The organism is Mesorhizobium sp. M1169 (assembly GCF_040318345.1).
Lineage (GTDB): Bacteria > Pseudomonadota > Alphaproteobacteria > Rhizobiales > Rhizobiaceae > Mesorhizobium.
The window spans coordinates 1-42,891 of sequence record NZ_JAMYME010000050.1 but is presented as its reverse complement, the minus strand read 5'-3'; the positions used below and the strand labels follow the sequence as shown (position 1 = coordinate 42,891).

The 42,891-nt window shown below is 63.2% G+C and carries 36 protein-coding genes, 1 tRNA gene, 1 pseudogene and 1 riboswitch; of the genes and pseudogenes, 22 read left to right on the top strand and 16 right to left on the bottom strand.

Annotated features, from left to right (window positions below):
• Positions 1–271 (top strand): annotated as a pseudogene (locus tag NKH41_RS30105) (hypothetical protein); the annotation flags it as partial.
• 701 nt (positions 272–972) lie between these two features.
• Here the strand turns inward: NKH41_RS30105 and rhaI are convergent.
• Positions 973–2,265, bottom strand: coding sequence for an L-rhamnose catabolism isomerase (gene rhaI / locus NKH41_RS30100; RefSeq protein WP_352770854.1), 1,293 nt, complete (start codon positions 2,263–2,265; stop codon positions 973–975).
• A gap of 125 nt (positions 2,266–2,390) precedes the next feature.
• Positions 2,391–4,493 carry a bifunctional rhamnulose-1-phosphate aldolase/short-chain dehydrogenase gene (locus NKH41_RS30095; protein WP_352613935.1) on the bottom strand — a complete coding sequence of 701 codons (2,103 nt, stop codon included), beginning with the start codon at positions 4,491–4,493 and terminating at the stop codon, positions 2,391–2,393.
• 187 nt (positions 4,494–4,680) lie between these two features.
• Here NKH41_RS30095 and NKH41_RS30090 point away from each other — a divergent pair, with 187 nt between their 5' ends.
• From NKH41_RS30090 to NKH41_RS30060, 7 genes are all read left to right on the top strand, one after another.
• Positions 4,681–5,490, top strand: coding sequence for a DeoR/GlpR family DNA-binding transcription regulator (locus NKH41_RS30090; RefSeq protein ID WP_023677380.1), 810 nt, complete (start codon positions 4,681–4,683; stop codon positions 5,488–5,490).
• Positions 5,491–5,545: 55 nt separating this feature from the next.
• Entirely contained in the window at positions 5,546–6,541 is a 996-nt protein-coding gene (rhaS, locus tag NKH41_RS30085; RefSeq protein ID WP_352541324.1) for a rhamnose ABC transporter substrate-binding protein, read from the top strand.
• An 83-nt stretch (positions 6,542–6,624) separates the two neighbouring features.
• Positions 6,625–8,166, top strand: a complete 1,542-nt coding sequence (locus tag NKH41_RS30080) for a sugar ABC transporter ATP-binding protein (RefSeq protein ID WP_352685301.1) — start codon at positions 6,625–6,627, stop codon at positions 8,164–8,166.
• Entirely contained in the window at positions 8,163–9,140 is a 978-nt protein-coding gene (locus NKH41_RS30075; RefSeq protein WP_352613932.1) for an ABC transporter permease, read from the top strand. Before NKH41_RS30080 ends, NKH41_RS30075 begins: the two co-directional genes overlap by 4 nt.
• A complete protein-coding gene (locus NKH41_RS30070) occupies positions 9,137–10,138 on the top strand; it encodes an ABC transporter permease (RefSeq protein WP_352770852.1) in 1,002 nt (333 codons plus the stop codon). Before NKH41_RS30075 ends, NKH41_RS30070 begins: the two co-directional genes overlap by 4 nt.
• Positions 10,138–10,455, top strand: a complete 318-nt coding sequence (rhaM, locus tag NKH41_RS30065) for an L-rhamnose mutarotase (protein ID WP_352613931.1) — start codon at positions 10,138–10,140, stop codon at positions 10,453–10,455. Before NKH41_RS30070 ends, rhaM begins: the two co-directional genes overlap by 1 nt.
• A complete protein-coding gene (locus NKH41_RS30060; protein ID WP_352770850.1) occupies positions 10,452–11,822 on the top strand; it encodes an FGGY-family carbohydrate kinase in 1,371 nt (456 codons plus the stop codon). Before rhaM ends, NKH41_RS30060 begins: the two co-directional genes overlap by 4 nt.
• 36 nt (positions 11,823–11,858) lie before the next feature.
• On the opposite strand, the gene NKH41_RS30055 is transcribed toward NKH41_RS30060, so the two are convergent.
• Both NKH41_RS30055 and galE read right to left on the bottom strand, forming a co-directional pair.
• A complete protein-coding gene (locus NKH41_RS30055) occupies positions 11,859–13,109 on the bottom strand; it encodes a D-amino acid dehydrogenase (protein ID WP_352770848.1) in 1,251 nt (416 codons plus the stop codon).
• A gap of 43 nt (positions 13,110–13,152) precedes the next feature.
• The gene (gene galE, locus NKH41_RS30050) at positions 13,153–14,148 is read right to left on the bottom strand and encodes a UDP-glucose 4-epimerase GalE (RefSeq protein ID WP_352935290.1); all 996 of its coding nucleotides are present in this window, start codon (positions 14,146–14,148) and stop codon (positions 13,153–13,155) included.
• Between the two features lie 265 nt (positions 14,149–14,413).
• On the opposite strand from galE, the gene hemA reads away from it, so the two are divergent.
• On the top strand, positions 14,414–15,691 hold the full coding sequence (gene hemA, locus NKH41_RS30045; protein WP_352613927.1) for a 5-aminolevulinate synthase: 1,278 nt from the start codon (positions 14,414–14,416) through the stop codon (positions 15,689–15,691).
• Positions 15,692–15,842: 151 nt separating this feature from the next.
• On the opposite strand, the gene NKH41_RS30040 is transcribed toward hemA, so the two are convergent.
• Positions 15,843–17,009, bottom strand: a complete 1,167-nt coding sequence (locus NKH41_RS30040; protein WP_352488243.1) for a pyridoxal phosphate-dependent aminotransferase — start codon at positions 17,007–17,009, stop codon at positions 15,843–15,845.
• A 111-nt stretch (positions 17,010–17,120) separates the two neighbouring features.
• Positions 17,121–17,543, bottom strand: coding sequence for a large conductance mechanosensitive channel protein MscL (mscL, locus tag NKH41_RS30035; protein WP_352577002.1), 423 nt, complete (start codon positions 17,541–17,543; stop codon positions 17,121–17,123).
• 232 nt (positions 17,544–17,775) lie between these two features.
• On the opposite strand from mscL, the gene NKH41_RS30030 reads away from it, so the two are divergent.
• Positions 17,776–21,264 carry a PAS domain-containing hybrid sensor histidine kinase/response regulator gene (locus NKH41_RS30030; protein ID WP_352770844.1) on the top strand — a complete coding sequence of 1,163 codons (3,489 nt, stop codon included), beginning with the start codon at positions 17,776–17,778 and terminating at the stop codon, positions 21,262–21,264.
• A 3-nt stretch (positions 21,265–21,267) separates the two neighbouring features.
• Here NKH41_RS30030 and NKH41_RS30025 read toward each other — a convergent pair whose 3' ends face one another.
• A complete protein-coding gene (locus tag NKH41_RS30025) occupies positions 21,268–21,930 on the bottom strand; it encodes a response regulator (RefSeq protein WP_502895700.1) in 663 nt (220 codons plus the stop codon).
• 119 nt (positions 21,931–22,049) lie between these two features.
• Positions 22,050–22,481 carry a hypothetical protein gene (locus NKH41_RS30020; RefSeq protein ID WP_352501713.1) on the bottom strand — a complete coding sequence of 144 codons (432 nt, stop codon included), beginning with the start codon at positions 22,479–22,481 and terminating at the stop codon, positions 22,050–22,052.
• 126 nt (positions 22,482–22,607) lie between these two features.
• On the opposite strand from NKH41_RS30020, the gene NKH41_RS30015 reads away from it, so the two are divergent.
• Both NKH41_RS30015 and NKH41_RS30010 read left to right on the top strand, forming a co-directional pair.
• Positions 22,608–22,958, top strand: coding sequence for a DUF952 domain-containing protein (locus tag NKH41_RS30015; protein WP_352541315.1), 351 nt, complete (start codon positions 22,608–22,610; stop codon positions 22,956–22,958).
• A complete protein-coding gene (locus NKH41_RS30010) occupies positions 22,955–24,031 on the top strand; it encodes a quinone-dependent dihydroorotate dehydrogenase (RefSeq protein ID WP_352770842.1) in 1,077 nt (358 codons plus the stop codon). The genes NKH41_RS30015 and NKH41_RS30010 overlap by 4 nt, the downstream gene beginning before the upstream one ends.
• Positions 24,032–24,034: 3 nt before the next feature.
• Here the strand turns inward: NKH41_RS30010 and NKH41_RS30005 are convergent, their stop codons facing one another.
• Complete coding sequence (locus NKH41_RS30005) at positions 24,035–25,459, bottom strand: MATE family efflux transporter (RefSeq protein ID WP_352770858.1); 1,425 nt, start codon at positions 25,457–25,459, stop codon at positions 24,035–24,037.
• A 50-nt stretch (positions 25,460–25,509) separates the two neighbouring features.
• On the opposite strand from NKH41_RS30005, the gene NKH41_RS30000 reads away from it, so the two are divergent.
• Positions 25,510–26,412, top strand: coding sequence for a histone deacetylase family protein (locus tag NKH41_RS30000; protein WP_352770840.1), 903 nt, complete (start codon positions 25,510–25,512; stop codon positions 26,410–26,412).
• Between the two features lie 4 nt (positions 26,413–26,416).
• Here the strand turns inward: NKH41_RS30000 and NKH41_RS29995 are convergent, their stop codons facing one another.
• Positions 26,417–26,680 (bottom strand): DUF6460 domain-containing protein, encoded by a 264-nt coding sequence (locus tag NKH41_RS29995; protein WP_352770839.1) that lies wholly within the window; start codon positions 26,678–26,680, stop codon positions 26,417–26,419.
• Positions 26,681–26,811: 131 nt separating this feature from the next.
• Between NKH41_RS29995 and NKH41_RS29990 the strand changes: the two genes are divergently transcribed.
• Positions 26,812–26,885 (top strand) — tRNA-Gly (locus NKH41_RS29990).
• A 314-nt stretch (positions 26,886–27,199) separates the two neighbouring features.
• On the opposite strand, the gene NKH41_RS29985 is transcribed toward NKH41_RS29990, so the two are convergent.
• Positions 27,200–28,189: a LysR family transcriptional regulator gene (locus NKH41_RS29985; RefSeq protein WP_352464898.1), complete on the bottom strand. Its 990-nt coding sequence runs from the start codon at positions 28,187–28,189 to the stop codon at positions 27,200–27,202.
• Positions 28,190–28,505: 316 nt separating this feature from the next.
• On the opposite strand from NKH41_RS29985, the gene chvE reads away from it, so the two are divergent.
• From chvE to NKH41_RS29960, 5 genes are all read left to right on the top strand, one after another.
• On the top strand, positions 28,506–29,570 hold the full coding sequence (chvE, locus tag NKH41_RS29980; protein ID WP_254816339.1) for a multiple monosaccharide ABC transporter substrate-binding protein: 1,065 nt from the start codon (positions 28,506–28,508) through the stop codon (positions 29,568–29,570).
• Between the two features lie 99 nt (positions 29,571–29,669).
• Positions 29,670–31,202 (top strand): multiple monosaccharide ABC transporter ATP-binding protein, encoded by a 1,533-nt coding sequence (gene mmsA, locus NKH41_RS29975; protein WP_352770837.1) that lies wholly within the window; start codon positions 29,670–29,672, stop codon positions 31,200–31,202.
• Positions 31,199–32,491, top strand: a complete 1,293-nt coding sequence (mmsB, locus tag NKH41_RS29970; protein WP_292659525.1) for a multiple monosaccharide ABC transporter permease — start codon at positions 31,199–31,201, stop codon at positions 32,489–32,491. Before mmsA ends, mmsB begins: the two co-directional genes overlap by 4 nt.
• A 189-nt stretch (positions 32,492–32,680) precedes the next feature.
• Positions 32,681–33,673 carry an AraD1 family protein gene (gene araD1, locus NKH41_RS29965; protein ID WP_352770835.1) on the top strand — a complete coding sequence of 331 codons (993 nt, stop codon included), beginning with the start codon at positions 32,681–32,683 and terminating at the stop codon, positions 33,671–33,673.
• A 27-nt stretch (positions 33,674–33,700) separates the two neighbouring features.
• Complete coding sequence (locus tag NKH41_RS29960) at positions 33,701–34,153, top strand: hypothetical protein (protein ID WP_352541309.1); 453 nt, start codon at positions 33,701–33,703, stop codon at positions 34,151–34,153.
• 17 nt (positions 34,154–34,170) lie between these two features.
• Here NKH41_RS29960 and NKH41_RS29955 read toward each other — a convergent pair whose 3' ends face one another.
• Positions 34,171–35,265 carry a 2'-deoxycytidine 5'-triphosphate deaminase gene (locus NKH41_RS29955; RefSeq protein ID WP_352770833.1) on the bottom strand — a complete coding sequence of 365 codons (1,095 nt, stop codon included), beginning with the start codon at positions 35,263–35,265 and terminating at the stop codon, positions 34,171–34,173.
• Between the two features lie 135 nt (positions 35,266–35,400).
• A riboswitch (SAM riboswitch) is annotated at positions 35,401–35,478 on the top strand.
• Between the two features lie 70 nt (positions 35,479–35,548).
• On the opposite strand from NKH41_RS29955, the gene NKH41_RS29950 reads away from it, so the two are divergent.
• Positions 35,549–36,739 carry an O-succinylhomoserine sulfhydrylase gene (locus NKH41_RS29950; RefSeq protein ID WP_352501707.1) on the top strand — a complete coding sequence of 397 codons (1,191 nt, stop codon included), beginning with the start codon at positions 35,549–35,551 and terminating at the stop codon, positions 36,737–36,739.
• Between the two features lie 36 nt (positions 36,740–36,775).
• Here the strand turns inward: NKH41_RS29950 and NKH41_RS29945 are convergent, their stop codons facing one another.
• Positions 36,776–37,930, bottom strand: a complete 1,155-nt coding sequence (locus NKH41_RS29945; protein WP_352770832.1) for a glycosyltransferase — start codon at positions 37,928–37,930, stop codon at positions 36,776–36,778.
• A gap of 227 nt (positions 37,931–38,157) precedes the next feature.
• Here NKH41_RS29945 and apaG point away from each other — a divergent pair, with 227 nt between their 5' ends.
• Positions 38,158–38,550, top strand: coding sequence for a Co2+/Mg2+ efflux facilitator ApaG/CorD (apaG, locus tag NKH41_RS29940; protein ID WP_352470114.1), 393 nt, complete (start codon positions 38,158–38,160; stop codon positions 38,548–38,550).
• 6 nt (positions 38,551–38,556) lie between these two features.
• On the opposite strand, the gene NKH41_RS29935 is transcribed toward apaG, so the two are convergent.
• From NKH41_RS29935 to NKH41_RS29925, 3 genes are all read right to left on the bottom strand, one after another.
• The gene (locus NKH41_RS29935) at positions 38,557–39,567 is read right to left on the bottom strand and encodes an Hsp33 family molecular chaperone (RefSeq protein ID WP_352501705.1); all 1,011 of its coding nucleotides are present in this window, start codon (positions 39,565–39,567) and stop codon (positions 38,557–38,559) included.
• 162 nt (positions 39,568–39,729) lie between these two features.
• Positions 39,730–40,641, bottom strand: a complete 912-nt coding sequence (gene argF / locus NKH41_RS29930) for an ornithine carbamoyltransferase (RefSeq protein WP_352470112.1) — start codon at positions 40,639–40,641, stop codon at positions 39,730–39,732.
• Positions 40,642–40,655: 14 nt separating this feature from the next.
• Positions 40,656–41,855, bottom strand: a complete 1,200-nt coding sequence (locus NKH41_RS29925) for an aspartate aminotransferase family protein (protein ID WP_352770830.1) — start codon at positions 41,853–41,855, stop codon at positions 40,656–40,658.
• 355 nt (positions 41,856–42,210) lie between these two features.
• On the opposite strand from NKH41_RS29925, the gene NKH41_RS29920 reads away from it, so the two are divergent.
• On the top strand, positions 42,211–42,735 hold the full coding sequence (locus NKH41_RS29920) for a GcrA family cell cycle regulator (protein WP_023677348.1): 525 nt from the start codon (positions 42,211–42,213) through the stop codon (positions 42,733–42,735).
• Positions 42,736–42,891: the final 156 nt, after the last annotated feature.

The window sequence follows — 42,891 nt, the reverse complement described above, 5'->3', positions numbered from 1 at the left end:
GCGGCAGGCGCTGGTGGTGGGCGCGACGGCCCACATCCAGCAGGTGCGTCGCGGCCGCGCCAAGGCCTCGCCGTGGCTGGCGGCGTTGATTGCGCGCAAGCCGCCGAAGCTGGCGGCTGTGGCGCTCGCCAACAAGACCGCCCGTATGGCCTGGAAGATGATGATCACCGGCGAGCCGTACCGTTGCGGCCTGGCGGGCAGCCTGACGCCTCCTCGCCGCCCTCAAGGCCGCTTCGCGCCGCCTACGGCGGTGGCCTGCGGCCAGCCCTGACCGCGGCTCAGCACGACGCTGACATGCCCGGATAGGCCGCAACGGAGGAACACCGAACACAAGCTCTTGCAACGGAAGGAAGATGGCGTGATCGATCGATCCGTGACGCGCGAAACTCCGAGGGATCCATTGGCCAACGAAACCGCTGGCATGATTGGAACGGGCGTCGCGAACCCCACCTTGGCCAGCGGCCGCAAGGACCGTGCTCAAAGGCCGGACATATGGACGCAAGCGATCGAAAACGACGCAAAACAACCGTTGCAGGCAGGGCGCCGTCCACATATGGATCCTAGGGTCTCCGCTACGTCGCTTCGCTCCTGCTCCGCCCTAGGATGACGAAGGGAGGGAGGGATCGGCTAATCCCGAAAGTTTGCGATTTGCCAGCAGCCGCCAGCCTGCAACGTTTGCCATTGCCATCAGCCGCCAATCCCCAACATCTGCGATTAGCTGTAGGCCCTCACGCCTTCGTCATCCTAGGGCGGAGCAGGAGCGAAGCGACGTCGCGGAGACCCTAGGATCCATGCCGTTACTTCTGAGCGCCGCAGCGTTGGAAACAAGGCCACGCTTCATCGCGGCTCCCAGAATTTTCACGTTACAGCAATTTTGTTCTTGCTTTGTGCCGGCAGCTATGCTACTAATTTGAGTGTGGTGCCTCCAACGACCCGCCCTTCGTGGCGGGTTTTTCATTTTCACCCCCAACATCAAACAATCCCGCCGCCGACGCTCGCCACCGCCGGCCGTTCGGCTGCGACCTTCGCTCGGTAGCCGGCGGCGCGGTAGGCGGCGACCGGATCGATGGCGCCGCCGGTCTTCAGCCGCGCCGTGGCAAGGATCGGCTCGACGTCGGTGCGATAGGCTGTCTTCAGCGTCTGCGTCGCCATCAGCGCGTCATTGGCGTCCTGGAAGCCTTCGAGCGCCTTGCGGTCGACCAGCAGCGCCTGCGCATAGGCGCGCTGCACCTCGACCGCCGACAACATCAGGCTTTCTATCGGATCGGTGACGTTATGGCTCTGGTCGAGCATGTGGGCCGGATCGAAACCTTCGGCACCGGCAAGCTCGGCATCGACCAGTTCATTGAAGACGAGGAACAGCCGGTAGGGATCGATCGAGCCGGCGTCGAGATCGTCGTCGCCATATTTCGAATCGTTGAAATGGAAGCCGCCAAGTTTCTTGAACTGGATCAGTCGCGACACGATCATCTCGATGTTGACGTTGGGGGCGTGATGGCCAAGGTCGACCAGACAGAACGCCTTGTCGCCAAGCTCGTTGGCGATGATGTAGTTGGTGCCCCAATCCTGCACGACGGTCGAATAGAAGGCCGGCTCGTACATCTTGTGCTCGGTGAACAGTTTCCAGCCGTCCGGCAGTCCGGCATAGATCTCCTTCATCGCGTCGAGATAGCGCTCGAATGCCTTGGCGAAATTGACCTGGCCGGGAAAGTTCGAGCCGTCACCGATCCATACCGTCAGCGCTTTGGAGCCCAGCGTCCTGCCGATCTCGATGCATTCGAGATTATGCTCGACCGCCTGCCGGCGTGTCGCTGCATCGGCATGCGACAGCGAGCCGAATTTATAGGAAAGTTTTTGGTCCCTGGCGTCGGAGAAGGTGTTGGAGTTGATGGCGTCGAAGCCGAGGCCGAAGCGGGATGCCGCCTGCTTCAGCCGGTTCGGATCGGCCTTGTCCCAGGGAATATGCAGCGAGACGGTCGGCGTCGCCTGCGTCAATTGCCGGATGACGGCGCAGTCCTCGATCTTGTCGAAAATGTCACGCGGCTCTCCGGCGCCGGGAAAGCGGGCAAAGCGGGTGCCGCCGGTGCCGACGCCCCAGGACGGGATGGCGACGGCGAATTTCTCGACCTTGTCGCGGATGGCGTCGATGGCGATGCCGCGGCGGTCGAGGCGCTCGCCGAGGGACTCGTAGTCGCGCTTGAGATTGGCGTTGCGCGCGGCATTATCTTTCTCGACAACATCGGCGGAGATGATGGTTTCGGACACTAAAGTTTCCTCCCAAATGCGTTCGGTTGGCGCTGCCCCTCATCCGCCTGCCGGCACCTTCTCCCCGTATGGTAACGGGGAGAAGGGTAAAGCTCCGGCGTCGGCGCCAACCCTCAAACGACTGCTTATCGCGTAAAGCTCTGTGCGTTGCCGGCGTCGACGTTGATGATGTTACCGGTCGATTTGGCCGACATATCGGAGGCGAAGAAATAGATCGCCTCGGCGATGTCTTCGGGGAACACCGACCGCTTCAGCATCGAACGCGAGCGGTAGTGCTCCTCGAGATCGTCGGTCGACATCTTGTAGGCGGCGGCGCGCTGTTCCTTCCATTCGCCGCTCCAGATCTTCGAGCCGCGCAGCACGGCGTCGGGGTTGACGACATTGACCCTGATCTGCGCTTCCGCGCCTTCCAGCGCCAGGCAGCGTGCCAGATGGATTTCGGCGGCCTTGGCAGTGCAATAGGCGGCGGCGTTTGGCGATGCGGCAAGCCCATTCTTGGAGGCGACGAAGACGACGTTGCCGCCGATCTTCTGCGCCCGAAACAGCCGGAACGCCTCCCGCGAAACCAGGAAATAGCCGGTCGACAGGATGTCCATGTTCTTGTTCCACAGCGTCAGCGTGGTGTCCTCGATCGGCGCCGAGGAGGCCAGGCCGGCATTGGAGACCAGAATATCGATGCCGCCGAATTCGACCGCCGTTTCGGCAAAGCCGGAGATCACCTGATCCTCGGACGTGACGTTGATGACTACGGGCCGCACGAAATCCTTGCCATAGGCCTTGGCAAGCTCGTCATTGGCGCCGGCAAGGGCTGCTTCGTCGATATCGGCCAGCACGACGCACGCGCCCTCGCGCAGCAGCCGGTTGGCGGTGGCCCGGCCAATGCCGCCGGCGCCGCCGGTGACCAGCGCAATCTGGCCGGCAAGAGCCTTTGGTTTCGGCAGGCGCTGCAGCTTTGCCTCTTCGAGCAGCCAGTATTCGATGTCGAAGGCTTCCTGGTCGGGCAGGCCGACATAGGTCGAGACCGTCGAGGCACCGCGCATGACGTTGATGGCGTTGACGTAGAACTCGCCCGATATGCGCGCCGTCGCCTTGTCGCCGGCGAAGGTGAACATGCCAACGCCGGGCATCAGATAGACGACGGCGTTCGGATCGCGCACCGGTGGCGAATCCGCGTGCTTGCAGCGGTCATAATAGGCCTGATAGCCGACGCGATACTCCGCCACATCATCGGCAAGACGGGCAATGACGGCATCGACGTCGGGATTTTGGGGGTCGAACTCGATGACCAGCGGCCGGATCTTGGTTCGCAGGAAGTGGTCCGGGCAGGACGTGCCGAGTGCCGCCAGCGGCCGCAAATCCCTGGAATTGACGAATTCGAGCACGGCAGGGGAATCGTCGAAATGGCCGAGCTTGTGGCTGTTCTCCGAGATCAGGCCACGGATCCTCGGCATCAGTTTTGCGGCCGCGGCGCGACGCGCAGGCGCATCGAGGGATTTGACGACTTCGCCGCCGAAAATCGGCTTGCCCTGGCTCTTGCGCTCGAACCAGTCGATCGCCTGGTTGATCACCGAGATCGTCGTCTCGTAGCATTCCTTCGGCGTGTCGCCCCAGCTGAACAGGCCATGACTGGCCAGTACGACACCCTTGGCTTCGGGGTTTTCGCGGCAGAATTTCTCCAGCCACAGGCCGAGCTCGAAGCCCGGACGTTTCCATGGCAGCCAGCCGATCGTGTCGCCGAAGATCTCCTTGGTCAGCGCCTGCGAATCCTTGGCGGCGGCAATGGCGATGATGGCATCGGGATGCATATGGTCGACAAAAGGCTTCGGCACGAAGGCATGCAGCGGCGTGTCGATGGAAGCCGCGCGCGGGTTGAGGTTGAAGGTGCAATGGGGCAGATAGCCGACCATCTCGTCTTCATGTTCGAGGCCGCGATAGAGACCTTTCAGCGCGCGCAATTTGTCCATGTAGAGCGTGGCGAAGCCGTCGAGCTTGATCGAGGCGCTGTCGCCGCCCGAGCCCTTGACCCACAGCACTTCTACGCTCTCGCCGGTGAGCGGATCGTTTTGCCAGATCTTGGAGGAGGTGTTGCCGCCGCCATAATTGGTGACGCGCTTGTCGGAGCCAAGAACATTCGAGCGATAGACCAGACGTTCGGGCTCGCTCATTGCTTGCGCTTTTGCGTCATCCCAAAGATTGGCGAGGCGCGTGCCGGAGCGCTTGTCGAGCATAGGTATCCTCCCTTTGGGACACGCAAACGGCGCGGGTCCCTTTTGTACGAATTTCTACGCAAGCAGCGGCCTTGTCAATCACAAACGATCAATATCAGTCATATTGCATTGCACAATGAAATTATCTGATCGGAAATGATTGACACTGCGCGCTTTGGGTGACTAGATGCTCCGGCAGGGAGGAACCATGCACGAGAAAGAGCGCCACAGGATCATTCTGTCCGCCGTCCAGGAAAAGCCTGTGGTGACGGTGCAGGAGATGGTCGACCTGACGGAGTCGTCGGAGGCGACGATCCGGCGCGACATCGCGGCATTGCATGTGCAAAAGCGGCTGCGCCGGGTGCGCGGCGGCGCCGAGGCGCTTTCGCCGCCGCAGTTCATCGGCCTTGCCGGCCGGCCCTTTTCCGTCAACGAGACCATCAACGCTTCGCAGAAGCGGGCAATCGCGCGGGAAGCCGTGGATCTGTGCAAGGACGGCGAGCCGATCATCATCAATGGCGGCACCACCACCTTCCAGATGGTGCATTTCCTGACCGGCCGCCGCATGCCGATCTTCACCAATTCCTTCCCGATCGCGGAGCACTTGCTCAGGCACTCCAAGAACACGGTGATGCTGTCGGGCGGCACCATCTACCGCGAGCAGAACATCATCCTGTCGCCGTTCGACAATGACGTGACGCGCAATTTCTACGCGCGCCGCATGTTCATGGGCGCGCAAGGGCTGGGGCCGCTCGGTCTTATGGAAGGCGACCCGCTGCTGATCCAGGCCGAGCAGAAACTGATCGACCAGGCAGACGAATTGGTGGTGCTGGTCGATTCCTCGAAGTTCCGCAAACGCTCGAGCCTGATCCTGTGCGGCCTGTCGCGCATCGCCACGGTGATCACCGACGACGCCATCGAGGATCGCGAAGCCAAGATGCTGGAGACCGCCGGCGTGACGCTGATCATCGCCCGCACAACGGCAACCAACAAGGAAGAATCTTCGCTGCAGGCCTGAGAACCACTCACGCCCGCAGCGGCGATGGAATGCAACGCTCAAGGGAGGATATTCGATGAGCTTTCTGAAGAAATTGATGGTTACGGCGGCGTTCTCCGCCGCCATGTTCGTGAATGCCGCCTACGCCGAAAACGTCAAGATCGCGCTGGTGGTGAAGTCGCTCGGCAACGGCTTCTTCGACGCCGCCAACAAGGGCGCCGAAGAGGCGGCCAAGGAACTCGGCGATGTCGACATCATCTACACCGGCCCGACCAAGGCGACCGCCGAAGCGCAGATCGAAGTGGTCAATTCGCTGATCGCCCAGAAGGTCGATGCCATCGCCATTTCGGCGAACGACGCCGACGCGCTGGTGCCAGTGCTGAAGAAGGCGATGCAGCGCGGCATTACCGTCATCTCGTGGGATTCAGGCGTCGCGCCGGAAGGACGCCAGCTTCACCTCAACCCCTCCGATACCAACCTGATCGGTGAGACCATCATCAAGCTGGCCGCCGACTACCTGCCGGAAGGCGGCGATGTCGCCATCCTGTCGGCTTCTTCGACCGCGACCAACCAGAATGCCTGGATCGACGCCGCCAAGAAGGTGCTGCCGGAGAAGTTCCCCAAGATCAAGCTCGTCGCCACCGTCTATGGCGACGACGACTCGGCCAAGAGCACGGACGAAGCCAAGGGCCTGCTGAAGTCCTATCCGAACCTCAAGGCGATCATCGCACCGACCACGGTCGGCGTCGTTGCCGCCGCGCAGGTGGTGACCGATGAAGGCCTGATCGGCAAGGTCAACGTCACCGGCCTGGCGCTGCCGTCGGAGTTCAAGAAGTTCATCGACAATGGCGCCAGCCAGGCGGTTGCGCTGTGGAACCCGATCGATCTCGGCTACTCCGCCGTCTACCTCGCCCACGACCTGGCGGTGAAGAAGGAAGAGGCCAAGCCCGGTGCTACGCTGTCGATCGGCCGCGTCGGCAAGGTCACGCTCGACGACACCAACTCGGCTGCGATGGCTCCGCCCTTCCAGTTCGACAAGTCGAACATCGAAAAGTTCTCCAAGATCTATTGATCCTGGGACCTTCGAAACGGTGCGGCGGGGCTCAGGTTCCGCCGCGCTTTCAAACGAACCTTGCTACAGGGCTTGATACGATTATGGACACGACAGCCCAGCACGAAGTGGCACATGAAGCGCCTTTGTCATCCGGACCGCGCCTGACGCTGTCCGGCATCTCGAAAAGCTTTCCCGGCGTGCGGGCGCTGCACAATGTCGGCCTGTCGCTCTATCCCGGCCAGGTAACCGCGCTGATCGGCGAAAACGGCGCCGGCAAGTCGACGCTGGTCAAGATCATGACCGGCATCTACCAGCCGGATGCTGGCACGATCAGCATCGACGGCCAGCCGGTCACACTGCCCAGCGCCCACGCCGCGTTCGGGCATGGCATCACCGCCATCCACCAGGAAACCGTGCTGTTCGACGACCTGACGGTGGCCGAAAACATCTTCCTCGGCCATGCGCCGCGCACGCGTTTCAAAACCATCGACTGGCGCACCATGCGCAAGAATGCCCGCGAGGTGCTCGACACGATGGGCGCCGGCCATATCGACGCCGACGCCAGGCTGAAGGATCTCGGCATTGCCAACAAGCACCTAGTCGCGGTTGCCCGCGCCATGTCCATCGACGCGCGGATCGTCATCATGGACGAGCCGACGGCAGCGCTTTCGATGAAGGAGATCGAAGAGCTTTTCCTGCTGATCGAATTCCTCAAGAGCGACGGCAAGGCGATCCTGTTCATCAGCCACAAATTCGATGAGATCTACCACATCGCCGACCGCTATACCGTGTTCCGCGACGGCGAGATGGTCGGCGAAGGCCTGATCAAGGACGCCGGCCAGAGCCAGATCGTGCGCATGATGGTCGGCCGCTCGGTCGATCACATCTTTCCGCAGCGCAAGGCCGAGATCGGCGCGCCGGTGCTGGCCGTCTCCGGCCTGTCGCACCCGACCGAGTTCGACGACATAGGCTTCGAGCTGCACAGGGGCGAAATCCTCGGCTTCTACGGCCTTGTCGGCGCCGGGCGCAGCGAGGTGATGCAGGCGATATCAGGCATCACCCGCACCAGCGGCGGCACGATCACGCTGGAGGGTAAGGCAATCGCGCCGAAATCGGCGGCGGATTCGATCGACGCCGGCATCGTCTATGTGCCGGAGGAGCGCGGCAAGCAAGGCGTGGTGATCGGCCTGCCGATCTTCCAGAATGTCTCGCTGCCCTCGCTCAAACGGACATCCAAGTCCGGCATATTGCGGCTGGCCGAAGAGTTCGCGCTGGCCCGCTCCTACACCGAGCGGCTCGATCTGCGCGCCTCCTCGCTCAGCCAGGACGTCGGCACGCTGTCGGGCGGCAACCAGCAGAAGATCGTCATCGCCAAATGGCTGGCGACCGCGCCCAAGGTGATCATCCTGGACGAGCCGACCAAGGGCATCGACATCGGCTCGAAGGCGGCCGTGCACGGCTTCATGGCCGAGCTCGTCGCGCAAGGCCTGTCGGTGATCATGGTGTCGTCCGAATTGCCGGAAATCCTCGGCATGTCGGACCGCGTCGTCGTTATGCGCGAGGGCCGCATTGCCGCGGTCTACGACAATAAAGGGCTCGACGCCGAAACCTTGGTCAGGACGGCAGCGGGGATCGCGGCATGAAGGCTCTTCTCAAACACCGCGAGGTCTGGCTGCTGGCGGCAATCGTCGTGCTGATCGGGCTGATCTCCACGCGGTTTCCAGGTTTTGCCGATCCGGCCAACCTGCGCCAGGTGTTCAACGACACGTCGATCCTGATGATCCTGGCGCTCGGCCAGATGGTCGTCATCCTGACCCGCTCGATCGACCTGTCGATGGCTTCAAATCTCTGCTTCACCGGCATGGTGGTGGCAATGCTGAACGCCGCGCATCCGGCGATCCCGATCCCGCTGCTGATCGTCATCGCACTGCTGGTCGGCCTGGTGCTCGGCGCCATCAACGGCCTGCTGGTATGGCGGCTGAACATTCCCTCGATCGTGGTAACGCTCGGCACCCTCACCATCTACCGCGGCGCCACGTTCGTTATTTCAGGCGGCGCCTGGGTCAACGCCGACCAGATGAGCGCTGAGTTCATCGGCCTGCAGCGTGCGGCTTTCCTCGGCATTCCGGTACTGTCGTGGATCGCCCTGCTGGTCATTGCATTGTTTTTCCTCGTGATGACGCGCACCGCGCTCGGCCGCTCGATCTATGCCATCGGCGTCAACCCGACCGCATCGGTCTATGCCGGCATCGATGTCGGCCGGACGAAATTCATCGTCTTCTGCATCTCGGGGATGATCGGCGGCCTCTGCGGCTATCTGTGGATTTCGCGCTACGTCATCGCCTCGGTCGAGGTCGCCAACGGCTATGAGCTCAACATCATCGCCGCCTGCGTCATCGGCGGCATCTCGATCGCCGGCGGCATCGGCTCGGTCGGCGGCGCCGTGCTCGGTGCGCTGTTCCTCGGCATCATCTCCAACGCGCTGCCGGTCATCAATATCTCGCCCTTCTGGCAGATGGCGATTTCAGGCAGCGCCATCATCCTGGCCGTGGTGCTCAACGCGCGCGGCGAACGCCGGCAAGGCCGCATCATCCTCAAGAAAGCGGAAGCGGCATGACCGACACCCCTGCCCCACGCCACATTCCCGATCGGCTCGACAAGCCGCTGACGTCGGCGATCTTCTCATGGGAGGCGCTGCTGGTCGTCGTGGCGGTTGCCATCTTTGCCGTCAACAGCTTTGCCTCGCCCTACTTCCTCGACGCGTGGTCGTTGTCGGACCTGACCTTCAACTTCACGGAAAAGGCGCTGATCGCGCTGGCCATGGCGCTGCTGATCATCTCCGGCGAAATCGACCTGTCGGTGGCCGCCATCATCGCGCTGGCGTCAACAATGATGGGCATGGCGGTGCAGGCCGGCGCCGGCATGCCTGAACTGGTGGCAATCGGCCTCGTCGTCGGGCTCGGCTGCGGCGCCTTCAACGGACTGCTCGTCACCAGGCTCGGCTTGCCGTCGATCGTCGTCACCATCGGCACGATGAGCCTATTTCGCGGCATTGCCTTCATCATCCTCGGCGACCAGGCCTACAAGGGCTATCCCGCGAGCTTCGCCTTCTTCGGCCAGGGCTATGTCTGGTGGGTGGTGTCGTTCGAACTGACGCTTTTCCTGGTCGCGGCAGTCGTCTACTGGTTCCTTCTGCACCGGACGAGCTTCGGCCGCCGGGTCTTTGCCATCGGTAACAACCCGGTCGCGGCGCAGTTTTCCGGCGTACGCGTCGGCCGTATCAAATTCATCCTGTTTTGCCTGACCGGCCTGATGGCGGGCATCGCCTCAGTGCTGATCACATCGCGGCTCGGCTCGACCCGGCCGTCGATCGCGCAGGGCTACGAGCTGGAAGTCATCACCATGGTGGTGCTTGGTGGCGTCAGCATCCTGGGCGGGGCCGGCAGCATAGTGGGCGTGGTGCTCGCGGCCTTCATCATGGGGCTGGTGACCTTCGGCCTCGGCCTGCTCAATGTGCCAGGGATTGTTATGTCGATCTTCATCGGCCTGCTGCTGATCATCGTCATCGCGCTGCCGATCCTGTGGCGGCGAGTACGGCGGGAGCGCCTTGCCTGATGCCGGAGAAATACGCGTTCAAGATGAAGCTCAATCCGGGCATGAAGGCCGAATACAAGAAGCGCCACGACGACATCTGGCCGTCGCTGGTCGAGCTGCTCAAGCAGGCCGGTATCTCCGATTACTCGATCCATCTCGACGAAGGGACCAACACCTTGTTCGGCGTGCTGTGGCGCCGTGACGACCACGGCATGGACGAATTGCCGAAGCATCCGGTGATGCAGCGTTGGTGGGCCGAGATGGCGGACATCATGGAGACCAAGCCGAACAACGAGCCGGTGGCGGTGCCGCTGGAAACAATGTTCCATATGGAATGACCCGCCACGTCGCCGTCATCGATATCGGCAAGACCAACGCCAAGGTGGCGCTGGTCGATCTTGCCGCAGCAAGCGAAGTCACGCTGCGCAGGATGGTGAACGAGCCGGTTCGGCAAGGCCCATACCCGCACCATGACGTCGAGCGGTTATGGGCGTTTATCCTTGGCAGCCTAGCCGAGATCGATCGCGAGCAGCGCATCGATGCGATATCGATCACCACCCATGGCGCAACGTCCGTGCTGGTCGACGCATCAGGCGAGCTGGCGCTGCCGGTGCTCGACTACGAATTCGACGGTCCGGATGCCCTTGCCGGGGACTATGACACGATCCGTCCGGCGTTCTCCGAGACCGGCACGCCGCGCCTGCTGGCCGGCCTCAATCTCGGCGCGCAGCTGTTCTGGCAGCAGAAGCGCTTTCCGGCGGATTTCGCCAGAACCGCCGCGATCCTGATGTATCCGCAATACTGGGCCTTGCGCCTGACCGGCGTCGCCGCCAGCGAGATGACTTCGCTCGGCTGCCACACCGATCTGTGGAACCCGTGGAAAGCGGATTTTTCGTCGCTGGTCGACCGGCTGCAATGGCGCCGGCTAATGGCGCCGGTGCGGCCGGCGAAGGACCGCCTCGGGCCGATCCTGCCCGCGCTTGCGACACGGACCGGGCTCGACCCGCAAACGCCGGTGTTTTGCGGCCTGCACGATTCCAACGCCTCGCTGCTGCCGCATCTCCTGTCCGACCGACCGCCTTTCTCCGTGGTCTCGACCGGCACCTGGGTGGTGTCGATGGCGGTTGGCGGCAACAAGATCGCGCTCGACCCGGCACGCGATACGCTGGTCAATGTCAACGCGCTCGGCGATCCCGTGCCCTCGGCGCGCTTCATGGGTGGCCGCGAGTTTTCCGTGCTGACCGAGGGCCAATCGGAGAACTGGACGGAAGACGATGTTGCCACGGTGCTGGCGCGCAAGACGTCCCTATTGCCCTCGACCCAACAGGGTTCGGGGCCGTTTCCGCATCATACCGCATCATGGCTTAACGCGGACGGTATGAGCGTCGGCCAGCGCTTTGTCGCCATCTCGTTCTACCTGGCGCTGATGACCGCGACCTGCCTCGACCTGATCGGCGCGGACGGTCCCACCATCGTCGAAGGACCCTTCGCCCGCAACCGGCTGTTCACCCGCATGCTGGCTGCGGCGACGGCGCGTGGCGTCATCGCCTCCGAGGCCGCCACCGGCACCAGTATCGGCGCCGCCTTGCTGGCGTCGGACCAGGGGACACCGCAAGGCAGAGGCGAAAGGACCGAACCGTCGGCCGATCCACTCTGGACAAGTTACGTGCGCTCCTGGCGTTCAGCGGTCGACGAACGAGCCTGACCGCCGAGCTCATGGCGCCCTGATGTCTGGAGATGCCTAGCCCGCATAGAGCAAACCTTGCGGATCGATCTCCGGCTTGCGGCCGGCAACTATGTCGGCAAGGAACTTTCCCGAGCCGCAAGCCATGGTCCAGCCGAGATGACCGTGGCCGGTGTCGAGGTAGAGATTGTCGTACCGCGCCCGGCCGATGACCGGCACAGAGTTCGGCATCATCGGGCGAAGTCCAGCCCAGAGCTCGGCCTTGCTCTCGTCGAAAGCGCCGGGGAACAGGTCCTTGGCGGTGTTCAGGATCGAGTTGAAATCGCGTGGCTTGAACGTGCGGTCGAACCCGGTGAACTCCGCCGTCGAGGACATCCGCAGCCGATTTCCCAGCCTGGAATAGCCGATCAGCCGGTCCTCGTCGGCGCCACCCATGATCGGCCCCTTGCTTTCATCTTCCAGCGGAACAGTCACGGTATAGCCCTTCACGGGATAGACGGGCAGATCGATGCCGTAGCGGCGGCCGAGCAGACCGCTCTCCGGCCCCATGGAAATGACCACCGCGTCACCGGCCAACGGGCCGGCCGAGGTCATCACGGCGCGCACCCGGTCGCCGTCGATGTCGAGGCCTTCGACCGTGGTGCCGTAGAGGAATTGGACGCCGAGTTTCTCGGCGGCATAGGCAGCGAGGTTCTGCGTGAATTGGCTGGAGTCGCCGGTCTGGTCGATCGGCGAATAGACGCCGCCGGCTATCTTGTCCTTGGCGCCGGCAAGGCCGGGCTCGAGCTCGACCAGCCGGTCGCGGCCGACGATCTCGATCGGCAGGCCGTGTTCGCCGAGATAGCGGTAATTGTCGGTGCCGGTATCAAAGCTCTGCTGCGAGCGGAAGAAATACAGAATGCCTTTCTTGCGCTCGTCATAGTGGATGCCGGTTTCGGCGGAGACGGCGTTGATGCAGTCGCGCGAATAGAGCGCCAGACGCAGCTTGACGTCGGTGTTGGCGCGCATGCGCCTATGCGTGCACTGGCGCAGGAAGCGCAGGCTCCAGGCGAAAAAATACGGATCGAAGCGCAGCCGCACCTTGATGCCGAGATCGTGGTTGTAGAGGCCGCGCAGGAACGTCTTCAGCGCTGCTGGCGAGGCCCAGGCGGTGGCGTCCCCGGGCGACACCAGGCCGGCATTCGACCGGCTGGTGCCGCGTGCCGCCGCCGGATGGCGCTCGATCACCGTCACCTCATGGCCGTCGCTGGCCAGATAAAAGGCCGCCGCCGTACCGACGACGCCGGCCCCAAGCACCAGGATTTTCATTCCGCCCCCAGCGCGCTGAACCAACCTTTGCGGAGAGCCCACTTCACCCCAGAGCCGAATTCTTGCTGGTCAAGATGCGCTCCCAGGCAAGCGCATCGGCAACGATCTGGTCAAGGTTGTCGCGCTGCGGGGTCCAGCCGAGCTCGCCGCGCGCCAGCTCCGAATTGGCGACGACCGCGGCGGCGTCGCCGGCGCGGCGATCGCCCATCCGTACCTCGAAATCATGGCCGAAGACGCGGCGGACGCTGTCGATGACCTCGAGCACCGAATAGCCGTGGCTGTAACCACAATTGGCGACCAGGCTCGATCCGCCGGCACGCAGCCGCTGAAGCGCCAGCCGATGCGCCGCCGCCAGGTCGCTGACGTGGATATAGTCGCGCATGCAGGTGCCGTCCGGCGTCGGATAGTCGGTGCCGAACACCTGCATGAAGGGGCGCTTGCCGAGCGCCGTCTCGCAAGCGACCTTGATCAGATGCGTGGCACCGGGCGTCGACTGGCCGGTGCGTCCCTTCGGATCGGCGCCGGCGACGTTGAAATAGCGCAGCGCCGTATAGCGCAACCCATGGGCAATTGCCGCGTCGCGCAGCATCCATTCGCTCATCAGCTTGGACAGGCCATAGGGCGATTCCGGCGCAAGCCGGGCATCCTCGCGCACCGGCTCCAGGCCGGCGCCGCCATAGACGGCGGCGGTCGAGGAAAAGATAAAATTGGGCACGCCTTCGCGCACCGCGGTCTCGATCAAGGTGCGCGTCTTGCAGGTATTGTTCTCGTAATAGGCAAGCGGGTCAGCGACCGATTCGGGGACCACGATCGAGCCGGCGAAATGGATGATCGCGTCGATCTTATTGTCGCGAATGATCGAGGCGACCAGTTCCCTGTCGGCGACGTCGCCGACGACGAGCTTTGCTTCCGGGGCAACCGCCCATTCAAAGCCGGTGGAAAGCCGGTCGAGGACGACGACGCTGTCGCCCGTGTCCAGCAATTCCCAGACCATATGGCTACCGATATAGCCGGCACCGCCTGTCACCAAAACCGTCATCCGCATCCTCGCTATTCATGATTTATCGGAACTGTCTCAATCGTCGCCGTACTGGAAAATCTGCCGCCAGGCCATTAAAACCTGCGGTAACCGGTCTCATCGGCGCGTGGCATTGTCCTGAAACAAGATTGATCCACATCAAGGGAATAGGCCACGTTCCGTAGTCGTTAGGAACAGGCTCGGGGCGTGGCATTTTGACCAAAAAGGCCAGGTGGACGACGAATGGGCCAATGACTATGATCCCGCGCAAAACTGGGAAGGCGACATGAATTATCAGCGGTTTTTCGAGGAGGCGATCGACCAGCTCCATGCGGAGCGTCGCTATCGCGTCTTCGCCGACCTTGAGCGTATCGTCGGGAAATTCCCACGCGCCATCTGGCGCGCCAATGGCCGCGCCGAGGAAATCACCGTCTGGTGCTCCAACGACTATCTCGGCATGGGCCAGCATCCCGACGTCATTGCCGCGTTCCAGAAGGCGGCAGGCAAGATGGGGTCGGGGGCCGGCGGCACCCGCAACATCTCCGGCACCAGCAACCCGCTGGTCGAGCTCGAACTGGAGCTTGCCGACCTGCACGACAAGGAAGCGGCACTGGTTTTCACCTCCGGCTTCGTTTCCAACGAGGCGTCGATCTCGACGATTGCAAAGCTGCTTCCCAATTGCCTGATCATCTCGGACGAGCTCAACCACGCTTCAATGATCGAGGGCGTGCGGCGCTCAGGCGCCGAGAAGAAGATCTTCCGCCATAACGACGTCGCGCATCTCGAAAGCCTGCTGCAGACGGCCGGCCGCGAGCGCGCCAAGCTGATTGTCTTCGAGAGCGTCTATTCGATGGACGGCGACATCGCGCCGATCAAGCAGATCGTCGATCTCGCCGAGCGCTACAACGCCATGACCTACATCGACGAGGTCCACGCCGTCGGCATGTACGGGCCGCGCGGCGGCGGCATCACCGAGCGCGAAGGGCTGGCCGACCGCATCGACATCATCGAGGGCACGCTGGCCAAGGCGTTCGGCACGCTTGGTGGCTACATCGCCGGCACCAGCGCCGTGATCGACGCGGTGCGCTCCTATGCGCCGGGCTTCATCTTCACCACGGCGTTGCCGCCGGCGATCGCTGCCGCGGCAACCACCTCGATCCGCCATCTCAAGCGCTCGCAGGCCGAGCGCGATGCGCAGCTGCGTCAGGCGACGCGGACCAAGCAAGTGCTGGCCGCGGCCGGCCTGCCGGTGATGGAGTCGCCTACCCACATCGTGCCCCTTCTGGTCGGCGATCCCGAGCTCTGCAAGATGGCCAGCGACCGCCTGCTCGGTGTGCACGGCATCTACATCCAGCCGATCAACTACCCGACAGTGCCGCGCGGCACCGAGCGGCTGCGCATCACGCCGACACCGTTCCATTCGGACGCGTTGATTGCGTCCCTGCAGGACGCGCTGGTCGAGACATGGGATGCGTTGGGGATTCCCTACGGTTCGGCGGGCCGACCGTCGGTCGCCAAGAGCGATCGCGTCATTCCGTTGCTGGTGCCGAAGTCGGGCGGCTGAAGCCCGTTTGAAACTCTACTCCGGCGGCCATCTGACGCGGCTTTCTGCGCTTCCGGTGCTCACGGACCCAAATGTCCGCTGCGCTCCGGTTCTCGAAACCCACGCCAGCTGACTCGCCGGAGCGAGTTTGAACTCGGGGCTTCGAGGCAGCTCACATATTCTTCATCCATTTCGCCAGCCGGTGCGCGGCTTCCTCGAGCTGGTCGAGACGGCGGTGGAAGCATAGCCTGAGAAAGGATTCGCCGCCGGGGCCGAAGGCGGTGCCGGGAGCCAGGCCGACATTGGCGCGGTCGACCATGTCGAAGGCGGCAGCGCGGGAATCGGTGATGCCGTCGACCGCGAAGAACAGATAGAATGCGCCCTGCGGCACGGTGAACCGCGCCCTGCCGGTTTCGGCGAGAATGCCGCACACCAGGTCGCGCGCCGCCCTCGCCCGCTCCACCTGCTCGACGATGAAGGCGTCGCCCTCATCGAGGGCAACGACGGCGCCGCGCTGCATGAACTGCGCAACGCCGGACGTCGAATACTGGACCAGGTTCTCGAACACCTGCTGCAAGGCGGGATGGATCTTGATCCAGCCGATGCGCCAGCCGGTCATCGCCCAGTTCTTGGAAAAGGAATTGACGAACAGGATGCGATCCTCATCGGCCATGATGTCGATGAAGGACGGCGCGCGACTATCGCCGTAATGAAACAGCGAATAGATCTCGTCGGCGATGATCCACAGGCCCCTTTCGCGGGCAAGGTCGAGGATCGCCTGCAGCGTCTCCTTGTCGGCGGTCCAGCCGGTCGGGTTGGACGGCGTGTTGACGAACAGCGCCTTGGTCCGCGGCGTGATCGCGGCTGCGATCTTGTCGACATCGCAGGACCAGCCATTGCCCGACTGGTCGAGCGTGACCGCGACCGGCACGGCGCCGGCGACGCCGGCGGCGGCGGCGAAGTTCGGCCATGCCGGCGACAGGTAGACGAGTTCGTCGCCCTTGCCGGCCACCGCGTCGATGGCCATCTGGATGGCATGCATGCCGGAGCCGGTGACGATGAATTCCTCGTTGGCGAAAGTCTTGCCGAAATGCCTGGTGTAGTAGCGGGCGAGTGCCTGCCTGAGTTCGGGAATGCCCCGCTGCCAGGTGTAGAAGGTTTCACCGCCGGCGAGTGCCTTGGCGGCGGCATCAGTGATGAAGGCAGGCGTCGGCAGGTCGCCCTCGCCGGCCCAGAGCGGGATCATGCCGTCGCGGCCGCGGCCACGGTTCATGACGGCGACAATGCCGCTTTCAGGCGCCGCCCGCGCTTCGGCGCGCAGAGTATCGATCAGGGTCATGGATGGGTCCGTTTTCGTTTGCTCGACTGCTAGCGTGTTTCAGGGCGGACGAAAACAGAAAACCCCGGCCGCAGGCGACCGGGGTTTTGGTCCAGAAAGTTGCCGCAGGCGCTATTTTCTGGCGAGGAGATCGCGAATTTCGGTGAGCAGCGCGACGTCGGCCGGTGGCGGGGCAACCGGGGCGGCCGGTTTCTCGCGCTCCAGCCGCTGGCGCAGATTGTTCACCGCCTTGACCATCAGGAAGATGATGAAGGCGAGAATGAGAAAATTCAGCGCCACGGTGATGAAACTGCCATACGCAAAGACCGCGCCCTGCTTCTTTGCGTCGGCCAGCGATGTGGCGTTGACGGCTGAAGACAAGGGCAGAAAGTAGTTGTTGAAGTCCAGTCCGCCGAAAATCGCCCCGATAATCGGCATGATGATGTCGTTGACCAGCGAATCGACGATCTTGCTGAAGGCAGCGCCGATGATGACGGCGACGGCCAGGTCCATCACATTGCCCCTGGAAATGAATTCCTGAAATTCTTTCAGCATTCGACCCTCCTTGTCCTGACCGGCCGTGCTGCCGTCCACGCCTCGGCATCGACCGGCGGGCAGAATAGCAAAAACCTGCGGTTGCGACAGGCGCAAAGACGTGTTTCCCCGGCCTTGATTGTGCGAAGCCGCGGCCATAATGCGCCGAAAGCCGCGATGGACTCGGTCGCCAAGCTGTGATTGCGTCTGCAAGGCCGGATGAAAAAGCCGGCGCAGGGAGGAAGTTCGAGCCGTGCAGGGCTGGTTCATCGTCATCATCGCGATCGCCTACGTGACGTTGCTGTTCGTCATCGCCAGCCTGGGCGACCGGCGCTCGACTTCATCCGGGCCTGGCCGCGCCCGGCCCTTCATCTATGCGCTCAGTCTCGCCATCTACTGCACCTCCTGGACCTTCTTCGGCTCGGTCGGCCTGTCCTCCGAGCGCGGCCTCGAGTTCCTCGGCATCTATATCGGACCGGTGCTGGTGTTTGTGTTCGGTTTTCCGCTGCTACAGCGCATCGTCAGGCTGGCCAAAACCGAGAAGATCACCTCGATCGCCGACTTTCTCGGCGCCCGCTACGGCAAGAGTTTTGCTGTCGCGGCGATCGCCACGCTGATCGCGACCATCGGCGCGGTGCCCTATATGGCGCTGCAATTGAAGGCGATCTCGGGCTCGGTCAGCCTGATGGTCGAGCACTATACCGGCTCGCCGCCGTCGTTCGATCCGTTCGTCAGCGACATCTCGCTGGTCGTTGCCATGCTGCTGGCGCTGTTTGCGGTGCTGTTCGGCACGCGCCACGCCGATGCCACCGAGCACCAGGACGGGCTGGTGCTGGCGGTGGCAGTCGAAACCGTGGTCAAGCTCGCCGCCTTCCTGGCAATCGGCCTGATGGTCATGTTCCTGATCTTCGGTGGGCCAGGCGACATGTTCGACCGGCTCGCCGAAAACACGCAGGTGCGCCAGGCGATGGGCTACAACACCTCGCTCGCCACCTGGCTGGTGCTGACATGCCTGAGCGGCTTTGCCATCCTGATGCTGCCGCGCCAGTTCTATGTCACCATCGTCGAGAACCGCAGCGAGGCCGAGCTGCGCACCGCGACATGGGTGTTTCCGCTCTATCTGGTGGCAATCAACCTGTTCGTGCTGCCGATCGCGCTGGCCGGCCTGGAACTGGTCGGCCCCAGGACCAGCAGCGACCTTTACGTGCTGTCGCTGCCGCTGTTCAGCGGCCACGACGTGCTGGCCATGGCCGCCTTCATCGGCGGGCTGTCGGCGGCGACCGCAATGGTGATCGTCGAAAGCGTCGCGCTGTCGATCATGATCTCCAACGACCTGGTCATTCCGCTGTTCGTGCGCCGGCTGCTGCGGACCACGACATCCGAGAACGAGGACTGGTCGACGCTCATCCTCAATGTACGCCGGGCGGCGATCTTCATCATGCTGTTCATCGCCTTTCTCTACTACCGCGAGAGCACCAATAGCGCGCGGCTGTCCTCGATCGGCCTGATGTCGTTCGCCGCGATCGCGCAGTTCGCGCCGGCAATGATCGGCGGCCTGATCTGGCGCGGCGCCAACGGAAGGGGTGCCGCACTTGGCATGGTCGCCGGCATCGTCGTCTGGAGCTATACGCTGCTGCTTCCCTCGCTCGTCGCGCCCGATACCGGCATCCTCGTCCACGGCCTGTTCGGCTTCGATGCATTGCGGCCGCAAGCGCTTTTCGGCACCGTCGCCGAGCCGCTGAACCATGGCGTGCTGTGGAGCCTGTCGATCAACACGATTTTTTTTGTGTTCGGCTCGCTGTCGCGCGCCTCCGTGCCGCTGGAACGCATCCAGGCATCGATCTTCGTGCCGCGCGAGGCGGGGCCGCTGCCGAGCCTGCGCCGCTTCCGCACCACCATAACCGTCAACGACCTCAAGGACACGATCGCGCGCTATCTCGGTGTCGAACGCACCGAGCGGTCATTTCAGTCGTTCGAAAAGAGCGGCGGCACTTCACTGCACGGCAACGAACAGGCCAGCATGGATGTCATCCGCTTCTCCGAGCAGCTTCTGGCCAGTGCCGTCGGCTCCTCTTCGGCGCGGCTGATCCTGTCGCTACTGCTGCGCCGCAACGACCGCGAATCCAAGGACGCCTTCCGCCTGCTCGACGACGCCACGGAGGCGCTGCAGCACAATCGCGATCTGCTGCAGATCGCACTCGACCAGATGGAACAGGGCATCACTGTCTTCGACCGCGATTTCCGGTTGATTTGCTGGAACCGCCAGTACCGGGCGCTGTTCGACCTGCCCGACGAGATGGGCCAGGTCGGCGTCTCACTCGATCGTATCCTGCGCCACCTTGCCGAGCGCGGTGACATACCGGCAGACCAGCGCGTCACCATGCTCAACCGCCTGACCAGCTTCGTCAGCCCATGGCAGATGGAGCTGAAGACCAGCGGGCGCATCCTGGAATTGCGCTCCAATCCGATGCCGGACGGCGGCATCGTCGCCACCTACGCCGACATCTCTGGACGCGTCGAGCAGGATCTGGCGCTGAAGCGCGCCAACGAATCCCTGGAACAGCGAGTGAAGAGCCGCACCGCCGAGCTCACCCGCGTCAATGAGGAGCTGGCGCAGGCGCAGATGCTGGCCGAGGAGGCCAATCTCGGCAAGACCCGCTTCCTCGCTGCCGCCGGCCACGACATCCTGCAGCCGCTGAACGCCGCCCGCCTCTATTGCTCGTCACTGATCGAGAAGACTGGCAAGGGACCTGCCGGCAAGGCGGCGATGAACATCGAATCGTCGCTGGAATCGGTCGAGACCATCCTCGGCGCGGTGCTCGACATTTCGCGCCTCGATGCCGGCGCGATGAAGCCGGACGATACGAGCTTCGGCCTCGACGGGCTGCTGCGCCAGATCGGCAACGACTTCCGGCCGCTTGCCGCCGAAAAGAAGCTCGAACTCTCGATCATGCCGTCGTCGCTCAGCGTCATGACGGACCGCAATCTGCTGCGCCGGCTGATCCAGAACCTGGTCTCAAACGCCATTAAATACACGCGCCATGGCCGCATCCTGGTCGGCGTGCGGCGGCGCGGCGAATTGGCCGAGATCCAGGTTATCGACACCGGCATCGGCATTGCCGGCGACAAGCTCAACACCGTGTTTCGCGAATTCACCCGGCTCGACGAGGGCGCACGCGAGGCGGAAGGCCTCGGCCTTGGGCTCTCCATTGTCGACCGCATCGCCCGCGTCCTGCGCCTCGAAATCCGGATCTTCTCCAACCCAGGCAAGGGCACACGCTTTTCCGTGTTGCTGCCGGGGGCGGCCGTGCAGGCACCGCGGCGTGAGGCGGAGGCGAAGCCGCCTGCCCGTGCAGCGGCCTCGCTTGCCGGGCTCAATGTGCTCTGCATCGACAACGACGCCCGCATCCTCGACGGCATGCGGCTCCTGCTCGAGGGTTGGGGCTGCAGCGTCGACACGCTTTCCGGCGCGGAGGATCTCGACAGGTCCGGCATGCATCGGCCGGACATCGTGCTTGCCGACTATCATCTCGACAACAGGACCGGCCTCGAATTGATCGCCCAGTTGCGTGCGATCCATGGCGAGGACCTGCCGGCCGTGCTGGTCACCGCCGACCGCTCCAGCGAGGTTCGCGGCGCTGCCGGCAGGCTCGACGTGCCGGTGATCAGCAAACCACTGAAACCGGCAATGCTGCGCTCGATGATGGCCAGGGTCAGGCCGCTGGCGCCGGCGGCCGAATAGGAATCAGCCGGCCGCCTGAACCGGGTCGCTGCCGATTTTGGACAAAAGGATGACCGCCTGCGTGCGGCTGTCGACCCCGAGCTTCTGCAGGATAGCCGAGACATGCGCTTTGATCGTCGCTTCGGAGACCCCGAGTTCATAGGCGATCTGCTTGTTGAGCAGTCCCTCAGCCAGCATGCCGAGCACGCGCGTCTGCTGTGGGGTCAGCGCCTGCAGTCGCTTGATCAGATCGGAAATCTCAGGATCGCGCTCGACGCCGAGATCGACCCCGGCGGGTGCCGCGATATCACCTGCGAGCACCGACTGCACCGCATTGCGGATCTCCTCCATGCTGGCCGATTTGGAGATGAAGCCGGAGGCGCCGAGATCGAGCGCGCGCCGGATCGTCACCGGATCGTCATGCGCCGAGACCACCATCATCGGCACCGCCGGATGGATGCCGCGCAACGAAATCAGGCCGGAAAGACCGCTTGCCCCCGGCATCGAGAGATCGAGCAGCACCAGATCGACGTCCTCATTGGCCAGGACCAGCGCCTTGGCGCTTTCGAAATCGCCGGCCTCGTGAATGGCGGCAACGTCTCCGATGCCCACGAGTGCCTCCCTCAATGCACCGCGAAAAAGCGGATGATCGTCGGCAATGACGAATGTGTAGCCCAACGGTGATATCCCTCCCCGAATCCCGTTGGCGATTTTCCGCCTTGCAGGATCTGAACGATCATAACGCTACGCCTGCTGTTCGGCGTGGCCGGCTTGCTATTCCCGCCCCAGGTCTTTTTGCGAATTGCCTAGGTCTTTTGCGAATTGGGCTTGGCGCCGTCTTCGTCCTTGTCCATGTCCTTGACGATGTCCATGAAGCTGCGCAGGAAGCGCTCCATGTAGCCCATCGTCTTGTTGAAATCCTCCTCGCTGGGCAAAGTCGATTCGAAACGCGCGGCAAGCGAATTTTCGAGCTTGGCGACGCGCTCGTCGAGCGCCTTCACCGAATTTTGCAGCCGGTCGACCTCATCCTGGAGGGCGGCACGTTCGTCGGCCGCCGTCTTGCAGACGAGCTGGCCGGAACGTTCCTCGCAGAGCGACATGGCGCCGGTTTGCGTATCCATGCGGACATAGCCATTGGCCGATTTCTCCAACCGGTAGCGATCGGCTTCCTCGGAAAAGGCCGACGCCGCGACAAGCGACACCACTGCTGCGGGGATCAAGACGTGTTTCAGACGCATGTTTTCCTCCATGAGCCAGTCAGCGCAATCTATCACAGTTTGCGCCTGAAATGGGGACCAACCTGAAATGGAGAAGAACACGGGCCTGCCCTTCCCCGCGTGGTCGGTTCGGACTATAGCGCAACCATGTCCGAGATCATCTACAAGATAGTTCCCGAGGCGCTGTGGCGCGAGGCTGAAAGAGAAGGCCGCTTCACCGGCGCGCCTATCGACGTCGCCGACGGCTTCATCCATTTTTCCACCGCCGGGCAGGTTCGGGAAACGGCAGTAAAACATTTCGCCGGCCAGGCGGGGTTGCTGCTGGTTGCCGTCGACAGCGCGCGCCTCGGCAATGCGCTGAAATATGAGGTCTCGCGCGGCGGCGCCCTGTTCCCGCATCTCTATGGCGGGCTCGGCCTCGATGCGGTCGTTTCGGTGCAGGCATTGCCGCTCGGCGCTGACGGCCGGCATGAATTCCCGGCGCTGGAGGCCGAATGAGCGCGTTCGACCGGATCGGCCAGAAACTGCTGTTTACGCTCGATCCGGAAACCGCGCATGGGCTGTCGATTGCCGCGCTGAGATGCGGGCTGCCGGTCGCCGGTCGTCCGCCGCACGACAACAGGTTAAAGGTCAGCCGTTGCGGGCTGGATTTCCCGAACCCGCTCGGCATGGCCGCGGGTTACGACAAGAATGCCGAAGTGCCGGACGCGCTGCTCGGCCTCGGCTTCGGCTTCGCCGAGGTCGGCACGATCACGCCGCTGCCGCAGACGGGCAATCCGAAGCCGCGCATCTTCCGGCTGCCTTCGGACGGGGCGGTGATCAACCGGCTGGGCTTCAACAATGAAGGCCACGCCGCCGCAGAGAAGCGTCTTGCCGCCCGAAAAGGCCGCCCCGGCATCATCGGCATCAACATCGGCGCCAACAAGGACAGCGCCGACCGCGTCAGTGATTATGAGCGCGGCGTGATCCGGTTCGCGCGATACGCCGGCTATCTGACAATCAATATCTCCTCGCCGAACACGCCGGGCCTGCGCAATATGCAGGCGCGCGAACAGCTTGGCGAGCTCCTGTCGCGGGTCATGGCCGCGCGTGCGGCGGCACCGGCAAAACCGCCCGTGTTCCTCAAGATCGCGCCGGATCTGGTCGAGGCCGAGCTTGAGGACATCGCTGCCGAGATCAGCGACAAGCAAATGGACGGCGTCATCGTCTCCAACACAACGATCGCGCGAGCCGGCCTGAGCAGCGCCGGCCTTGCCGGCGAGACCGGCGGGCTTTCGGGGAAACCCTTGTTCGAGCGCTCGACTATCGTGCTGGCAAGGATGCGAAAACTGCTTGGCCCGGATCCCACTATCATCGGCGTCGGCGGCGTCGATTCCGCCGAGACGGCGCTGGAAAAGATCCGTGCCGGCGCCGATCTCGTTCAGCTCTATACCGGCATGATCTATGCCGGGCCCGCGCTGCCGGGGCGCATTCTTTCCGGCATGGCCCGTTTCATGGACAGTCAAGGGCTGAAGTCGCTGCGCGAGCTTCGCGACGGCCGCCTCGATCACTGGGCGGCGAAACCGCTTTAGCGATCAGTCAAAGGCTGTGCGCACCCGCAGCCGCAATATGGCGAGCAGGCTGAAGCCGCGCACCAGCAGGAAGACATGCAACGCCGCCCACAGGCCGTGATTGCCGAAGGCCGGCGCCAGGATCAGCAGCGCGGCGCTGAACGCCAGGAATGACAACAGCATCATGTTGCGCATGTCGCGCGACCATGTTGCGCCGATGAAGACACCGTCCATCTGGAAAGCCAGCACGCCGCTGAGCGCGGTGAACGCCGCCCAGGGCAGGTAGATGTCGGCAATGGCGCGGACGTCCGTCGCGGCCGTGATCAGGGCGATCAGATCCGTGCCGTCCAGCAGGAAGAAGAGTGTCGCCGCGCCGGCCAGACCGAATCCCCAAAGCAGCGTCAGCCGCACCGCCTGATTAAAGGCGGTGGCGGCGCGCGCTCCGATGGCGCGGCCGGCGAGCTGTTCGGCAGCGGTGGCGAAACCATCGAGGAAATAGCCGGCAACCAGGAAGAGGTTCATCAGCACGGCGTTGGCGGCCAGCGTCAGAGTGCCGAATTGTGCGCCCTGGCGCGTGAACAGCGCGAAGGCGGCGAGCAGCGAAAAGGAGCGGATCATGATATCGCGATTGAGCGACATCATGCGCAGGAATGCCGGCAGATCGAGGACGCGGTGGCGCGGCAGCCTGGGCGCCGCCCAAAAGCGCCGGCCGACAATGGCGAGACCAAGCAGCATGGCGACGAATTCGCCGGTGACCGTTGCCCAGGCAACGCCGGCAACGCCCCAGCCGAGCTCCAGGCCAAGCAGGAAGCAGAGGGCGATGTTGATGCCGTTCAGCATCAACTGCAGCATCAGCCCGAGCCCGCCCTCGCCGCGCCCAAGCACGTAACCGAGGATGGCGTAATTGATCAGCGAGAACGGTGCCGCGAGCATCCTGATGCGGATATAGACGTCCATCGCCGCGCTGACGCGCGGTTCGGCGCCTATGAACCATTGCCCGGCGGTGGAGACCAGCGGCGCAAGCGCGGCAAGCACGACGCCGGCGACGACCGCGATCAGCACGGCGCGCCAGAACACCGCCTGCTCCTCCAGCGCATCGCCGCGCCCGAAGGCCTGGGCGACGAGGCCGGTGGTGCCGGAGCGCAGGAAATTGAAGGTGGTGAAGACGACATCGAAGATCAGGGCGCCGGCCGCCAGGCCGCCGAGAAGGGCGGCGTCGCCGAACTGCCCAACCACCGCCGTGTCGACAATTCCGAGCAGCGGCGTCGTCAGATAGGCAAGCGTCATCGGCACGGCGATGGCGAGCACCGAGCGGTTGGTGACGACGAAGGCCCCGGCTTCGGTGGTGTGGGCTTCGATGGGTAAAGCCTGCTCCAAACGCGTGTTGCTTCCTGTTGCGGCTTGATCGGCCAGCCGATGTGCCCCAGTTTGCGGACCTCGCGCAACCATCCACCCCGTTATGTTCAACCGAAATCCGCCTCTGGCGCACCGGCCGCCCCATGCCCCTGCAGATCGTTCATCATCCCGACTACGACGCCGGCTTCGCCGTCAACCACCGCTTCCCGATGAGCAAATATCCGCGGCTGATGGATGCGTTGCGGGCACGCGGCCTGGCGCAGCCCGAAGCGCTCAACATGCCGGAGGCGGCGCGGCCATCATGGCTGAAGCTTGCCCACGCGGCAGACTATGTCGACCAGGTGCTTGCCTGCAAAGTGCCGGTGGCGATCGAGCGCGAGATCGGCTTTCCCGTCGGACCGCGGGTTTCGCTGAGGGCGCAGCTCGCAACGGCCGGCACGGTGCTGGCAGCGCGGCTAGCGTTGCTGAACGGCATCGCCTGCAACACCGCCGGCGGCAGCCATCATGCACGGCGCGCGCAAGGCGCCGGCTTCTGCACCTTCAACGACGTAGCCGTTGCCGCGCTGGTGCTGCTCGCCGAAGCTGCTGTCCAAAACATCCTGGTCGTCGACCTCGACGTGCATCAGGGCGACGGCACGGCGGATATCCTGAACGACGAGCCGCGCGTGTTTACCTTCTCCATGCATGGCGACCGCAACTACCCCGCGCGCAAGATCGCCTCCGATCTCGATGTCGCCCTGCCCGACGGCGCCGGCGATGCAGCCTATCTGGAGCGGCTGGACGCCATCCTGCCGGAGCTGTCGGCGCGAAGGCGCTGGGGCCTCGCCTTCTACAATGCCGGCGTCGATGTCCATGTCGAGGACCGGCTCGGCAGGTTGTCGCTCACGGATGACGGGCTGCGCGCCCGCGATGATATGGTGATCCGCCATTTCCGCACGCTTGGCATACCGGTATGCGGCGTTATCGGCGGCGGCTATTCGACGGATGTCGCAGCACTTGCTGCACGGCACGCCATCCTGTTCGAGGTGGCGGCGGGCTACGCCTGAAAATTCACTTCCGGTAGTTAGCGATCCTGAGCAGGATGAAGGCCGGCACGACGATCGCGGCACCGAGCAGGATGTAGCCGAGAAAGCGGTCGATGGCGTGGAAGCCCAAATTCCACAGGTCGATGAAGAATTTGCGAATGCCATAAAGCACATCCATCGGCGACCAGCCGAAGGCATTCATGACCAGCCCGACGAGGAACGACACCACAAGCAGCCTCAGGATCACCCGGAGCGGCGTATCGCCGAGAAAGCGGTTCAGTGCGGACAAGCCTGTCTCCACAGTCGGGTGCCGCGATTCGGGCACATGCCTAGAAATACGCAGTTGATAGCCCTGCATCAAGCCGAGCCCTCAAACCGGATTGCGCATCGGCGCCGGGCCATGATATCGGAGGAACCAGCGCGGGTATGATGTAATGGTAGCTTGTCAGCTTCCCAAGCTGAACGCGCGGGTTCGATTCCCGCTACCCGCTCCAGCTTTTGCCCCCGGTGCATTGCACTTGTTCTGGCCAAGCTGAAAACCAGCGGATTTATAGGCAGTTTTACAGCCCGGCTGGCCGTCTTTCATCTGTTTGGCCGATGTGCCAGTTCGTGGAATATCTCACATTGAGGGTCGGCGGGGCCTCGAATGACCCCAACCGGAAAGTCTACCCTTGGTCCGCTGGCTTCTGCTGGCGGGCCTTTTTTGAGCATCAGGCAGTAGTGGCCGACGTGCATCGGCGCCGCTGCTGGCGGGCCTGTCTGGTCGTCTGGCCGGCCACGGGATGCGCTCCGCTTGCCGCTCCAGCCCCTATCCCACCTCCCGCAGAATAAAGTCGTGCAGCATCTTGGCTGCCGGTGACAGCGCGCGGTTCTTCACCGTGATCAGGCTGTAGGGCCTGACCTCGATGTCGAATTCAGTCTGGACAACATCGATGGCGCCGGCCAGGCCTTCGGGGTTCTGGATGAACTTCGCGACCTGGATCGAAACCGGCGCAATGGCGTCGGATTGCGCGACCATGACCAGAGTCAATAGCAGCGAGCTGGTGTTGAGGATGCGGTCCGGCAGCGCGATGTTGCGGTTCAAAAAGTTGCTTTCCATCGCCTGGCGCAGCGGCGAGCCGCCCGACTGGAAAACCCAGTCATAGGCGGCGGTGTCTTCCAGCCGCACCGCCTTGCCCTTGGTCAGCGGGTGGCCGCGGCGCACGATCAGGCAGGCTTTCTCGACGCCGATGACGCGCGCTTCGAACAGCCGCGGATTGAGGTCGTCGGGGATACGGGCGATGATGAAATCGTGGCGCGAGGCGATCAGCTCGCGCGCCAGGACGTTCGAGGTCTCGACCTGCATGGTGATTTCGATGCGCGGATAAAGGCGCCGGATCTCGCGGATCGCCGGCACCGCCAGCTCGATCGCCGGTGCTGTCACCGCGCCCAGGAATACCGAGCCGCCCTTGCCCGCCTTGAGCTCGAAAATCTCGCGGTCGACCTCGCGCATCTCGAGCAGGATCGATCGCGCGCGCCGTGCCAACGCCTTGCCATAGGGTGTCAGCGTGATGCCGCGCGGCAGCCTTTCGCAGAGCTTGACGTCGAGCACGGCCTCCATCTCGGCGATCATGCGCGAGGCCGCCGGCTGCGAGATGTTCATGACCTGGGCCGCGGCGCTCACACGGCCGTGCTCGTCGAGGGCTGCGATCATGCGCATGTGACGCAGGCTCAAGCCGCTGCGCAGCAAGGTTCCGCCATCACCCGGGATCTCATCGTAACCGGCTGATATTCCGCCAGGATTTCGCAGCGCCGCCATGATTCTTCCCTACTCTTACGCCCGGCGCCCTGGCTGGATCCGGCAGCGTCGTCACTAGCCTAAGCCATATCAGTCTCGATATAGCAACCATCAAAGATCGCATTTGACAGTTATGGCAAAGCGACACACCCTTCGCGCGTCCTGAGGCTTGACGGTCGGTGACGAGGGAAAACTCGTATCGATTGAACCAGAGGCTCGGGGCCGATTGGGAGGATACCGGAGATCGATTGACGGCAGCGGCGCGTTTGGCGCTCCTGCACGATTGCGCGGCCCACGAAACCCAAGGGTACGCGTCCATCAACCAGGGAGAGTTAATGTGAAGATTATCAAGACACTGGCCGCCGTCGCGGCCCTAGGCATCGCGGCCATGACGCTGCCGGCGCAGGCGGGCGAAGGCCTGATCGGCGTGCTGATGCCCACCAAGACCTCGCAGCGCTGGATCAACGACGGCGACGCCGTCAAGTCCCAGCTCGAGGCTCTGGGCTACACTGTCGACCTGCAGTACGCGCAGGACGACATTCCGAACCAGCTCAGCCAGCTGGAAAACGAAATCACCAAGGGCCCGAAGGCGCTGATCATCGCTTCGATCGACGGCACCACGATGGGCGATGCGCTGCAGAAGGCGAATGACGCCGGCGTTGTCGTCGTCGCTTACGACCGCCTGATCAAGAAGACGCCAAATGTCGACTACTACACCACCTTCGACAATTTCGGCGTCGGCGTCATCCAGGCCAAATCGCTGCTCAAGGGTCTCGGTTATCCCGAGAAGAAGGGCCCGTTCAACATCGAGCTGTTCGGCGGTTCGCCGGACGACAACAATGCGTTCTTCTTCTATAACGGCGCCATGTCGGTTCTTCAGCCGCTGATCGACGACAAGACCCTCGTCGTGAAGTCCGGCCAGATGGGCATGGACAAGGTCGGCACGCTGCGCTGGCTGGCGGCAACCGCCCAGGCCCGCATGGACAATCTGCTCTCCGCCAACTACTCGGACGGCAGCCGCGTCGATGGCGTGCTCTCGCCCTATGACGGCCTGTCGCGCGGCATCATCGCTTCGCTGCGCGCCGTAGGCTACGGCACCGCCGATCAGCCATGGCCGATCGTCACCGGACAGGACGCCGAGACCGCTTCGGTCAAGGCGATCATCGCCGGCGAACAGTATTCGACCGTGTTCAAGGACACCCGCGAACTCGCCAAGGCGACGGTCGAACTCGTCGACAAGGTGCTCTCGGGCGGCAAGCCGGAAGGCCTCGACACCACGACCTACAACAACGACGTCAAGGTCGTTCCCTCGATCCTGTTGACACCGCACGACGTCGACAAGTCGAACTATCAGGCCCTGGTGGTCGATTCCGGCTACATCAAGGCCGAAGAGCTGAAGTAATCGCGGTTACAAAGCCTGGGGTCCTGCGCAGGCAGGGCCCCTTTTCGTTGGCGAGCCAGCCCGGTATTGTTTGCGGACCTCGCAGGAGTGGTATTCTCAATGGCATCGACGATTTTGGAGATGCGCGACATCACCAAGACGTTTCCCGGCGTCAAGGCGCTGTCGAACGTCAAGCTCATAGTCGAGGAAGGCGAGATCCATGCCGTGGTCGGCGAGAACGGCGCCGGCAAGTCGACGCTGATGAAGGTGCTGTCGGGTGTATATCCGTCCGGAACCTATGACGGCCAGATCATCTATCGCGGCGATGAGTGCCATTTCAAAGGCATCCATGACAGCGAGCGCAAGGGCATCGTCATCATCCACCAGGAGCTTGCGCTGGTGCCGATGCTGTCGATCGCCGAAAACATCTTTCTCGGCAACGAGCACGCCAGATACGGCGTCATCGACTGGAATGCCAATGAGGCGCGCACCAGTGCCCTGCTCAAGAAGGTCGGCCTCAAGGAAGACCCCAACACGCTGATCACCAATATCGGCGTCGGCAAGCAGCAGCTGGTCGAGATCGCCAAGGCGCTCAGCAAGGAAGTGAAGTTGCTCATTCTCGATGAGCCGACCGCGAGTCTGTCCGAAAAGGACAGCCAGGCGCTGCTCGATCTGCTGCTCGAATTCAAGCGGCAAGGCATCACTTCGATCCTGATCTCGCACAAGCTCAACGAGGTGAACCGGGTCGCCGACAAGGTCACCATCATCCGTGACGGGCGGACCATCGAGACGCTGGCCAAGAAGGACATCTCGGAGGACCGCATCATTACCTCAATGGTCGGCCGTTCGCTCGACGACCGCTATCCGCCGCGCGAGCCGAAGATCGGCGAGACCGTTCTCGAAGTGAAAAACTGGTCGGTCTACCACCCCATCCATGCCGAGCGGCAGGTCATCAAGGGTATCAACCTCAACGCCCGCAAGGGCGAAGTGGTCGGCATTGCCGGGCTGATGGGTGCCGGCCGGACCGAGTTTGCCATGAGCCTGTTCGGCCGGTCCTATGGCCGTCGCATCACCGGCGAGGTGTTCCTCAACGGCAAGCCGATCGACGTCTCTTCGGTGAGCAAGGCGGTGGAACACGGCATCGCCTACGTTACCGAGGACCGCAAGACCTACGGGCTCAACCTGATCGACCACATCAAGCACAACATCACTCTGGCCAACCTGCCCGGCGTGTCGCGCCACGGCGTGATCGACGATTTGCGCGAGCTTTCGGTCGCCAACGATTATCGCGGCAGGACCAATATCCGCGCCTCGAGCGTCTACCAGATGACCGGCAACCTTTCTGGCGGCAATCAGCAGAAGGTGGTGCTGTCGAAATGGCTGTTCGCCAATCCGGAAGTGCTGATCCTCGACGAGCCGACACGCGGTATCGACGTCGGCGCCAAGTATGAAATCTATACGATCATCGCGCGTCTCGCCTCCGAGGGTAAGGCAATCATCGTCATCTCGTCGGAAATGCCCGAACTGCTCGGCATCACCGACCGCATCTACGTCATGAACGAAGGACGCATCGTCGGCGAAATGGCGGCAAGCGACGCCAGCCAGGAAAAGATAATGCGCGCCATCGTCCGCGGAGAAGGAAAAGCATCATGAGCACCGAAAGCGCTCCCGGGCCGCAGACCGGCGTTGCCCAGGATCTACAACAGGGACCTCGCATTGCCGTCTCGGCGCTGGTCACCAACCTGCGCGAATACGGGTTGGTGCTGGCGTTGATCGCAATCATGGTGTTCTTCCAGTTCACCACGTCCGGAACGCTGTTCAAGCCGGTGAACCTCAGCAATCTCGTGCAGCAGAACAGCTTCATCATCGTGATGGCGCTGGGCATGCTTCTGGTGATCGTTTCGGGTCACATCGATCTCAGCGTCGGCTCCGTCGCCGGCTTCATCGGCGCACTGGCGGCGATGATGATGGTCATCTGGCCGCTTGGCCCATTGAGCAATCCGCTGGTGGTGTCGATCATCTGCCTGATCGTCGGTGGTGCGATCGGCGCGGCACAAGGCTACTGGATTGCCTATCACCGAATACCGAGCTTTATCGTCACGCTGGCGGGCATGCTGATCTTCCGCGGCATCTGCCAGGCGCTGCTGGGTGGCGGGTCTTCCGTAGGGCCGCTTCCCGTCGGCTTCAAGGCGCTCAGTTCCGGCTTCATTCCGGACCTGATCGGCCCATTGACCCTGATACCGCCAACCGTGAACGCCGCCGGCAAAACCATTGTCGGCAGCGGCCTGACGCTGCACCTGACGACGATCGTGATCGGCCTCGTCGCCGTGCTCGCCTATGCCTATTTCGGGCTCAGGGCACGGCGCACCCGCGAGAAGCATGGCTACGAAGCCGAGCCCTTCTCGCTGTTCGTCGTCAAGACGCTGGTGATCAGCGCGCTGGCGCTGTTTCTCGTCTACCAATTCGCCACCTATAGGGGCCTCCCCATCGTTCTCATGGTGATGGGCGTGCTGATCGCGTTGTTCGTCTTCGTTACCAAACGCATGACGATCGGCCGTCGCATCTATGCGATGGGCGGCAATGCCAAGGCAGCCCAGCTATCGGGCATCAAGACCGAACGGCTGACGTTGATGGTGTTCATCAATATGGGCGTGCTGTCGGCACTCGGCGGCCTGATTATCGCAGCGCGCCTGGGGCAGGCTGTGCCGGCGGCCGGCCTCGGCAGCGAGCTCGACGTCATCGCCGCGGTGTTCATCGGTGGCGCTTCGGCGATGGGCGGCGTCGGCCAGGTGATCGGCGCGGTGGTCGGCGGCTTCATCATGGGCGTCATGAACAACGGCATGTCGATCATGGGCGTCAATGTCGATTGGCAGCAGGTGGTCAAAGGCCTGGTGCTGCTCGGCGCCGTCGTCTTCGACGTCTACAACAAGAACAAGGCTTGAGAGGCAACCAGGAGGCATACGGGTCACATTGCAAGCTGCCGGGCGGCGCAAAGAAGTCCCCCGAGGGACCTGATCCGCGAGCGCAATCCGGACGAAGAATTTCAACCGAGGCGCGGACAGGGTCCGGGCCGCGCAGGGTAGGGTTTGCCGAGAAAGGGCAGGCCAGCCCACAATTCAGAGAGGGTTACCATGCTGATCTCACAAATCCTCGACGACGCCGAGACGATCCGCGTCGTTGCCCGCAACGGCGGCAAGACCCGCGTCATCAACGGCGCCCGCAGCGTCTATTCGCTGGCGATGGAAGCCGCGCGTACCGGCAGCGGGCTTGTCGCCCTGATCGAGCGCAAGGGCTTCGGCGAAACCGTCGATCTCGACGCAGCCTACAAGAAGGGCCGGCTGCTGTCGCCGATCAACCATCCCGATCCGGCGCATCTCCATCTCACCGGCACCGGGCTGACGCATCTCGGCTCCGCCGCGACCCGCGATTCCATGCACAAGAAGCTCAGCACGGACGGCGAGGAACAGCTGACCGATTCAATGAAGATGTTCCGCATGGGGCTTGAGGGCGGCAAGCCGGCGAAGGGCCACATCGGCGTGCAGCCGGAATGGTTCTACAAGGGCAACGGCACCATGGCGGTGGCGCCCGGGGCGGCGCTTATGTCGCCGGCCTTCGCCCAGGATGCCGGCGAGGAGCCGGAAATCGCCGGTATCTATGTGATCGGCGACGACGGCGCCCCGTTCCGCGTCGGCTTCACGCTGTCTAACGAGTTTTCCGACCATGTCACCGAGCGTGTGAACTATCTCTTCCTTGCCCATTCCAAGCTGCGCAATGCTTCGTTCGGGCCGGAGATCCTGATCGGCGATCTGCCGTCCGATATCCGCGGCACTTCGCGCATCCTGCGCGACGGCAAGCTGCTTTGGGAAAAGCCGTTCCTGTCGGGCGAGGCGAACATGTCGCACACCATTGGCAATCTCGAGCATCACCACTTCAAATACTCAGCCTTCCGCCAGCCGGGCGACGTGCATGTGCACATGTTCGGCACGGCGACGCTGTCCTTCGCCGACGGCATCAGGACCGAGGCCGGCGACGTATTCGAAATCGAGGCGCAGGATTTCGGCCTGCCTTTGCGCAACCCGCTTGAAATCGAGCAGCCGGTGAAGGTGGCGGTGAAGGCGTTGTAAACTGGTGACATAATTCAGGGGCGAGAAATGAACGGCCTGCGGATTGGCACTGTGTTCGTAAGTTTAGTCCTGTTCCTCGCCTATTTCTCCCCAGCGGCTTACAGCGCCGGACAATGCAGCGCAAAATCCTATCGCGAGGCCCGGATGTCGATGACTAACCGGCTTCTGGCCACCGGCTATTCGAAATCGCAAGTGAGCTTTCTGATGCGCAACGCGGATCGCATGACGTCCGCACTCCGCGCTGACAGACTGAACGACAATGGCAGAGCCTGCGGTGTCGACTCCGCCAGAGCCCATGTGCTGGGATGTATCGACAAGCAGTTGTTCCCCTTGCAGTCCAGCTCAAGCGCCTCACTTGACGACGAGAAGCAAACCAGAGGATTTTGGGGGAAGAAGCGATTGGCAGTGCGAGAACTGCTCTTTATCGGTCAGTTTCATGGCTGCCTTGGCGCCGCGAAAGAATATCTGTTTCGCGGCTGACGGAATTGCGAACAAGCTCAGCGGGCGGCGCGGAAATGCTTGGACAGTTTCAGGCCCTGCGCCTGATAGTTCGAGCCGAGATCAGTGCCGTAGAGCGCCCGCGGCCGTTTCAGCATGTGCTCGTAGACCAGCCGTCCGACGATCTGGCCGTGGTCGAGGATGAACGGCACTTCATGGCTGCGCACCTCGAGTACCGCCCGGCTGCCGGTGCCGCCCGACGCCGAATGGCCGAAACCCGGATCGAAGAAGCCGGCATAGTGGACGCGGAATTCGCCGACCAGCGGGTCGAAAGGCGTCATTTCGGCGGCGTAGAGTGGCGGCACATGCACCGCCTCGCGCGACACCAGAATATAGAATTCGTCCGGATCGAGCACCAGCTCGCCGGCACCGCTCTTGTAGAGCGGCTCCCAGAAATCGACGACATCCTGCGCGGCGCGCTTGTCGACGTCGACCAGGCCGGTGTGGTGCTTGCCGCGATAGCCGACAAGCCCATCCTTGTCGCCGTCGAGGTCGATCGACAGCGCGATGCCGCCGCCTGAGATGTTGGGTGGTTCGGTGGCGACCAGCATCTCGGCGCGGTGCAGGTCGTGCAGCTCGCTTTCCGACAAGAGCGCATTGCCGGTGCGGAACCTGATCTGCGACAGCCGCGAGCCGGTGCGCACGACGATCGGAAAAGTGCGCGGGCTGACCTCCAGATAGAGCGGGCCTTCATAGCCGGCGGCGATCTTGTCGAACTCGTGGCCACGGTCGGTCATTACCCGGGTGAAGATATCGAGCCGTCCGGTCGAGCTTTTCGGGTTGGCGGAGGCGGAAATATGGGCGGGCAGCGCCAGGCTTTCGAGCAGCGGCACGATGTAGACGCAGCCGGTTTCCAGCACGGCACCTTCGGCGAGGTTGATCTCGTGCAGCTTCAGCCGGTCGAGCTTGTCGACAACCCTGTGGTCCGGGCCGGGCAAGAAGGAAGCGCGCACCCGCCAGGCCTTGTCGCCGAGCCTGAGGTCAAGGCTGGCCGGCTGGATCTGATCGGCATCGAGCGTGCGCGGCGATTTCAGCGCGCCCGTCTGGAACAGCGTGGAAATATCCCGATCGGGAAGAATGCCTGTGTGCCGCAAGGGTCTGGCTCCGTTCGAACGCCGGGCGAGGTCTTGTTCTGTCGCAGGTCCGACCGTGGACGCCTTTGGCACCTGCTTGGTACAACCCTCTTAATCATGCCGGCAATTGACGCAAGCGTGGCGCGGGTCTAAAGCTCGTTATCCCGTGGTGATTTGGCCGGTCGGCTTGCAGCCACGTTAAACAAGTCGCTAAAGGACCGTCGGGCCGCAAGGCCATATGGACCGGTTGCGACTTTCGCGACCGGTTTTTTGTTGTTTGGACCAATTTTGGTGTTTGGATGGAATGATGACCAAGAAGCGCGACTGGAAGCCTCAGACCGCACTCGTGCATGCCGGAACGCTGCGTTCCGGCTTCGGCGAGACCTCCGAGGCGATGTATCTCACCCAAGGCTATGTCTACGAGACGGCGCAAGCGGCGGAGGCCCGCTTCAAGGGCGAGGAGCCGGGCTTCATCTATTCGCGCTATGCCAATCCGACGGTCGACATGTTTGAGAAACGCATGTGCGCGCTGGAAGGAGCCGAAGACGCGCGCGCCACGGCATCCGGCATGGCGGCGGTGACGGCAGCACTGCTGTGCAGCGCCAAGGCGGGCGACCATATCGTGGCGGCGCGCGCGCTGTTCGGCTCCTGCCGCTGGGTGGTCGAGACGCTGGCGCCGAAATACGGCATTGAGGCAACGCTGGTCGACGGCACCGACATCGCCAATTGGGAAAAGGCGGTCAAGCCCAACACCAAACTGTTTTTCCTGGAAAGCCCTACCAATCCAACGCTGGAGGTAGTCGACATTGCCGCCGTCGCGGCACTTGCCAATTCGATCGGCGCCAGGCTGATCGTCGACAATGTCTTCGCTACGCCCTTGCAGCAGAAACCCCTGCAGCTCGGCGCCCACATCGTCGTCTATTCGGCCACGAAGCATATTGACGGCCAGGGGCGCTGTCTTGGCGGCATCGTTCTGTCGGACAAGAAATGGATCGACGAGAACCTGCATGACTATTTCCGTCACACCGGCCCGAGCCTTTCGCCCTTCAATGCCTGGACCCTGTTGAAAGGCCTGGAGACGCTGCCGCTACGCGTACGCCAGCAGACGGAAAGTGCCGGCCGCATCGCGGATTTCCTGGCCGAGCACCCGCAAATCGCCCGCATCATCTATCCCGGCCGCGCCGACCACCCGCAAGCGGCCGTGGTCAAGAAGCAGATGTCGGGTGGCTCGACGCTGATCTGCCTGGATGTGAAGGGCGGCAAGCAGGCCGCCTTTGCCTTCCAGAACGCACTCGACGTCGTGCTCATTTCCAACAATCTCGGCGACGCCAAGAGCCTGATCACCCATCCGGCCACGACGACGCACAAGAACTTGACCGATGAGGCCCGCGCCGAGCTCGGCATCGGACCGGGAACGCTCAGGCTGTCAGTTGGCCTTGAGGATGCCGACGACCTGCTCGAAGACATCGAGCAGGCACTGAGAGTTGCCGGATAAGGGCTGGCCGAACAGAGGCGAGCGGGGACGCGCCGATCAGGCGCCGGACGGGGTCTCTTCCAGCTCCACGACGGCCTTGGTCTGGATAGTCATCACATTGCCGCGCCAGTCGACGGCGCCGCTCAGCCATCCGCGCGCCCAAATGGCGGGAAGCATCAGGTCTCGCGCCATCATCGCCAGGATGGTGCGCAGCGACAGGTGCCATCCCTTGGCCGAGGCCAAGGCGCATTCCGGCAGGTAGGCCGCGACCAGCACGGCGATGGCGGTTGCCGGCAGGCTGACGCCGGCGTCAGCCGCCGCGATCAGCGCAAGCACCAGCGGCGGCGCTGCGCCGATCAGGATCTCGGGGGCGAAGAACAGCGCGAAGGTGACGCGGCGCAGCCGCGCCCAGCGCGCCTGCCGCGACCAGATCTCGCCAAACGTGCGCCGGCCGAGCGGCTGTTCAAAGGGCGAGGCGACAAGATTGACCCGCAGTCCGAGCCCGTTGACCAGCTTGGTCGCGGCGGCGTCCTCGGCGATCTCGGCGGCAAGCGCGCCGATGCCGCCATTGGCGTCGAGCATCGGCTTATTCCACAACATGCTCTTGCCTTGCGCGAAGCCGAGGCCGAGCGCCTCTCCGGCGTACTGCCAGCGTGCCTGCAGCGTGTTGAGAAAGGCGCATTCGACCTCCCCCCAGAAGCCGTCCGGCCGCGAGCCGATCGGCGTCGAGCAGACGAGGCCGGTGTCGTGCCGCCACGCCGCCATCAGGTGCTGGACGTAGTCGCTCGGCATAAGCACGTTGGAATCTGCAAGGATGACCCAGCTATAATGCGCCGCTTCCCAACCTTTCACGCAATTGTTGAGTTTTGGATTGCCGCTGATGCGGTCGTCACCGACTAGAAGGCGGGCGCGAATAGCTGGAAAGCGCGCCATTGCGGCGGTGATCGGCTTGACCACCGGGTCGTCGGCATGGGCAACGCAGAAGATGAGTTCGTAGCGCGGCCAGTCGAGTAAGAAGGCGCGCTCCAGCGTCTCTTCGGCAAACGGCTCGACGCCGCGCGCCGGGATGACGATCGATACCGGCGGCGCGTTGGCGGCGGGCGGTGCGATCCTGGCTGGTCGCTTCAGCTTCAGCGAAGCTAACAGGATGCTGGCGAGATTTGAAAGAAGGAGGGCTATGGAAAGGAGAGCGGCTGCGAATGTCGGTTCCATCGAGATCTGGTCACTCCAGAAGTGCCGGCCGCATGACGGCCGTTTTCAACAATTCGACAGAACGCTGAGTCGCCCGGCACAAGCCTGCACACCATCATTGTCATGTGTCACTTAAATGACATTGTTTTTCGGCACCTGCGCTCGAATCGGGCAAGGAGATGACGCGCATCGTTGATCAAACTGCGCTGAGCGTCGAAAGTTCCATCTACATTGCTTTGGAGCAGTTTATGTACAGCGCCGTCACCCGCAACATCGAAGTGCAGGTCAGGCCGTTCTATCTGGAGGATCACTCCGACCCTCCGCAAAACCGCTATGTCTGGGGATATCAGGTGACCATCGACAATCAGTCGGATGAGTTCGTGCAGCTTCTGTCGCGCTACTGGCACATTACCGACGGCACCGGCAAGGTCGAGGAAGTGCGCGGCCCCGGGGTCGTCGGCGAGCAACCCGGACTCAACCCCGGCGACAGCTATCAGTATACGTCTGGATGCCCGCTCTCGACGCCGTCCGGCATCATGGTCGGGCACTACACCATGCGCAACAGGCGGGGCGAGACGTTCGACGTCGCCATCCCCGCCTTCTCGCTCGACTTGCCGGGAATGCGGCGCACCGTCAATTGACGGCGGTCATCCGGCCGCTGCAAACTCCGCCGGGTCGAAGTCATATTGCTTCGAGCAGAATTCGCAGGCGACGTGAATGCTGCCATCCTCGGTGCTGTCCCTGATCTCCTCGGCGGAAAAGCCTTCGAGGATGCCGTGGATCTTCTCCCTCGAGCATGAGCACTGGTCGGCGACCGGCACCCCGCCGAACACGCGGACGCCATGCTCGTGGAAAAGCCGGTAAAGCAGCCGTTCGGCGCCGATCGTCGGATCGATCAGCTCGGTCGGTTCAATAGTACCAAGCAGCGCCAGCAGCTCCTGCCAGGAATTGTCGGTCGGGTCGTGGATTTCCTCGCGCGGATCGCCGTCGCCACCGGGAAGGTCGGGTACGCGCATGCGCTCCGCCGACTGCGGCAGGAATTGTGCCAGCAGGCCACCGGCCCGCCATTGCTCGCGAGCACCGCCGACGCCCGGCGTCAGAAGCTTGGCAACCGAAAGCCGGAGGTCGGTCGGAATCTGCTCCGACTGGCGGAAATAAGTGCGTGCGGCATCTTCCAGTGTGACGCCGTCGAGTTGGACGATGCCCTGGTAGCGTTGTGTGTGAGCGCCCTGGTCGATGGTCAGCGCCAGGACGCCGCTGCCGAGCAGCGTCTGCGGTGACGTCTCGCCGGCAGAAGTCAAAGCCTGCAGCCGGTCGGCATCGAAGCGGGCATAAGCGCGCAGCGCGTGCGGCGTGGAGAAATCCGCGACCAGCATGTCGACCGGCCCGTCGGTGCGGGTCTGCAGAATGAACTTGCCCTCGAACTTCAGCGAAGTTCCGAGCAATACCGTCAACACACAGGCTTCAGCCAGGAGCCGGGCGACCGGCTCGGGATAGTCGTGACGGCTGAGAATAGCATCGAGCATCGGCCCGAGCTGGACGGTGCGACCGCGCACGTCGAGCGGGCCGACCTCGAACGGCACGACATGGTCGTCGCCGGCGTAGCCGAATTCGCCGAGCTTGGGTTTATGTTCAGCCAATTGATGAGTTTCCAACATGACAAAGCTCCGGGGCGCGGCGATGCCGCCCTCCGGGGTGCATGCGACGAGACGCGCTCGATTTGCGTGATGCGCCTGAGATAGGCACCACCAACTCCCGGATCAAGGCGGCCCAGATCAAGGCGGCGCAGATCAGGCCGGCCCGGATCACCGCGGCTCGTATCAAGCGCCCAGGCACCAGGCCAAGACCGCCTTCTGGGCATGGAGCCGGTTCTCGGCCTCATCGAACACCACCGAATGCGGTCCGTCGATGACCTCGTCGGTAACCTCCTCACCGCGATGCGCCGGCAGACAGTGCATGAACAGCGCATCCGGCTTGGCTTTCGCCATCAGTGCCGCATTGACCTGATAGGGCAGGAAGACATTGTGGCCGCGGGCACGGTGCTCCTGGCCCATCGACACCCAGCAGTCGGTGACGATGCAGTCGGCCTCGTGAACGGCCTCCTCGGGCGAACGGGTGAATTTCAGCTTGCCGCCATTGGCTTTCGACCAGTCGACATGCTTCTGGGCCGGTTCGCTGCCCTCGGGCACGGCGACATTCAGCTTGAAATGGAACCGCGCGGATGCCTCCAGCAGCGAATGCAGCACGTTGTTGCCGTCGCCGGTCCAAGCGATCGTTTTACCGGCCACCGGACCGCGGTGCTCTTCGAAGGTCATGATGTCGGCCATCAGCTGGCAGGGATGGGTCTCGTCGGTCAGCCCGTTAATGACGGGGACCGTAGCGTTTTCCATCAGTTCCAGCAGCCGGTCATGCGAGGTGGTGCGGATCATGATGGCATCGACATAGCGCGACAGCACCTTGGCCGTGTCGGCAATGGTCTCCGAGCGGCCAAGCTGCATCTCGGTGCCGGTCAGCATGATCGTCTCGCCACCCAACTGCCGCATACCGACGTCGAACGACACGCGCGTGCGCGTCGACGGCTTGTCGAAGATCATCGCCAGCACCTTGCCTTCGAGCGGCTTGCTGCGTTCGCCGGCCTTGAGCCTTGCCTTTCGCACCGCTGCGTCGTCGAGCATGAAGCGCAGATCGCCTTCGGAAACGGCGGAAAGATCGGTGAAATGGCGAAGGGACATCAGGAATTCCAGGATTACTTCGCAGCGGCAGCGACGATGGCATCTGCCAGGCTCTTGGCGCCGGCACGAATGCGCTCGAGCGCTTCGTGGATCTCGGCGTCGGTGACGGTGAGAGGCGGCAGCAGGCGGATAACGTTGTCGCCGGCCGGAACCGTCAAGAGATGCTGGTCACGCAGTGCCACCGTGACCTTGGTGTTGGGCATCGCGCATTTAAGCCCGAGCATCAGGCCGGTGCCCCTGATGCTTTCGATAACATCCGGAAATTCGTCGGCGACACCGGCGAGCCCCTGCTTCAACAGCAGTGCCTTGCGCCGGACGTCTTCGAGAAAGCCGTCTTCCAGCACCACGTCGAGCACGGCGTTGCCGACCGCCATTGCCAGCGGATTGCCGCCGAAGGTGGTGCCGTGCACGCCAGCGGTCATGCCGACCGCTGCCTCGTCGGTGGCGAGGCAGGCACCCATCGGGAAGCCGCCGCCGATGCCTTTGGCCACCGCCATGAGGTCGGGTGTGACACCCGCCCACTCATGCGCGAACAGCTTTCCGGTGCGGCCGACGCCGCATTGGACCTCGTCGAAAATCAGGAGCAGTCCGTGCTGATCGCAGAGCTGCCTGAGCCGCTTCAGCGATTGCGTCGGCACTTGCCTGATGCCGCCCTCGCCTTGCACCGGCTCGACCAGGATCGCCGCGGTTTCAGGCGTGATCGCCTTCTCGGCGGCATCCACATCGTCGAAACCGACCTGGTCGAAGCCGTCGACCTTGGGGCCGAAACCTTCCAGATACTTGTACTGACCGCCGGCGGCGATGGTCGCCAGGGTGCGGCCGTGGAAGGCGCCTTCGAAGGTGGTTGTGCGGTAGCGCTCGGGATGGCCCTTGACGAAGTGGTAGCGCCGCGCCGTCTTGATGGCGCATTCGAGCGCCTCTGCGCCGGAATTGGTGAAGAACACCTTGTCGGCGAAGCTTGCGTCGGCCAGCCGCTCGCCGAGCCGGCTCTGTCCCGGAATCTCGTACAGATTGGAGACGTGCCAGAGCTTGGCGGCCTGCTCGGTGAGGGCCGCGACCAGATGCGGATGGCTGTAGCCCAACGAATTCACGGCGATGCCGCCGGCGAAATCGAGATATCGCTCGCCCTTGTCGGTGACCAGCCAGGTGCCTTCACCGTGGTCGAAAGCCAGGGGTGCGCGAACAAAGGTCTCGAAAAGCGCCGAACCGCTCATTATATGCGTCTCCGGAACCGGAAAAATCAAAAAGCCGCCAAAGCGGCGGCCCTTGTGGCTTATCGTGTTTTTCGGCCGTGAAGTCAACGAAAAGGTCGCGCAAGGTCGCGCGGCAAGCCCCCCAGCATAACGCCGGCTCCTAAGCGACCGGGCAAGTTGGGGAAAACCGAAAAAACCGATTCGTGTTGGCCTTGGGACTCTTGTCACCGAGTCAGCGCATAAGGTAATTGTAGCAGAGAAATAACTAGATTTCGTGCGGCGGACCTAATCACCCGATACATGTGGTGTCTGCCCGGCAGAAGCCGGGTCGGGAATGGATTCCGATTGCCGCACGTTTCAGCAGGAGCGCGGTCTCATGAACTGGACTGACGAGCGAGTCGAACTTCTCAGAAAATTGTGGTCGGAGGGCCTCAGCGCCAGCCAGATCGCCGCACAGCTTGGCGGGGTCAGCCGCAATGCGGTCATCGGCAAAGTGCACCGGCTGAAACTGTCCGGTCGCGGACGCACGACCGCCTCACCGGCACGCCAGAAGAAGACGGTGCAGGGATCGACGATCCAGAAATCGGTGTCCCGGGCAGCAAGCGCCACGCGCCATGCCACCACCTCGATGTCGATCGGTGCGACCGCGCTCAAGGCGCAGTTCGATGCCGAACCGGTGGCGCGCCACTATATCCGCCCGGTCGAGAACGTCGTCGTGCCGATCTCACGGCATCTGCAACTTGTCGAACTCAACGAGCGCACTTGCAAATGGCCGAACGGCGATCCGCTTTCGGAAGACTTCCATTTCTGCGGCAACGACGCCGCCGAAACCGGCCCCTACTGCAAGTACCACGCCCGCGTGGCGTTCCAGCCGGCATCGGAGCGGCGGCGGAGCAGATAGTTAGGGGAATAGGGGAGTAAGGCAGTACGGCAGTAGGTGAATTGTAGAGAAGCGCGCTCCCGAAGCGATAGCCTACTGCCCTACTGCCCTACTGCCCTACTGCCCTACTGCCCTACTGCCCTACTGCCCTACTGCCCTACTGCCCTACTGCCCTAC

Coding starts and splice junctions, on each gene's coding strand:
- mmsA (WP_352770837.1), top strand. CDS start 29,670: ATGGCATCGACGATTTTGGAGATGCGCGACATCACCAAGACGTTTCCC.
- araD1 (WP_352770835.1), top strand. CDS start 32,681: ATGCTGATCTCACAAATCCTCGACGACGCCGAGACGATCCGCGTCGTT.
- NKH41_RS29985 (WP_352464898.1), bottom strand. CDS start 28,189: ATGGCGGCGCTGCGAAATCCTGGCGGAATATCAGCCGGTTACGATGAG.
- NKH41_RS29950 (WP_352501707.1), top strand. CDS start 35,549: ATGATGACCAAGAAGCGCGACTGGAAGCCTCAGACCGCACTCGTGCAT.
- NKH41_RS30040 (WP_352488243.1), bottom strand. CDS start 17,009: ATGACCCTGATCGATACTCTGCGCGCCGAAGCGCGGGCGGCGCCTGAA.
- NKH41_RS30015 (WP_352541315.1), top strand. CDS start 22,608: ATGTCCGAGATCATCTACAAGATAGTTCCCGAGGCGCTGTGGCGCGAG.
- hemA (WP_352613927.1), top strand. CDS start 14,414: ATGAATTATCAGCGGTTTTTCGAGGAGGCGATCGACCAGCTCCATGCG.
- NKH41_RS30010 (WP_352770842.1), top strand. CDS start 22,955: ATGAGCGCGTTCGACCGGATCGGCCAGAAACTGCTGTTTACGCTCGAT.
- rhaM (WP_352613931.1), top strand. CDS start 10,138: ATGCCGGAGAAATACGCGTTCAAGATGAAGCTCAATCCGGGCATGAAG.
- NKH41_RS30060 (WP_352770850.1), top strand. CDS start 10,452: ATGACCCGCCACGTCGCCGTCATCGATATCGGCAAGACCAACGCCAAG.
- NKH41_RS30075 (WP_352613932.1), top strand. CDS start 8,163: ATGAAGGCTCTTCTCAAACACCGCGAGGTCTGGCTGCTGGCGGCAATC.
- NKH41_RS29920 (WP_023677348.1), top strand. CDS start 42,211: ATGAACTGGACTGACGAGCGAGTCGAACTTCTCAGAAAATTGTGGTCG.
- NKH41_RS30020 (WP_352501713.1), bottom strand. CDS start 22,481: ATGCGTCTGAAACACGTCTTGATCCCCGCAGCAGTGGTGTCGCTTGTC.
- argF (WP_352470112.1), bottom strand. CDS start 40,641: ATGTCCCTTCGCCATTTCACCGATCTTTCCGCCGTTTCCGAAGGCGAT.
- NKH41_RS30095 (WP_352613935.1), bottom strand. CDS start 4,493: ATGCTCGACAAGCGCTCCGGCACGCGCCTCGCCAATCTTTGGGATGAC.
- NKH41_RS29935 (WP_352501705.1), bottom strand. CDS start 39,567: ATGTTGGAAACTCATCAATTGGCTGAACATAAACCCAAGCTCGGCGAA.
- NKH41_RS29945 (WP_352770832.1), bottom strand. CDS start 37,930: ATGGAACCGACATTCGCAGCCGCTCTCCTTTCCATAGCCCTCCTTCTT.
- NKH41_RS30080 (WP_352685301.1), top strand. CDS start 6,625: ATGGACACGACAGCCCAGCACGAAGTGGCACATGAAGCGCCTTTGTCA.
- rhaS (WP_352541324.1), top strand. CDS start 5,546: ATGAGCTTTCTGAAGAAATTGATGGTTACGGCGGCGTTCTCCGCCGCC.
- NKH41_RS30005 (WP_352770858.1), bottom strand. CDS start 25,459: ATGGTTGCGCGAGGTCCGCAAACTGGGGCACATCGGCTGGCCGATCAA.
- mmsB (WP_292659525.1), top strand. CDS start 31,199: ATGAGCACCGAAAGCGCTCCCGGGCCGCAGACCGGCGTTGCCCAGGAT.
- NKH41_RS29960 (WP_352541309.1), top strand. CDS start 33,701: ATGAACGGCCTGCGGATTGGCACTGTGTTCGTAAGTTTAGTCCTGTTC.
- NKH41_RS29925 (WP_352770830.1), bottom strand. CDS start 41,855: ATGAGCGGTTCGGCGCTTTTCGAGACCTTTGTTCGCGCACCCCTGGCT.
- mscL (WP_352577002.1), bottom strand. CDS start 17,543: ATGCTGAAAGAATTTCAGGAATTCATTTCCAGGGGCAATGTGATGGAC.
- NKH41_RS30055 (WP_352770848.1), bottom strand. CDS start 13,109: ATGAAAATCCTGGTGCTTGGGGCCGGCGTCGTCGGTACGGCGGCGGCC.
- NKH41_RS30090 (WP_023677380.1), top strand. CDS start 4,681: ATGCACGAGAAAGAGCGCCACAGGATCATTCTGTCCGCCGTCCAGGAA.
- NKH41_RS30000 (WP_352770840.1), top strand. CDS start 25,510: ATGCCCCTGCAGATCGTTCATCATCCCGACTACGACGCCGGCTTCGCC.
- NKH41_RS30070 (WP_352770852.1), top strand. CDS start 9,137: ATGACCGACACCCCTGCCCCACGCCACATTCCCGATCGGCTCGACAAG.
- apaG (WP_352470114.1), top strand. CDS start 38,158: ATGTACAGCGCCGTCACCCGCAACATCGAAGTGCAGGTCAGGCCGTTC.
- galE (WP_352935290.1), bottom strand. CDS start 14,148: ATGACGGTTTTGGTGACAGGCGGTGCCGGCTATATCGGTAGCCATATG.